Genomic DNA, 45,490 nt, shown 5'->3' on the forward strand with positions numbered 1-45,490 from the left:
AGAATCCAGCTTCCTTAAATTTTTATCAGATTTTATCCTACTAAGTTGAAAAATAATTTTTTCTTCCACTTTTCACCACAAGAAGTGGAAGAAAAACTTTTAAAGGTTGAAGTATGAAAAATTCAGGGTAAGTTCTTTTACTTAAACTATCATTTCAATATGTTTCTTTTGCTAAAGAGGGAGTGACATGGTGATTATTATTTAAATTATCAACTATTTTTTCTGCACATTGGAAGTCTGGTAATCATCAAAAGCAGTCATGGAAATAAAAAGAACCAGAGCACATAAAGGCTCCGGTTCTATCGTTAATGCTTATTTCTTTCTCATGCTGGCCATACGTGCATAATTTTCTGCGCGTTTCTCCATATCCTCTTTCGTTTGTTCAAACATCTCTTCTACGAGTTCTTTGTCTTTCTTAACATTTTTCAACGCAGAGAAACGAGTTTGAGTGGCTAAGAAGTCAGGAATCTTGCTAAAGTCAGCCTTCTTGTAATCAATACGCATTGGATCTTTTCCTTTTTCAGCCAAACGAGGGTCGTAGCGATACAATTGCCAGTATCCAGACTCTACAGCATCGACAGAACTCTTAATACTATTAGTCATACCGCCTCTGATACCGTGGTTGATACATGGTGTGTAACCAATAATCAATGATGGTCCAGGGTAAGCTTCAGCCTCAGCAAATGCCTTAATCGTTTGATTTGGATTAGCATTGATTGAAATTTGTGCGACATAAACATTGCCATAAGTTGCAGCAATCATACCAAGATCTTTTTTAGATGTTTTCTTTCCGCCAGCAGCAAACTTAGCAATAGCAGATGTCGGTGTTGCCTTGGATACTTGTCCACCAGTATTTGCATAAACTTCATTATCCATGACAAAGATATTAATATCTTCACCACTTGCAATCACATGGTCGATACCGCTAAAGCCGATATCGTAAGCCCATCCGTCTCCACCGATAATCCATTGACTTGGTTTGACAAACATATCTTGACTTTTCAGCAAATCAACCAATAGCGGATCAGTCTCATTCTGAAGAGCCGCTACTAAATTATTGGCTCTTTGACGTGTTCCTTCACCTTTGTCAGAATTATCCAACCAAGCTTGTAAGGCTGCTTTTGTATCATCGCTTCCCACACCAGCTTCAAGAGCTTTCTCAACTTTTGTTGCCACACGGGAACGTTTCATGTTATTAGCAATATGCATACCGTAACCATACTCAGCGTTGTCTTCAAAGAGTGAGTTACTCCATGCTGGTCCTTGACCAAACTGGTTCACTGTGTACGGAGAAACTGGAGAAGACGCACCCCAAATTGATGAGCATCCTGTAGTATTGGCGATCATCATCCGATCTCCAAACAATTGTGTCAATAATCTCACATAAGGAGTTTCCCCACAACCTGCACACGCACCTGAAAACTCAAGTAATGGCTGTTCGAATTGAGAACCTCTGACGGATTCTTTCTTCATAGTGTTTTCTTTTTGTTTCAATGTCATAGCAAATGCCCAGTTGACTGCTTCTTCGCGCATATCTTCATAAGGCGTCATTACTAGAGCTTTATCTTTTGCAGGACAGATTTGTTCACATAGACCACAACCTGTACAGTCTTCAACAGAGACTTGGATACGATAGCTTAGACCGTCACGGCCTTTCATATCACGAGTGATATAGCCTGCTGGAGCTTCCGCCATCTCTTCTTCATCAGCTAAGAACGGACGAATAACCGCATGCGGACAAATAAACGCACATTCATTACACATCGTACAGTTTTCTGGAATCCACTTAGGCACTTCCAGTGCAACCCCACGTTTTTCGTATGCTGAAGTTCCCATCGGAATAGTTCCTGCCAGCATTCCGTTGTCAATCAAGTCACCAATAGTCAAATCATCACCTTTTTGGGCTTCGATTGGTTTCAAGATATTCATGACAAAGCTTGGAATATTTTCTGCTGGTTTTTCAGCTTCTTCTTCAACATTTGCCCATTCAGCTGGTACTTCAACCTTTTGAAGAGCATCAAATGTTTGGTCGATTGCGCGCCAGTTTCTCTCAACGATTTCTCTGGATTTCTTACCGTAAGCATTGTCGATTTCGGCTTTAAGCAACGGCATGAATTCTTCCCGTTCCATAATATCCGTAACTTCAAAGAATGCTGCGGACATGACTGTATTGATTCGGCGTCCAAGTCCTTCTTTTTGAGCGATATCCATGGCATTGATAATATAAAAGTTAATATTATGTTCCGCAATGTAGCGTTTTAATCTATTTGGCAGTAACTTAAGAACTTTTTCTTTGTCCCAAACAGTATTCAGCAAGAATGTGCCGCCATCTCTCAAGCCTTCAATCAAATCATACTTATGAATGTAGGCTGAATTATGACAACCAACAAAGTTTGGTCTTTCCACCAAGTAAGTCGAATCAATCGGCTCATCACCAAAACGAATATGAGAAACGGTCAGACCGCCAGATTTTTTAGAGTCATAAGAGAAGTATGCTTGAGCATATTTATCCGTATTGTCTCCAATAATCTTGATTGCTTGTTTGTTTGCCCCAACTGTACCATCAGATCCAAAGCCCCAGAATGTTGCTTGGAAGGTAGAATCAGATGTTAAGTCAAGAATTTCTCGTTTAGGTAAGGACAGATGTGTGACATCATCCACAATACCGATAGTGAAACGAGGCTTCATTTCTTTTTCAGGTAATTGAAGGTGCTCATACACACTTACAATTTGGTCTGGTGTAACGTCCTTCGAACCAATACCATAACGTCCGCCAATCACTACTGGATGATTTACGTGACGGTATAAAGCACTTTGAACGTCTAAGAGTAATGGCTCACCATCTGAACCAGGCTCTTTTGTTCTATCTAAAACAGCAATACGCTCCACTGATTCAGGTAATTTTTCCAGCATATTTTCAGCCGGGAATGGTCTGTAAAGATGGATATTCAAATGACCTACTTTACGGCCTTGGGCATTCAAATAGTCAACTGTTTGACGAATAGTCGGTGCTACTGAACCCATTGAAATAATCACTTCTGTCGCTTCTGGGTCACCATGATAAGTTGTCAAATCATAATTCGTGCCACGAATCTCATTGATTTTACCCATGTATTTTTGCACGATAGCCGGCAGAAGATCATAATATTTGTTGACTGTTTCTCTTGATTGGAAATAGATATCTGGGTTTTGAGCTGTTCCCGAAACATCTGGATGATTAGGGTTCATGCCGCGATTACGGAATTCTTCTAATGCTTCCCAATCTACTAACGCCTCAAGATCATCATAGTCGATAACTTCAATTTTCTGAAGCTCATGACTCGTTCTAAAACCATCAAAGAAGTTAGTGAAAGGCAATTTTCCTTCAATACTAGCCAAGTGAGCCACCGCAGATAAGTCCATAACTTCTTGAACACTGCTTTCTGCAAGCATGGCAAACCCAGTTTGTCTTGTGGCCATCACGTCACTGTGGTCACCAAAAATACTTAAAGCATTAGTCGCCACTGCACGGGCGGACACATGAAAAACTGTTGGCAGTAATTCACCAGCGATTTTGAACATGTTCGGAATCATTAAAAGCAATCCTTGTGATGCCGTATAAGTAGTGGTCAAGGCACCTGTTTTCAAAGAACCGTGTACAGTTCCTGCGGCACCGGCTTCTGATTGAAGCTCTACTACTTTTACAGGTTCACCAAAAATATTCTTTTTCCCTTGTACTGCCCATTCGTCCACAGACTCTGCCATATTAGAGCTGGGAGTGATGGGATAGATGGCAGCAACTTCAGTAAAAGCATATGAAATATAAGCGGCTGCTGTATTTCCGTCCATTGTTTTTGTTTTTTTCATTTTTTCGCTTCCTTTTCTCAAACTAAAACTACACTATTTTTTATTAGTTACATACATATCAATTTCTTTGGCAGCTAATTTTCCAGCTCCCATGGCCAAGATGACTGTTGCCGCACCAGTTACGATATCCCCACCGGCAAAAATTCCCGGAACGCTTGTCGCACATGATTCCTCATCCGCATCGATATAACCCCATTTATTGATGGCGAGTTCCGGAAACGTGTCTAACAACACTTTGTTTGCTCCCTGACCGATAGCCTCTATCACCATATCTGCTTCAATGATAAATTCGCTGTCAGGAATGGGTACTGGCCGTCTGCGTCCAGAATCATCTGGTTCGCCAAGTGCCATCTTGATACATTTTACTCCTACTAATTCTCCCTTGTCATTCCCTAAATATTCCGTCGGGTTGCTTAGCCAGCTATAGTCGATTTTCTCTTCTAAAGAATGATGATACTCTTCTTCTCTCGCAGGCAATTCTTCTTCCGAACGGCGGTAGACGATGGTTACTTTGTCTGCTCCCATTCTTCTAGCCGAACGGGCAGCATCCATGGCAACATTTCCGCCCCCGATAACCACAACATTTTTAGACTGATGGACAGGAGTATCATACTTAGGAAATTCATAGCCGTGCATTAAATTGATACGGGTCAAATATTCACTGGAAGAATACACGCCATTCAATCCAGTTCCAGGAATCCCCATAAAATTAGGAGCTCCTGCACCTACTGCAATATAGCAAGCATCAAAATTTTGCTGGATTTCATCCATTGTGATCGTTTTTCCAACAACAACGTTAGTTTCGATCTTTACTCCAAGAGCCTCAATGATCGCAATTTCTTTTCTGACCACTTTTTTAGGCAAACGGAATTCTGGGATACCGTAAGTCAGAACTCCGCCCGGAGCATGTAGTGCTTCATAAACCGTTACGTCATAACCTAATTTTGCTAAATCTCCAGCAGCCGTCAAGCCAGAAGGTCCTGAACCGATAACCGCAACTTTCCCTTTATCAAAGGCAGTAGATTTTTCTTCTATAGGCTGTTCCAATGCCCAGTCAGCAACTAGTCTCTCCAACTTACCGATAGCAACAGGCTCGAAACGTTTATTTCTTCCTAAACGACAAACCATCTCACATTGTTTTTCCTGCGGGCAAACCCGACCGCAAATAGCCGGCAAATTAGAATAACGTGCAATGATTTCATACGCTTTCGGCATATCTCCATCTTCTATCGCCTTAATGAATCCGGGAATATCAATCATCACCGGACATGCATCTATACACGGCGCATTTTTACACTGGAGGCAACGTGAAGCTTCCAGTTTCCCCGACTCTAAATCGTAGCCTAACGCCACTTCTTCAAAGTTATGCATACGGGTTTCTGGTGCCTGTTCAGGCATATATGTTTTTGTATAACTTCTTTTAGCCAAGGTCTGCCATCTCCTTTTGATAAGCTTCAAAGGACTCAGCTTCTTCGTGACCATACTGCTTTGATCTTAGTAAAAACTCATCCCAATTTACTTCTGAACCTAAAAACTCAGGTCCGTCAACACAAGCAAACTTGATGGCGTCCCCAACTGTCACACGACAACCTCCGCACATCCCCGTACCGTCGATCATGATTGGATTTAAAGAAACATAAACTGGAACACCGCTTTTCTCTGCGGTCATCGTCGCAAACTTCATCATAATGCTGGGACCAATCGCCCAAGCCATATCAATCTTCTCGCGGGCAAACACTTTTTCCATTGCATTTGTCACGAGACCTTTTTCACCTAGCGAGCCGTCGTCAGTCATGATGATCAACTCATCGGAATACTTGCGGCATTCTTCTTCCAATATAACTAGCTCTTTTGTTTTAGCACCTAATATTGTCAGGACACGATTGCCGGCTTTTTTTAGCTCCTTGATGATAGGATAAAGAGCTGCAATCCCGACACCGCCCCCAACTAATAAAACTGTGCCGTATTTTTTCACATTTGCCGGCATCCCCAAAGGTCCGACAAAATCATGAAGGGAATCTCCTTCTTTAAAAGTTGCCAATTCAGCGGTGGATTTCCCAATCACTTGAAAAATAATCTCTACTAGGCCTTCTTCTGGATCTGTCTGAACAATAGTCAAGGGAATACGCTCACCAAATTCAGTTGTCCGCAGAATCACAAATTGACCTGCTTTAGCCTTTCCTGCCACTCTAGGAGCTGACACCCACATTTCAAATTGTTTCTCTGACAATTGCCTCATTTTGGTAATTTTAAACACACGTATCACCTTTCCCCAAATTTATTACGATACTTCTATAACTGTTTTATTACAGTGCTTCCATAACTGCTTTTGCAAAAGCTTTTAGGTTTTCGATGTCTTCGTCTTCTGCAGCATTTTCGATTTTAACAGTGTCTGCTCCCTTTTTAGCACCAGCTTTTTCAAATACTTCTTCGAAGGCATCTGCTGCACTACAGAAATAATCTGGATATAATTCACTGTCTCCACTTCCAACAACACCAAATACTTTGCCGCTCAAATCTTGATCTGGCAACTCTTCAAAGAAATCTTCAAAGTTAAATGGTAATTCGCCATCCCCATCTGTGTAAGTTGCTAAAATACACACGTCTGCGTCTTCGTAGAACTCCTCATCAACATCGTCTACTTCTTCTCTTTCAACGTCTGCCCCCAGAGCAGTGAAAGCTTCCTCTAGAATCTCTGAGATTCCTTCTGTATTTCCTGTCATACTTGCATAAGTGATTTTAACTAATGTCATGTCCTTCTTCCTCTCTAGAAATAATTTATTTTCAATAAAACATTATTGACAAACAATTGTAAAATAACTGAAAACCCTTACAACTACGGTTGATTGTTTCCAATTGTTAAGAACTGAACAATCTATTAAGTAATAATTACCTTTTTAATTAACACCTTTACTATAACATATTTCAGAAAAAACTCAATATTTTTTAGGAAGAAAAAAATATTTTTTAGGCCATAAAAAAAATGAAGATTAAACAAAAACCTTTCTGTTTGATCTTCTATTTTTTCAGAAAATTAAAAAAAATCAAAAAATACCCCGTTGATTTCCAACATATAGTACAGCCTCTAAAACTGCTCCACCTAGGGATCTTGCCTTATCAGAAATACTCCAGCAATCTACATTCGCCCGTGGGTCCACATCCGCGACTTTCAATCCTTGAGTCACAACCGTTCCCTCCGCAATCAATCCTCTTAAGGTTCCCGACAAGGGTGAAAAAACTTCGAAATCATCAATTAAAAATAAACAATCTCCTTTTTCTACTTGATCTCCGATGTCTTTCTTATGCTTTACTTTTCCAGAAGTTGGCGCATGGATGACTCTTTCATGTGATTTTCCGGCAAGTTCTCCCGGTACGCCCGTATTCGGTATGGCTTCTCCTGAAAAAATCAGTTTACCTAAGGAGTGCCCCCTCATTGTTTCTATGACCACGTCAACATCCTTTGACGCACGAAACCCCGGACCTAGAGCGATCGTAATGGGAGCCAATTTTTTTGACATCCCTAAGTTTCTTTTAGCAATGATGCAATCCACTACTACATGAGGATTAATCGAAGCTAAATTTTCTGCCAAAGGATCGACGATGACTGGTATTTTTTGTTCCGACCAAACTTTTTCAATGTTTTCTACCTTAGTTAGAACTGCCTCCATTCCTTCCACTTGAACCTGATGCTCAAATACGGCGACACCTAAAGATACCGTTCGACGAATCATTAATGGATAGTCAGTTTCTAAGATGACCACTTTAAAACCTGATCGAAACAACTTTTGAACCACGCCGGTAGCCAAATCGCCCCCGCCTCTAACTGCAATTCTAATCTCGTTTATTTTTCCCATATAATTTTCCCTGCCCCCTGTTGACCGCTCAGTGCTACGATGCGATCTAATTTTTCAAGAAAATCTTTTGGCAGTAATTCGGCGACAGTTACTGCTGAAATAAAACTTTCTTCATCATCCACTTGGCAAATACCAAGGACTTTTTTGCCCTTTGCCTTGCCGAATAATCCATCAGAATGTGTAATTATTTGGGCAAGCACTTTCGCAGTGACCACTGAACCTTTATTTGCAGTCGTCAGTTTCAATAATTCTGACAAGCGATGAATATGTTCTTCGTCAATGGTTAAACCAAGTGACGTTATCGGTATCAAACCTAGGGTCATCGTTGTTTCTTCTGGTATCACAGGTTCAAATTCTTTCCAGCCCTTTAGAAGGAGGCGCTTTGAACCATCAGCTTCCAAAAAAACTTTATCAAATTTTTTAAACAAGCTTGTCAATCTTGCTTGAGGAAGACTCCCAAACTTTCCCATCACTTCATTAATCTGACCTACAAGAGTCACTCCGTCTTTGGCAACTTGATTTTCATGATTTTCTTCCCAATAATAATCAAATTTCTCCTTTGACGGGAATTTGATTTTAGTCGTTGTCCCCATAAGGACACGTTCGTCAGGAAAAGACCGTGCAAGATATTCCATTGTGGTCGTTTTGCCGCCGCTGCCGATAATGGCAACTATTTCTTTTGTGTCAAAACCAAAGCAATCTTTCAGTTCCATAATTTATAACTTCTCTTTCCATTGTCGTTTTGAGAAATTTCATATATATTTTTTACTTTTACAGCTGAATCTTTTAGTATTTTTTTTGCTTTTTCAACATTTAGCTCATTTATTCTTAAACATATACCGCAACCGCTGCCGATACTGCTTGGAAGTGCCATAACTTTGACAGGCATTTCTGCTACCAGCAAATTTTCAGCGGAAATAGCATAATGGGTAGTTTCGAAGGTAAATAAATAGTCCATCGCCCCTGACACCTTTCTACAAATTAATCACTTTATCAGCCTGCTCCATTGCTTCGGCAATATTAAACATGTTTGTCACTTGACCGACTGCCAGCTTATCCAGTAGCTGATAAAAATCTAAACACGCCCCACAAGTCAGGATTTCTGTCCCTGAGGATTCGAGGAGCTTTAAATCTTCAATGGCTTGCGACCCCTCACAAGTAATATGAGCGCCCCCATTATAGAAAAGAATTTTCTCTGGAGGATTATCCAACTCTGTTAACGAGTAGATATAGCTTTTCATTAGCATCGCGCCTAATGTATCATCTCCTCCGCCCATCACTTGATGACCGATACTAATGACGACACGCGCGTTAGTGCTGCTGTCTTCCTGTCCGGCAACTTCCACCACCAGCTGGAAATGATTGCCTGTTTCTGAGGCAGACACACGGTGGCCTTTTTGTGTCACCATTTTGCTGACGTTGTCCACCGCAATTTGATTGTCCACCTGTACGATGATTTCACCTGTTTCCCCAGAAAAATCTTTCAAAGCTTTTTTTACGGCTACCACTGGTAACGGACAAGGCTGTCCCAGCATATCGATTTCAATTTTTTTCATTTTTACACATCCTCAAGGTTCATTCATTGACTCTATTTTTTAATTTTTAACACTTTACGAATTTTTCTATCTATTAATAAACTATCATAAAATAACCGACGTAAAATTCTCTTTTTATAGTAAAATCAGCGGTTTCTGTTCTCGTTCGACCACCGTACCGATAATAGAAGCTTCTTTATCTGTCTCCTGAATTTCTTTCAGCAGTTTTGAGGCATCTTCAGCCGCCACACTAATCAACAACCCGCCCGAAGTCTGAGGGTCGAACATGATTTCCTGCATGCCCGACTGGATATCTTCCAGTTCCACTTGACTGCCAAGATGGAGACGATTTCTTTGTCCCCCAGCTGTCACAATAAATTCATTTGCCAGTTCCAAGGCTTTGGGAATAATCGGCAGCATCTCAGTATCGATTACCAAACTATAATCCTTTCCTGCCATTTCCAAAGCATGACCAAGAAGGCCAAAACCGGTAACGTCAGTCGCTGCATGGACAGAATATCCCATCATTTTAGCAGCCGCATATTTGTTTAAATGAATCATTTGCTCAATAGCAAACTCAAATTCCTCAGCACTGACCTGCGCAACCCGATGAGCTGCAAGGATAATGCCCACACCTAAAGGTTTCGTCAAAATCAAAGCGTCCCCCACCTTGGGAGTATTGTTTTGAACCAAATTATCAGGATGGATTCTTCCAGTAACGGAAAGACCATATTTGGGCTCATGATCATAAATTGAATGTCCGCCGGCTAAAGTCGCCCCCGATTCAACTATTTTCTCTGCACCGCCTTGAAGCATGCGCTGCAAACTCTCTTTCGGCAGCCGCTCAGGAAAACAAACGATGTTTAAGGCAATAAACGGCGTTCCTCCCATGGCATAAACATCACTCAATGCGTTAGCTGCAGCAATTTTCCCGAAAATATAAGGGTCATCTACCATGGGAGAGAAAAAATCTACCGTCTGGATGATTGCCTCATTGTCATTTAAACGATAAACTGCCGCATCATCAGCCTCTTCAAAGCCGATCAGCAAATTCTTATTGTTTAACTTAGGCAAATTTTTCAAGTGGTCGCTTAAATCTGAGGCGCCGATTTTGGCACCGCAACCCCCTGAAGTACAAGTTGATAAAAAATCATTCATTTGATTACTCCTTTAAATCCGTCTTAAATGGCTCATACGTCCTCGAAGTATAAACAGCGGCCAAGAAAAACAACTGTTGGCAACTTAAATCGGCACACGAAACTGTTACGTTCATTCTTCTTTCAACAGTTTGGCGTAGTCTTCTGGGGAATCGATATCTTTCAAGCAAGTCTCATGGACTGCTACAGGTACCCAAGCTTCTGGATGATTGTCGCGAACCTCACGACCGCCTCCTTTACCTGAAACATGTATCAGTTCCTGATAGAAGTTTCGTCCAAAAAAAACCGGACTTTCTGGTTCCCCATCAACTGTTGGAAAAACAATTTTATCCCCAGCTGCATGTGCTGCAATCTTTTCAAGGACTTCAACCGTCAGCAACGGCTGATCCACTGTTAAATATAAAAAGCCTAGACTTCCTGAGGCTTTTTTAGTTCCTAAACGAACCGAGTTGCTTTGACCTAAATGACTCTCATGATTGAACACTACGTTTACTTCTTTAGAAAAATGACATTTTCCAGCATCTTCAGGCGTAATGACAAGAATGCATTCAGAAAATCCGGCTCTTAAAGTCAATTCTATCACACGTTCCAAAAAAGTTTTGCCTTGGTACCTTAAAAATAATTTATTTTTCCCCATCCGTGAGGACTGACCACTCGCCATGATGACTGCACTAATTTCCTGCAACATCTTCATCTCTCCTAAAAAAACATGAAAGAAAGGTCGGTTCTAATCTTAGAACCGACTGTCATGTTTTATTTTTTCTTCTTCTTTTGATAGGGTGTATCTTCGATAGGTAAGGTTGGACGGAATTTTCCGTCATAGGCAAAGTATGCCCCTGCAATGGCTGGTGCTGTCGGGATAGTCGCAAGTTCTCCGACGCCCTTGATACCATAAGCCAGACCATCTTTAATACCTCTTGCCTGCACGAACATCGTTTCAATCGGCGGCACTTTTGTCGCGTCCAGCAAGCCTAATGTGGCATATCTTGCCGTGACATAACCATTTTCCATTGGGAATTTTTCTGTTAAGGCGTACCCCATTCCCATTGCCACACCGCCTTCGATTTGTCCTTGAGCCGCTCGAGGGTTGACTACTTGTCCCACATCATAAGCTGCGACAAATTTCTCTACTTTTCCATCTTCCTGCAAAACAGCTACTTGAGAAGCATAACCATAGCCGGCATGGCTGACAGGATTCTTTTTGTCACTATTTAATCCATCTGTAACTGCTGAAAACTCTCCGGAAAATTCTTGACCTTCCAAATCATCCATAGAACGTCCCATATCCAATTCATATCGTAATTTCTGTGCTGCCCGTCTTGTTGCTTCGCCGGTGAATAACGACTGCCTTGAAGCTGTGGTTGTTCCTGCATCAGGTGTCCGACGAGTGTTTGGCGGTTCAACGACGATCATTGAGGCATCCACATCTAAAGTTTCACAAGCTACTTGCAGTAAGACCGTGCCGATTCCCTGACCGATTTCAGCTGCACTGGAACGTATGTGGATTTTCCCATCTTCTACTGAGATGATACTGCGTCCCACATCTTCCAAGCCGACCCCGATACCACTATTTTTAAAGAAGCAGGAAACACCTGCATAAGGGGCTTGTTCATAAACATCTTTTACCGCAAGCAAACTTTCTTTCAATGCGACATTTCTGGAAACAATCTGACCGTTTGGTAAATTATCCCCCGCTTCCACTGCGTTTTTATAGCGGATTTCCCATTGAGACAAGCCAACTTTTTCTGCTAACAAGTTAAGGTTGCCTTCTGTCGCAAATGCCGTTTGAGACACTCCAAACCCGCGGAATGCGCCGCATGGAGGGTTATTGGTATAAACAGCTGTGCCTTCCACATCGATGGCTTGATACTTATATGGCCCCGCTGCGTGTGTACAAGCTCTTTGCAGTACAGGTCCGCCTAAAGAGGCATATGCACCAGTATCAGAATAAATGACTGCTTTCATCGCTGTCAAGTTGCCTTCTTCATCGCACCCAGTGGTAAAGTCCATTTCCATTCCATGACGTTTAGGATGCACTTTCAAACTTTCTTCTCTGGAAAGCAAAACTTTCACTGGTTTTTGCAGCAAGTATGCGGCAAGTCCTGCATGATGCTGGACACTCATATCTTCTTTACCGCCGAAGCCTCCGCCCACAAGTTTAGACTCCACATTGACTTTTTCCAAAGGCAAGCCTAACATACGGGCCACTTCACGCTGTTCATCATAAATCCCCTGACTGGCTGTATATAAGAATACCCCATCGTCGTCAGGCATACCGATAGCACATTCAGGTTCCATAAACGCATGTTCATTGATTGGAACTGAATAATGCTGAGTTACCACATGAGCAGATTTTGCTAATACGGCATCCACATCGCCGGTATTCAAATGCTCGTGACTTAAAATATTGCCTTTTTCATGTATTTTAGGAGCATCTTCTGCCAAAGCTTCTTCCCAAGAAAGCAGCGGTGTCAGCTCTTCATACTCTATTTTCACTAAATCTTTTATTTCTTGAAGACTTTCTTTTGTAGCCGAAACGACTAAAGCAACAGCATCTCCCACATAGCGAGTCACTTCCCCGACCGGTATCATCACGTCCCAGTCTGAAATAAACTCTAAATGTCCTATTTTGTTATTGCCGGGCACATCTGCTGCAGTGAAAACTGCTTCGCAATCTGGATGTGCGAGGGCCTCCGTTGCATCAATTTTCAACAAACGGGCACGAGGGTAAGCACTTCGAATTGCTGAAGCATGAACCATCCCCGGTACCACCACATCATCCACATATTGACCGGTTCCTAAAGTCTTTTCGACAGCATCGATTCGTTTGAAGTCATCTCCAAGTTTGGCATTTTCAGGTTCTTGCGGAATCGGTGTATCCTCACGCAACATTTTTGCTGCTATTTGAATCGCTTCGACAATTTTCACGTAACCTGTACAACGACAGATATTTCCACGAACTCCTTTTCTGATTTCCTCTTCTGTTGCCTCTGGTTTTTTATTCAACAGTGCAATAGCGGAAGTCAAAAAGCCCGGAATACAATACCCGCATTGAACAGCACCTGTTTTTGCAAAAGCATACGCAAAAACATCTTTTTGGCGCTCAGTAATCCCTTCAATCGTAGTTACTTCTTTTCCTTGAACTTTTGACAAAGTAAATAGACAAGATTTGGAAGCCTTTCCATTGATTAGTACAGTACATGCCCCACATGATCCCTGATCACATCCATCTTTCGTTCCTGTCAACCGCAAATCATCACGTAAGAAGTTCATTAATTTTTTGTCCTTCTCACAAGTTACTGGCTGACCATTAACAGTAAAAGAATACATTTGCTACACTCCTATCCCCAAAATTGTTAAGGTTTTCACATCCATTATAGCATAAAAAATATTTATTTGGTCAAATTTTTTTTGTATTTTTGCTATTTTTCTCCATAAAAAAAGATGCTGAACTTGAATTGTCAACATCTTATTTTGATATTTTTAGACCTTTGCAGTTTTATCCGGCATTTTCCAAAATTTCTTTTAATTTATCCTCTTTTAAGTCTACATGATAAAACAAATCATAAAATTCTTTGACTTCTTCTTCAATATCTAAGCCGTATTCTTCAGGATAAACTAAATTTCCTAACCACTGCAAACCTATGATTCGATTAACACTTGGCGGAAATCCTAAAAAGTTATACGGGATAGTGGGAACTTGATACACTTGACCTGATTTGACTGCTTCCAAGTTTTTCCAAGTGTCATCTTTCATAATCAAGTCGTAAACATCCCCAGACGCTGCAAGAATAATCTCTGGTTGCCATTGCATCAATTGCTCCATTGAGATGGTGGTGCCATCTCCCCTTGAGGCAATCTCCACGCCGACTGCTGCATTTTGGACCCCAGAAGTTTCCAAAACTTGGGCATGGAACGAGCCTTCCGCATTAGTATCCAGACCAATTTCTCCACTTGCGTAATAAACAGTTTTCTTATTATCTCCTAATTTCTCTCTTACTTCCCCAGCTTTTGCTAATACTCTATCACAATACTCAGAAAGTTTGTCTGCTTCCTTCGGTCTGTTTAATAGTTCCCCAAGCATTTGATATGTCTCACCCATACTATCTAAATTGGCTTCAATAAAAATCGTAGGTATTTCCAATTGTTCTTGAAGCTTATCCATATCTTCTTTCATAGTATCTTTTTGTTCGCCGATATCAATAATCACATCTGGATGTGCTGCACTTAAAGCTTCCATATTCAAGCTGGCATTTTTCCCATAAAATTGGCCAAATTCCGGCAACTCCAAATACTTCTCAGGAAACAGATCAGCAGCTGCTTCAGGAAAACTATTGGCAGTTCCTACCAGCAAATCTGGTGCAGCAGTGTATAGAACCATTTGTGCTAACGGTCCAGAAGGTGCGATTTTAGTAATATCACTTGGGACAGTGACCTCTCTTCCGGCAGAATCAACAAATGTTTTTTCTGATTCTTCAACAGTTGATACTTCTGGCTGACTGCTTTCAGCGGCTAATTCCTGTTTGTCCTGATTGCCGCATCCTGTGAATGCAACTAATGATAATGTGATTGCAATTGATATGATCGTTTTTTTCATAGAAAAACATCCCTTCATTTGTTTATTAATGTGAACGATTTACCCTGAGTTCGACAAGCATTTTGATCTGTCGGAAATTCAGTCACAACTTTTCCTGCCAGCTGATTAACACCGTGGGAAAACAGAGTCGCTGACAAGGGCACTGACCCTCCAACTAAGATTGTCTCCACTTCACGACTCAACTCCAACAACCGGGGCAACGTTTTATTAACCAATGTTGAACCAGTAATAAAAACGACATCCATTTCCGGTAATAAAAATTCCGTCGCACTTGCAGGATAGGTTCCTTCGATGGCTTTTAATTCAAAAATAGTCAAAGCTTCCTTCAACTTCGGATAGCGATCCAAATAATGAAAATAACCGATGGTCGCAATCTTTTGATTTGATGGTTCCTGATAATCAGCAAACACATCGTGGGTTCCCTGTATTTTAAAGTTTTGCGAGTTTATGGTTTCCAGCTGATTAAAGTAGCTGTTCATCGCTGCAAGCCCCACACTCGCTTTATCAAAGTCCCATGATTTAATGAGTTCGCTTACTTCCTGCACACGGCACCCGATGTAAGAATCAAGTGAATACATGGACTCTGAGAAGCACATCGCCGTACCAATGCCGCAAGTAGTTTCGACAAACACTCGGCGTTTCGTTCTAAAAATATTTGTAATTTTAACATCTTCTGGTAGTTGCTCGATTAATTCATCATAAATTCCCCACATGATTGGTTCCTTTCTTCGCTAGACAAACAAAGCGTTTTTCTCCATCTATTGAAAGCTCCACCACTTCAATCGGTGTATTATAAAGAGTCGTCAGTCGTTGCCCTGTCAGTATTTTTTGGGGATATCCTGCCGCTGTTAATCTCCCTTTTTCCATAATCAACACCCGATCAGCATATTGGAGCGCATGATTAGGATCGTGGGTCGATTGAAAAATCAGATATCCTTGGGCTGCTAAATAGCGAATCATTTCCAGCACAAGCACTTGATTGCCAAAATCTAAGTTGGCACAAGGTTCGTCCATCAAAATGATTTTTGCCTGTTGCGCTACTGACCGGGCAATGATTACCAGCTGCTGCTCACCACCGCTAAGTTCAGAAAACAACGACTCTTTCAAATAGTTTATTTTCAGCAAATCAATTGCCGCCTGAGCCTGCGCTCTTTCTTTTTCCCCCGGCTGGCGATGGGCCTTTAATTGGGGGGTGGTTCCCATCAGAATCATCTCAAAAACTGAATAGTCTACCGTATTACCCTTATTTTGAGGGATATAGGACAAAAGCTGTGCTAATTGATTGCGGGAAAGTTTTTGACTGTCATTTTCATCAATCAATACCTTGCCCGAATAACTCAATGTATTTAATAGCGAGCGAAACAAGGTGGTTTTACCTACACCGTTTTTGCCCAACAAACAGACCGATTGCCCCCCTGATAGAGAAAAATTGATGTCATGCAGGATTTTTCTTTTGCCATATGAAACTGATAAATTTTCAACTTCTAACATTAATCTCTCCCCAATTGTCTGCTGTTTTTTGCTACAAGAAAAATAAACACAGGGGCGCCGATAAAGGCAGTTAATATGCCAATCGGAATCTCGCTAGTCGTCAATAGTCGGGCAAAATCGTCCACAATCAGCAGAAACACCCCACCGCAAAACGCTGTCGCCGGAATCGTGTAGCGATAATTGGCTCCTAAAAGTAATCTCGCGAAATGGGGGATGACTAATCCCACCCAGCCTATCAAGCCGCTGATGGAAACCGCCGTTGCAGTAATCAGTGTAGCACTGGCAATTAAAATCAGGCGAACTACTTTCACATTGATGCCTAAACTCAGAGCCTCTACTTCCCCTAAGGACATAACATTTAACTGCCAACGCAAAAAGTAAATCGGCAGCATACCGAGCAAAATCAAAGGCGCAGCAAAATAAACATCTTGCATTTTGACTGACGACAAACTCCCCATCAACCAGTAAGTGATGGCAGGCAACGTATTCGTTGGGTCCCCAATCAGCTTTAAGAATGAGACTGCCGATGAGAACAGTGACCCGACCATCATCCCAATCAAAATCATGTTTAATTTTGATTGGCTTTTAATCAATCGATTCAGTCCCAGCACAAGCAACACGGCTCCTAATCCCAACACAAATGAAAACAACACCACTACTTCATAAGACTGATTAAAAAACAATCCCAAAGCCGCTCCAAATGCAGCGCCTTGCGAAGCCCCTAAAATATCTTGGGAAAGCATCGGGTTTTGAAAAAGCGCCTGATAAGTAGCACCTGACATGGATAATCCAGCCCCGATTAACACAGCAAGGATGATTCTCGGCCAGCGAATTTTAAAAAGAATCGTTGACACTTCAGGCGTTGCTTCGAAATGAGCGGGAAAAACACGGGATAAAATAGTGCTCATGTATTCTTCAAACTGAATGGGATATTTTCCTAAATAACCAGAAATCACGATTGCAGCAAGTAAAAAAATCCCTAATAAAAACAAAATTAAGTGACGCTTTTTCGTTGATAACATTAGGTGCCTCTCCTCAATGCCCGTTGCTGAATCAATTGCCCTGCAATACTGATAGCTATTTCCTCTGGAGTTTCTGCTCTGATGGCAATCCCGATCGGCATAGTCAAACGTTCGATTTCTTCTGGAGACTTTCCTTTTTCTGCCAGTTGTTTCTTATGCAAAGCTACTTTATGCCGACTGCCAATGACACCGATGTAATAGGCAGGCGTTTCCAGCAACTGAAGTTCCAATGAAAAGTCTGCTTTATGTCCTCGCGTCATGACGACCGCATAGTCATTTTCAGTCAATGTTATTTTGGAAAAAATATCATCCAACGGTCCGAGAATCCGCTCATCTGCCAACGGAAAAACTTCTTCTGAAACAAACTCTTGGCGGTCATCATAAACGATAGTGTGGAAATTTAAACCAGCCAGCACCGGTACCAGTGCTTGGGCCACATGTCCGCCGCCAAAGATATAAACTTTGCTGTTATCGCTGATTTTCTCAACATAGTTAAAACTATCCCCTTCTTCCCAAAAATAAGAGGTGGGTTTCAAATAGCTTTTAGCTACAGTCACTCCCATAAAATCAGTGGTCTTGCTATAAAAACCGACTTCTACCAAATCCCCAGCTAACGTTACAATCAACCAGGACGTTTGCTGTTTTTCAAGTGAACTATAGGCCGTTTGAAATATTTTCTTTAAATTTTCTTGTTGATAATCGATATAATGAAACAAAACTTTGACTTGTCCGCCGCATACCATCCCTAAATCCTCTATTTCATTTGGTGCTAAAATAAAGTCTTTTAAAAATGAGCGTTTTTCTTTGAGAAGTTCCTGAGCCAAATTGATTGCTTTGAATTCAACCATTCCGCCCCCAATCGTTCCAACACATCTGCCGGCTTCACCGATGACCATGTGGCTTCCTGCACTTCTTGGGGCAGAACCTGAATTATGAACAACTGTGACTAGGATACTGTCTTTTTTTTCAGACATTCTTTTTAGAATCATTGAAAGATTCTCTTTCATTTTTCATCACCGCCTAAACTTTTTAAGAACACTTCTTTAAAATATTCTTCAGTCACTTCATATACTTTTTCCTGGAATGCCAGATAGCTTTCTTTCAGTCGTTTGCCTTCGTCAGTAACTTTCGAACCTCCGCCATCTGCCCCGCCTGCACTTGAAAGAATCAAGGGAAACCCCAGTTCTTTTTCTGCGTTCTGCATGATGCGCCACGCTTTGTTGTATGACATATGCATCTCACGAGCTGCGGAATTTAATGAGCCTTTTTTTTCAACCAACTCTAATAGTCTGACGACACCCGGACCGAAAAAAATCCCTTCCTTGACTAATCTCAAAGTCAAAGTATAAGTCATTTCTTTTTCCATGATCTCCCTCCGTTATACTTTGTTTAGATAACGACAGTGTAAAAAAATTCATGATGTCATGAATTTTTTTACTTCCTCCTCCATTGTACTATAATTGTCTTTGTTCATATAGAGGAGCCGACCATTGTTTTTTTCGATTTCGTTCATTATTTGCTCACGCTCTTTGTCCACATTAAAGGTCATTGGACTATTTTTTTTCTGTCTTAAATAGTTTTCTTCCGATTTAAAAACCCCAATAATTTTAACAGGCTTCTTAAACAGGGACATCAACTCCCCCTTAAAATCAAGACACATCAATTCGATACCGCCAATTTCATCTAATAAAATTATGTCAGGTGATTGTTGGGCTGCTTGTCGTAATAATTGACGACCAAAATAGGAGAAAATTTCAAGCTTCCAATGGGTGCCTGTATCATCAAATTGGATAAACTGATGACATTTTTGGGACATAAAAGATAAGTCCAATGTATTCGCACTGCAGAGTTCGAAAGCTGAAAGTTTCCCTTGTTTTGTGTATACTCTTTCGACAAAGAAGCCACCTACAGAAACCTGTTGACGGTTGATTTCCTTCTTGATTAAAGTTGATTTCCCCACTCCAGATGGGCCTGTTAAAAATAGGATTTCGGACATTTTAATCTTCCTTTGCTAACTTTGGTTTAAGATGATTGAGCAATAAATTCAATACGACCGCAAAAATTGTTGCAACAACAACTTCAGAACTTCCAAAAATCGTTTGGACCCAGTCTGGAAAACCTGCCAAACTATTAGGAGTCAGTTTGATCCCAATACCAAATGCAAGAGAAAGTCCCACGATGCAAGTATTTTCAGGTGTCAATTTTTCTTGAGAAATCGTTTTTATTCCTGTCATCGCAATTGTAGCAAAAACTGATACAGTTGCTCCACCGATCACAGAATAAGGAATCGTTGTTAACAGAGCTGAAATCTTAGGAATAAAGCCGGCTATCAGTAAAATGGTTGAAGCAAAAGCAAAAACATATTTATTAATAGCTTTTGTTGAAATGACCAGTCCCACATTCTGCCCAAAAGTTGCCACTGGGACTGAACCAAACAATCCACCGACAAAGTTTGTCAATCCGCTTCCCATAATCCCGCCAGACAACTCCTTATCTGTAGGCTGTCTGTCCATCGCACCAGTTGTAGTCGCAGTGAACTGACCAATTGCCTGCACCGCATCCACAATAAACATGATCATTAAAGTTAAAATTGGAATGATTTCGAATTTAAGTTTAAACGGAAGCGGTTTGATGATTTGAAACATCCCGGCCTCTTTGACAGAAGTGAAATCAACCATCCCCAGAGCCAATGATAATAAGTACCCTACGACCATACCGTTTAAGATTGACGAAAGTTTCAGTGGACCCTTGGAAAAGTTCGTAAAGTAAAAGACTACGCCAAACGTCACCATTGCCACTAGCCAGTTTTTCGGACTGCCTATATCAGGACTTCCGACTCCGCCGGCCATATAGCCGATCGCTACACTAAACAATGAAAAACCGATACTTAAAATCACTGTTCCTGTGACAATTGGCGGAAAAAGAACGCGGATTTTTTTGATAAATAAACCGATTACAAGAACCAGTAAACTTCCGACTAATTGGGAGCCAAAGATCGCACCGATCCCAAATCCTTCCCCAATTGTCTTTAAAATAGGAACATAAGCAAAACTTGCTCCCATCATGACTGGCAACCCGGCGCCAAACCTTCTGAAAAGCGGAAATACTTGCAGTAACGTTGCGATCCCCGCAAATAGCAGAGAGGTTTGAATCAGCAGTGTGATTTCCTGCTCATTCAAATCACACGCTCCGCCGATAATAATCGCTGGTGTGACGATACCTACGACTGCTGCCACAACATGTTGTAAACCTAAAGGTGCTACTTCCTTCAGTGATGCCTTTGCATCATAACTGAATAAATTATTCATTTTTTTCTCACTCATTGTGAAGCCCCTTTCCCCAGTTGAATAGAGCCAAAAACAACTCTTTGAAGTAGAATTATTTTACTGCGATAGCCTCTATTTCAAAAAGGCCTCCTTTAGGTAATTCTTTTACCGCAACAGCAGAACGAGCCGGCAGATTTTCAGTAAAATATTCCCCGTAAATTGCATTGACCTTGGCAAAGTCCCCCATATCTGCCAAAAATACTGTGGTTTTCACAACGTCACTGTAAGTCAATCCAGCTTCTTTTAAAATAACTCCTAAATTTTCAAACCCTTGCTTCGCTTGTTTCTCTACCCCTTCTTGTAAATCCCCTGTGACCGGATCAAGTCCCAATTGACCGGAAATATATAAAGTATCACCTGCTAAAACGGCATGAGAGTATGGTCCAACAGCAGCTGGAGCTCCTTGTGCATTAATCTGTTTTTTCATCAATGATTCCTCTTCTCCATTTATCTTTATTCGAATTATCTTTACTCAAAATGAATTACGGTACCCGTTTCACCAGCAATACCGTCTTTTGCTTTTTCAAGCAATGTGATCAATGTTTTGCGTCCAGGTTTTGAAGAGGCAAACTGTAACCCTGCTTCAACTTTCGGCAACATTGAGCCCGGTGCAAAATGACCTTCCTTTGCATATTGACGCATTTCTTCCACAGTCACATCACCTAAATCTTTTTGATCAGGTTTGCCATAGTTAATGGCAACTTTTTCTACTGCCGTCAAGACAACCAACATATCAGCGTCAACTAAATCTGCCAGCAAAGCACTGCAATAATCTTTATCGATAACTGCTGCTGCACCTTTCAAATGATTCCCTTCTTCTTTCGTTACAGGAATGCCGCCGCCGCCGCAGGCAATGACGGATTGACCGTCTGCAACTAAGGTTTTAATCGTTTCCATTTCAACGATCTCTATTGGTTTAGGAGATGCCACTACCTGACGATAACCACGTCCTGCATCCTCCATAATCTGAACACCTTTTTCCTTAGCAAATAATTCTGCCTCGTCTTTTTCCATAAAACGGCCGATTGGTTTTGTTGGTGTTAAAAATGCTGGATCCTCTTTATCAACCACTACCTGTGTTGCGATAGTCGACACTGGTTTGGTGATCCCTCTATCCAACAACTCTTCCCTTAGTGCATTTTGCAAGTCATAGCCAATGTATGTCTGACTCATTGCTACACATACTGATAGAGGAACATGGGGATAAGTTTCCGGGTCTTTAGCTGTCAACTCGCCCATCGCTAATTGTATCATACCAGATTGCGGACCGTTTCCGTGAGTCAAAATTACTTCATAACCTGCCTCAATCATATCAGCAATAGATTTCGCAGTTGTTTTTACCGCAATCATTTGTTCTTTTAAATTATTTCCTAGAGCATTACCGCCTAAGGCTACAACGACTCGAGTCATAAAAATCCTCCTTTAATAAAGAAAGAGCGAACAGTCCTTTACTATTATTTATTCCGTAAAATAATTTTACATTTCAATAATAAGGACTATTCGCTCATTTACTAATTACTTTTCAGTTAAACGACGTTCAGTACCACGAGCTTCTAGTTCTTTCAGAACTTTTGCAGGATCTTTGAATTTGCTCAAGAAGATCATTGAAGCAATCACATATGGTTTGTAGCTTGCTTCCATATAAAGTTCTTTTCTGTAACGATCAAAGACAGTTGCATCCACTTCTCCTTCATCAGCAGAAACACCTGTGATATCTGCTGGCAGTGGGTGCATGTATAATGCTTTGCCGTCTTTTGTTACTTCCATCATTTCCTCGGTACATGCCCAATCTTTATGATTAGCATTTTGTTCTAGTAATTCTTGTTCCAATTTATCGATGCCGTCAAAATCACCATTGCCATACAATTCAGTTCTTTCTTCCATAGCTTTAAATGGTGCCCAGCTCTTACAATAAACAACGTCAGCATCTGTGAATGCTTCTTTCATATCGTTCGTTCTGGAATATTTACCGCCTGATTCAGCAGCATATTTTTTAGCGATTTCTTCTACTTCCGGCATGACTTCATAACCTTCTGGGTGTGCTAAGACAACATCCATACCATAACGAGTCATCAAACCAATGATACCTTGTGCTACAGATAAAGGTTTTCCGTAAGATGGTGAGTAGGCCCATGACATGACAATCTTCTTGCCTTTCAGATTTTCCACTCCGCCGAATTCATGAATGATATGATTCAAATCCGCCAATGCTTGTGTCGGGTGATCAATATCATCTTGAAGGTCGACCAGATTAGGACGTTGTTCCAATATACCTTCTTTATGACTGTCTCTTACTGCTTCGATAACTTCACGCATGTAGGCATCACCTTTTCCGATGTACATGTCGTCACGAATACCGATAACATCTGCCATGAATGAAATCATCGTAGCTGTTTCACGAACAGTTTCCCCGTGGGCAATTTGTGATTTAGATTCATCTAAATCTTGGATTGCTAAACCAAGCATGTTACAAGCGCTTGAGAATGAAAAACGTGTACGAGTGGAATTGTCACGGAAAATCGAAACCGCTAGTCCTGAATCAAAGACCTTGGTAGAAATATTTCTTTCTCTCAAATCTCTCAAAGCATCTGCGACAGCTAATGTTGCAGCGATTTCATCATCACTTTTTTCCCATGTTTGCAGGAAATCTTCCCCAAACATTCCTTGCGAATCTAATTCTTTTAATTCTTCTACTAATTTATTGAAATCTGTCATTGTCATTTCTCCTTTTCCTAAATGGTTTTAACTTATCATTCCAACATCATCTTATTGGAAGCTTAATATTTTTTGATTTCCGGGCAGCCCCTATTTCTTGAAACATAAAGAATCAAGAAATAGAAGTTACCTGAGAAATCCAGCATGACAAATTAATCGTTCTTTGTATAAACAGAAGGAAGAGCAGCATAGAAAGCAGCACAACGAACTAAGTCGTCTTTCCAGATTTTTTCGTTAGGTGCATGTGCTTCTGCTTCAGCACCTGGTCCAAATCCGATACAAGGAATTCCGTTACGTCCCATGATTGTGACACCGTTTGTTGAGAATGTCCATTTATCCAATAGCGGACGTTGACGGCGCATATCAATAGTTTCTTTTGAGCCTTGACGCTCTTCTCCCCATAATTCTTTATGAGTTTCCATCAATGCTTCTGAAACTTCATGATCTTCTGGAATCACCCATGTTGGGAAGTAGCACTCGATTGGGTAAACCAATCCTGTATAAGATGGACGGTCATAGTCATACATAGAAACTGTCACGTCATCGCCGTATTTCTTAACAGCAGGCAACTGACGGATTTCTTCAAGACAGCTTTCCCAAGTTTCGCCAGCTGTCATCCGGCGGTCAAGAGAGACTGTACAACCGTCTGCAACTGCACAACGGCTTGGTGAAGAGTGATAGATTTGAGAAGCAGTGATTGTTCCGCGACCTAAGAAACGAGCTTCTTTCCATTCAGGATTATATTTTTCGTCTAGCATTCTAACTAATCCGCGGATAGTTGTACTTTCTGTGTCACCGTTATTATTCAATGCACGAACATCGTTTAAAATGTCGGCCATCTTGTAAATAGCGTTGTCTCCTCTTTCAGGAGCAGAGCCGTGGCTTGAAACACCTTTCACATCCACGCGGATTTCCATACGTCCACGTTGGCCGCGGTAGATACCGCCATCTGTTGGTTCTGTTGATACAACAAATTCAGGACGAATATCGTCTTCTTTGATGATATATTGCCAGCATAGACCGTCACAGTCTTCTTCTTGAACAGTTGCGGTTACTAATACTGTAAATTTATCAGAAAGTAAATCTAAATCTTTCATGATTTTTGCACCGTAAACAGCAGAAACAATTCCTCCGCCTTGGTCAGAAGTACCTCGTCCGCCGATTTCAGAATCAGTTTCATAGCCTTCATAAGGGTCAAATTCCCAGTTTGATTTTTCACCAATACCGACTGTATCAATATGTCCGTCAAAAGCGATTAATTTTTTACCTGTTCCCATATAACCTAACAAGTTTCCTTGCGGGTCAAATTCGATTTTATCAAAACCTAGTTTTTCCATTTCTTCTTTGGCACGAGCCATTTTAGCGCCTTCTTCAGCACTTTCCCCCGGAATTCTCACCAAATCGCGCATGAACTTAGTCATGTCCTTCTCGTATCCTTTTGCTGCTTCTTTAATTGCTTTAAAATCCATCTTTTTTTATTCCTCCCATAAGATTTTTTTGTAATTAACAGGGTCTGTGTCTCCTTCAGTAGAGAACATCAAAACCTTGGAATTCCCATCTAGTCCTAAAGTTTCTTTCAAATCAGCATATTCAGGATCTTGCATTAAAGTTGCTACCAATCCCATGCCGACTGCTCCAGATTCTCCAGAAACAACTTGCGGATCACCTTTTAGAGGTGCTCCCAGCATACGCATGCCTTTTGAGGCTACCCAGTCTGGGCAAGAAACAAACGCATCTGTATGATTTTGCAGAATGTCAAATGAAATCGTGTTCGGCTCTCCGCATGCCAAGCCAGCCATAATTGTATTCAAATCGCCGTCTACAAAACGGATTTTGCCATCTTTTTCTTTAGCTGAAATGTATAGACAATCAGCTGCCGAAGCTTCCATCACAATCATTTTAGGCGGGTTATCTTTGTATAAGTTAGCAAAATAACCGACTACCGCTCCTGCTAATGATCCAACACCTGCCTGCACAAAAATATGTGTCGGCACATCTTCTTTTGCTTTCAGTTCATCTGAAGCTTCCAAAGCCATCGTGCCGTAGCCTTGCATGATCCAAGTCGGGATTTTTTCATAACCTTCCCAGGCTGTATCTTGCACCATGACGCCATTTTCTGTTTCTTCTGCCATAGCGTTAGCCATTCGGACACACTCGTCATAGTTTGCATCTTCGATAGACACTTTTGCGCCTTCTTTGGCAATGTTGTCAAAACGAGTTTGAGTCGTTCCTTTAGGCATCAGAACCACAGATTTTTGTCCCAATTTATTTGCTGCCCAAGCCACACCACGACCATGATTCCCATCAGTAGCAGTGAAGAATGTTGCCTGTCCAAACTCTTCTTTTAGTTTTGGAGATGTCAGAAATTCGTAATCCACTTCAGAAATGTCTTTTCCGATTTTTTCTGCGATATAATTCGCCATAGCAAATGATCCACCTAAAACCTTGAAAGCATTTAGACCAAATCGGTAAGATTCATCTTTAACATAAAAGCCCTTTAGGCCTAAGTATTCCGCCATATGTTTCAGATCCGCCAATGGTGTTTCTGTATATTGCGGGAAACTTTTATGAAAAGCTGTCGCATTTCGAATAGCCGTTTCATCCATCAACGAAAAATGTTTGTCATCTGTCTTGGGCATTTCATTCTTTACCCATTTAATTTTTTCCAATAGTATAGCCTCCTATTTTTTCTCAGGGATGCGGCGGAAAATAAATTTCCCCTGCTGTCCTTTGAGTAATTCACCATTTTCACTTACTAACTTTCCTCGCAGATACACTGCTTTAGCTGCCCCTTTTGTTTCAAAACCTTCAAAAGCAGAGTAATCACAGTTTTGCAGTTGTGTCTCAGCTTGAATGACCCCTCTTGCCTCAGGGTCCCAAACAACAATATCAGCATCACTGCCGACTTGCAGTACCCCTTTTTGCGGATAGAGGTGAAATTGTTTTGCGATATTTTCTGATAATAAGCCGACGAATCGTTCCAAAGTGATTTTCCCAGTGGTGACGCCTGCCGTGTAAATTAATTCCGGTCGAGTTTCGACACCGGGCAAACCTCCAGGGATCTTAGTAAAATCATCTTTCCCCATAACTTTCTGAGTTTGAAAATTAAAATCACAATGATCCGTTGCAATCGTATCCACATCGCCATCACTCACACCTTGCCACAATGCTTGCTGATCTTCGAGGCTCCTTAAAGGAGGAGCACAGACGTACTTTGCCCCCTCAAAATTCGCCAAATCATACAAATGATCATCAAGCAAAAGATATTGCGGACACGTTTCGATAAACAACTCCTGACCAGCTTCTCTAGCACGTTTAGCTACTTCCAAAGATTCTTTTGTGCTTAGATGCACAATGTTGACCGCAAGTCCTGCTTGACGGGCAATCGTCAGATAGCGGTTAACTGCTTCCGCCTCAAGTATATTCGGTCGGGACAGCGGATGGTAACGAGGAGCAGTTTTGCCTTCTTTTAAAAATTCAGCCTGCAGTTCGTTGATGATATCCCCATTTTCACAGTGGATTCCCAGCATTCCTCCCACTTCTTTGATTGCCAGCATGGCACGATAAATATCCCTATCGCTAGTTCTCAAATTATCATAGGCCATATACATTTTAAAAGAAGTCACGCCACGCCTAGCCATCTCCCGAATTTCCTCAGCCAGCGATTCATTAAATTCAATCAAAGACATATGGTAATTGTAGTCACAAGAACTTTTTCCTTCTGTCATTTTATCCCAAACCGCTAAACATTCTTTTAATGTGTGCCCTCTTTCAGGTGTTGCCATATCAATAACGGTGGTCGTTCCTTTACAAACTGCGGCAATACTGCCAGTAGTAAAATTATCCGACGTGTCTGTAGCACCATTATTTAATTCAAGGTGGGTATGTCCGTCGATAAATCCCGGAAACAAATAACAACCTGTCACATCAACAACCTGTGCGTCTTTATCATCAAAGCCGTGACCTAGAGCTTTGATTTTTTCACCTTCAACTACCACATCTAATTGACGGCGTCCGTGGCTGGACACCACGGTACCGCCTGTCAAAATTGTTTTCATAAAACTTCCCCCTGTCAATCTGCTAGACAAAAGGCATAATCATCGATAACTGCTTCCATCATGTCTAACAATTCATTTGGAATCGTTAGATTTGATTCTGATAAATTAGTGGTGATTATGTCTGTAGCAAGTCGGACCTTACATGTTTGTTTATCTGCATCTATGACGTAGAAACCTTGGTTCGTACTATCATAGAAATCTACTTCACTGTTGAATAGAGTAAATTTGTCTTTGTAAGGTGCACTTGAGTATGGACAAAACGTCTCACAGTTGCCACACTCGTTACACATACGATCAATATGTAAAATTTGCGGATTCCCATTAACATTGATGACAACATTGGCTCTGTTAGGACAAACATCCACACAGGATTCGCAAATAGTCGAACATTCCAGACAACGTTCTGCTTGAGTCATACAGTTCGTTTCAGACACCAGCAAGCCGCGTTTGTCTCTCGGAACCGCACGATTGATATTCAGGTTGGCTCTTTCATAATTATGATTGTGAACATCACAAATATCATTTGCCACCGTCGTTGCATCAGCAATAGCTTCTACAATTGTTGCCGGTCCGCGATTTGCATCACCAATCACATAAACATTCTTCAAGTTGGTTTCTAGGGTGGCAGGGTCATTCTTGACAGAACCCCACTCATCCGTTTCAATACCAACAGAAGCGAAGAAATCATTGTCTACTTTTTCACCCACAGCAGCAATCAGCGTATCTGCCAAAACTTCTGTGAATTTGCCAGTTGCCATAGGCTTTCTTCTGCCTGAAGCATCCCGCTCGCCCAACTTCATGATTTCACATGTCAATTTTCCGTTTTCCAATGATACAGGTGCTAGCAATTCAAGGAAATTGACATCATCTTCTAACGCCAAGTATAATTCTTCCTCATCTGCCGGCATATTGCGTTTGTCTCGACGATAAACAATCGACACACTCTTAACACCAGGAATTCTTTTTGCAGCTCTGGCACAGTCCATGGCAGTGTTTCCACCACCGACGACAACGATACGTTCACCGTAAGGGTTGTCTTCTGGATTTAAGCGGTTAGCCTTTAAGAATTCAAGGGCATTCAGTGCTGTTCCTTTTTCAAGACGCAGTTTTCCGCGTTTCCATGCGCCGATAGCAAAAACAATGTTCTCATAGCCTTGATTCCGTAATTCTTCAATACTTGGTGCCGCTTGTCCTGTTTTAAATTCAGCACCCATGAACTTCGCCAATTTCACATCTTTTTGGACACTTTCCATTGGAATTCTAAATTCAGGAACAATTTGACTGCAGACCCCTCCCAAAGTTTTATCTCTTTCGAAAACTGTTACCGGCATACCTTCTCTGGCCAGCAAGTAACCTGCTGCGATTCCAGCTGGACCGCCACCGATAACGGCTGTTTTAACTGCATCTTTTTGCGACACTGGTTTTTCCAATGTTGCTATTAATTGATCATAGGCATGTTCTGCTGCTTCAAGCTTCACACCGCGAATATCAATGGCACCTTCATAAAATTCCCTCGTACATTTTGTTTGACACGGATGAGCACAGATCGTCCCGGTAATAAACGGCAGAGGGTTTTTGTCAACGATAACTTGCAACGCTTCCAAATATTTCCCTTCGCTGACATATCTCAAGTATGCCGGGATATCTTGATTGATTGGACAACCGCCAGTTCCTTGACAAGGTGCTGTGTAACAATCAATCAAAGGAACTTTTTCAGGTAATTTTGAAGAAATTGGTAATTTGATCGACTTCTGATAACGAGCCTGCATAAGAGATTTGTTTACAAGCTTATCTAATTTTTCTAAATCAAGAGACACATACGTCGGATAATCTAACACCGATAAAACGTTCGCAATTTGATTAATCCTTTGGTAGCCTCCCGGTTTTAACAAAGTGGTGGCTACGGTAATCGGCCAAATCCCCGCTTCAAATAACGCTTTCACATTGAAGATGTCTGCGCCGCCAGAATAGGAAATTTGCAGTTTTCCATTAAAAGCATCCGATAATTTTTTGGCCACTGCAATACTTAGTGGAAACAGAGAACGTCCGGACATATACATTTCTTCACCTGGAAGCTCTCCTTGCGTGATATCCACAGGGAAAGTGTTAGTGATTTTAACTCCGAAGCTTAAATGATTCCTGTCAGCTAAATCTTGCAATCCATGCATCATAGGAACAGCATCTTCGAATTGTAAATCTCCAAGGAAATGTTTGTCATCGAAAGCCATGTAATCGAACCCTAAGTCATCCATTGTTTTTCTGGCATATTCATAACCTAACAATGTAGGATTACATTTGATAAAGGTATGAAGATGTTTGTCTTTCAATAAATGTGTGGCAATTTTTTCGATTTCATCTGGTGGTGTACCGTGCAAAGTTGAAAGTGTGATCGAACGAGACACTCTTGGACTGATGTTTTTAATATATTTTTCATCCACTCGGGTAAATTTATCTAAATGTTTGAAAGCCGCTTCCTGACATTCTTTCCAAATGTCTGAAGTTGAAGCATCGTTCATGCCATCTATGTAGTTCTGAATCTTTGGCGTCAAAATACCTTCCAAATCATAACCCACACTCATATTGAAGATAAATCCTTCAGGCGAACCTAAGTCGAATTCATGACTAAGCAATTTCAGTACAAACCAGCCTTTAACATATTCTTCAAAAGCTTCAGGTACTTTTAATTCTGTTGACCATTCTACGTTATAACCTTCATCACGAGCTGAAATACATGGTTTTGATACAGGTAAATCCTCACCGTCTAGAATTTGAACAGTTTTTAATTCGAAAAATCTAGAACCCGTCAAGTAGGAAGCCACAATGTTTTGAGCAAGTTGTGTATGAGGCCCTGCTGCCGGTCCAATCGGTGTTTCCATTTTCTCGCCGAATAAAGATAGATTTTTCTTTCCATCCGCTTGGTAAAATTTACGGATGCCGAAAATAGTCCCGTTAGTTCTAAACTCTTCCATTACCCAATTCAACAAAGCATCTATTGAAATGGGACGCATAATATCACTCATTTTTACACCTCTTATCCGTTAATTCGCTGCCATAGTTTTTGTGCTTCCTGTGCTGAATCAGCATACAGTTTTTCTTCATCTACTCCCAATACTTCCCGATTGCGCATCTTGACTTCTCCGGCAATCACAGTATCTGTCACGCAACGACCATTCATACCAAAGAGTATGTGGCTGTTGCAGTTGTTTTCATCCATCGGTGTCGGTGCATGGTAATCAAGAACGATCACATCTGCTGCCGCACCAGCTTCCAAAACACCAAGTTTTGTATCAAAATAGCGATTGGCCATTTGCGCATTATTTTCAAAAAGCATCTGAGGGACTTCTACCCAACCAGCATTCGGGTCAACTAGATGATGCTTATGAATCAAATTAGCAAACTTAAAGGATTCTGTCAGATCATTGGTGAACCCGTCTGTTCCTAGTCCGCTTAAGATACCAAATTCATTAAGAAAGCGAAGTGCAGGCGAGCAGCCAACAGCGTTGCCCATGTTTGATTGGGGATTTGTCACAACCATCGTATCTGTATCTTTAAGCATTTGCATTTCACCAGGACCAATATGGATACAATGTGCAGTCATTGATTTTTTCCCAAGAATCCCTAGATCGAATAATCGATTCACAACAGGTTTATTGTATTTAGACAAAGAATCATAAACATCTGCTGTTCCTTCAGCCACATGGATATGATAGCCAATATCCTCCGGCGTATTTTCTCTGACGTAATTCAATGTTTCATCTGATAGCGTAAAGGAGGCATGAAGACCCATCATTGCTTTTTGCATGTCATCAGTGCGTTTTCCTGCTTCTTTGATGAAAGCTGCGTTTTCAGCAACTGCTTCTTTCATTTTATCTTTGCCGTTTCGATCGGATACCTCATAACATAAACATGTTCTTACCCCAAGTTCGTCTGCTGCTTTCGAAAGTTCGAAAAGGCTTCCAACTGTTTCGCCATAACTTGCATGGTGATCAAACATTGTTGTCACACCATTTCTGATACTGTCTAGGTAAGCAACTTTTCCGCTCAAGTAAGTCGTCGTATTTTTCAATTCATTGTCCAGTTTGAACCATTGACCTTCTAAAATTTCAGTAAAATTTTTAGGGTGGAAACCGACAATGCTAAGCCCTCTGGCAAAAGTACTATAAATGTGGTTATGCATATTGATGAATCCCGGCATAATCACGCCACCTTTTGCATCGATAAACTCTGCTTCTGGATAAGCTTTTTTCAACTCATCCGTTGAGCCAACTTCTTTGACTAATGGACCATCAATCGCCACACAACCATTTTTAATAAAACCGTTTTCCTTTTGACGCGTAATAACGTTTCCGTTACCTATTAATAACATCCTTCAACCTCCTATAATTAAAATATTTTTTACGATTAAAATGAATTTTGTAACATACATAAAAATGAACTTTATTAATTCATAGCAAGATTGTAATCCTGTTCACATAAAAGGCTTATTTATGCCCTTTCTGTTTTGTTCATCCACATTATAGCACCTGTGCTAAAAAAAATCCAGTATAGCTAAAAAATATTTTTATGTTCTTGTAAATAATATAACTACATGTTATCATTACAGTGCTAACCTTTAATCAATTCTTAAAAATAATCAATCAAATGAGGGGTTTGTATGTTGCAAGACAGCAAGTTAAACTTTTTAAGTCAAATAGGCAAAGCGATTGCTGGACAATTTGGAAAAGATTGTGAAATTGTTATTCATAAAATTGATTCGAATGATTTGAATCATTCCATCATATCAATAGAAAACGGTCATGTGTCTTCCCGTCATTTAGGGGATGGCCCTTCCGAGGTAGTCTTGGAAGCTTTACAAAAAGAACCGGAGGAGTTAGTTGATCAAATCAATTATTTGACTCGTACCCATGATGGGCGAATTTTAAAATCTAGTACTGTTTATGTGAAAGATGAGACTGGACAATTGGAAGCTATCTTCTCAATTAATTACGATGTGTCATCATTAATCGCCGCAGAATCAGCTATCAACGCGTTAATCAAGGTTGAGAGCAAAGAAAATAAACACGAACCAAGTCTGATTCCGAAAAATGTTAATGATCTTTTGGATGAATTAATTCAGGAATCTGTACGGTTGGTCGGGAAACCAGTGGCACTGATGAATAAAGAAGACAAAATCAAGAGTATCCAATTTTTAAATGATAAAGGCGCTTTTCTGATTACTAAATCTGGCGATAAGGTCGCCAACTTCTTTAATATTTCAAAGTATACGCTTTATAATTACATCGGCTGATAAGTTTGATTCTAGATAGGATATTGATCCATCCTTTATAATCTTAGCTCTAATAGTAAAAGCCTCCCATTTTTGGGCGGCTTTTTACTGTTTTTGGATTATCATAGCTTCACGACCAATCCATGAGAGTCCTTTAATATAAACTTGACCTCCAATTAAAACCAGTTAGGTGTCATGAACCATTCTATCCAGAATGACATCTGCAAATTGTAGATTGCTTACATTACCGGCCGGTTTCTCGGTACTTTTCATAAGAGCACAACTTTGAGATTTTTCTCATAGCTGACTAATAGCACAATGTGCCTCGGCCACATCCTTAAACCGAACTTTCACTGGCCGGCAATTACTGATTTACTGACAAACTACATAACAAAAAAGGAAGACCTTAGGGGGAGTCTTCCTTTTTATTTGCGGTCTTCATATACGACCTAATCCAGTAAGCTGTTTTAATAATCCAAATCAGATTCCTCCCCGGATACTATCGCTACACCCGCACTAGCACCGATTCTTGTTGCACCGGCAACGACCATCGCTTCGACATCTGCCAAGGAATGAATCCCGCCAGATGCTTTGACCTGGGCTTTGTTCCCAACAGTTTGTTTCATTAACTGAACATCTGCTACAGTAGCACCACCAGTAGAAAATCCTGTAGAAGTTTTAACAAAATCAGCACCTGCTTCGACTGCTAATTCACACACTCTGACTTTTTCTTCGTCTGTTAGTAAAGCCGTCTCAATGATTACCTTAGTTAGTGCTTTCCCAGCTGCTGCATCTATCACAGCTTGAATATCTGCGAAGACTACATCATATTGATTGCTTTTTACTGCACCAATATTAATTACCATATCAACTTCATCAGCACCAGCAGCAATTGCCGCCTTCGTTTCGAAAGCTTTTGTTTCAGTCGAATTGGTGCCCAAAGGGAAACCAATAACTGTACAAATTTTCACTTCACTGTCAGCTAACTCTTTAGCTGCTAAGGGAATCCAACACGGATTAAGACAGACGGAAAAAAAACCATGTTTTTTTGCTTCAGCTGTCAATTTCAAAATATCTTGTTCGTTAACCTCTGCTTTCAAAGCAGTATGATCGATTAGTTTCGCTACGTTCATCTTTTCTCTCCTTGTTTATCTACATTCAAATTCGATTTATTTTGACTTAATATACGTCTTTCCATTAGCCGCTGGTCCTTGCGCTTTACCAATAAAGAGCATCAAGACTAGAATGGTCAAAAAGTACGGCGCAACTTGCAGCCAAACCGGATCAATATTTTTAATCCCTGGCACATAGCTGCCAATCACACTCAGACTCTGGGCAAAGCCAAAAAATAATGCTGCTCCCATAGCACCAAGTGGATTCCACTTGCCAAAAATCATGGCTGCCATCGCAATAAAACCTTGGCCGGCAATAGTCGTGGCTGAAAAATTTAACGAGACTGATTGAGCCATGACTGCTCCACCTATCCCCCCCAAGACTCCTGAAATCAAAACACCAGCATATTTCATTGCGGATACATTAATCCCCAATGTATCTGCTGCCTGAGGATTTTCCCCTACCGAACGAAGTCTTAATCCAAACTGAGTTTTATAAATCACAAACCAACAAAATATTGAAACAAGTATCGCCACATAAGCTACAATCGAAGTATCTTTGAAAAAAATCGGGCCTAAGACGGGAAGCTTTGATAAAAGAGGAATCGTTGTCTTACCAAAACTATATTTAATAAAATCAGTTTGACCTTTTTCTTCATATAATGTTCTTGTCAAAAAAACTGCCAATGCCGGCGCCATCATATTCAATACTGTTCCGCTTATAATATGGTTTGCCCGCAAATTAATTGTCGCAACGGCATGAATCAGCGAAAAAAGTGCTCCTATCACTGCTGCGACTAACAAACAAATCCACGGAGTTATCTCACCCATTTTATCGCCAAAAGTGAGATTAAAAACCACGGAACTAAAAGCTCCAATAACCATCGTACCTTCCAGTCCAACATTAATCGTTCCACTTCGCTCAGAGAACGTCCCACCTAGGGCAGTAAAAACCAATGGAGCTGAATAAATCAGCGCTGATGATACAATAATCGATAAAATTGAAACCATCTCTTACTCCCCTTCCTTTCTAGCAGTTTCAGATAAGACGATAGTGGCAGAAACAGCTTTATGTTTTTCCAACCGCTCCATAATATAGCGCAGTAAATAACCAGCCCCTACAAAGAAGATTATCGAAGCAATCACTATATCCACTACTTCAGTGGGAACTCCCGAGGCCATCGGCATACTGACACTGCCAACTTTTAATGCGCCAAATAGTAACCCGGAAAACAGTATTCCTAAAGGTTGACCACCTGCCAGTAAAGCAACCGCCATGCCATCAAAGCCAGTACTCGGAACACTACTCATGATAAAGATATTTTGAAAATTTCCAAGACCTTCCATTGCACCCCCTAAACCAGCCAAGCCGCCAGAAATCACCATCGCCAATATGATATTCTTTTTGGCACTCATTCCTGCATATTCGGAAGCAAAAGGATTCAAACCAACTGCTCTCAACTCAAAACCAATTGTTGTTTTTTGCATCAAAATCATGATAACAACACACATTAAAATTGCTATAACAAGTCCCATATGGATCGTCGAATAATTCGTTGCTTCCGTCAGTGTCTGCCATCTTAAACTCGCGTTTTTAGCAATTTTAGGCGTCGCATCATCACCTTCCGTCAAAATCTGACGAATAGCATAATTGGATAAATAGAGTGCTGAATAATTCAGCATGATAGTGACAATGACCTCGCTCGTGCCAAAATAAGCACGTAAAACTCCTGCAATTCCCGCCCAAATTGCACCGGCTGCAATGCCGGCCACTAAGCTAAGCGGCACTAAAAAAAGTTTAGGTAGACCAGCAAATTGTAAAGCTACTATAATCGAAAACAACCAACCAAATATCACTTGGCCCGCTACACCAATATTAAAAAACCCAGCACTTCGGGCAACAGAAAATCCTAACGCTACTAAAATAAGCGGAGTTGCATGCCGTAACGTTTCCCCTATATAAAACGTGTTTCCTAGTGATCCTTTAATTAATGCTAAATATCCTTGAATAGGATCATATTTAAATGCTACCATCACAATGCCACCAAGAAGCAGTCCCAGAAAAACTGACACTAGTGGCAGTACGATGTTTTTTGTTTTTTCTTTCATTGACATTCACTCTCCCTAGCAGCTTTCTTGACGATTTTTTTCAATTGTCTCCATTGTCTTACCAGCCATCAACAATCCTAATTCCTGAGGTGTCGTTTCTTCCGGCAACACCACGCCTGAAATCTGTCCATCATGCATGACCGCGATTCGGTCGGACACATTTAAAATTTCATCCAATTCAAAACTGATCAACAATACAGCTTTACCTTTGTCACGTTGTTCTATCAAACGTTTATGAATATACTCAATGGCACCAACATCCAAGCCTCGGGTAGGTTGAGCTACAATCAGTAAATCAGGATTACGGTCCACTTCACGGGCAATAATAGCTTTTTGTTGATTCCCTCCTGATAGAGCCTTCACAGGAATTAATTCATTGACTGTTCGTACATCATATTCTTGAATCAAGTTCCTTGCGTATTCATTGATATTTTTATAATTCAGTAATCCTTTAGATGACAAAGGTTCTTTATAATAAGTCTGAAGAGCTATATTTTCAGCCACACTCATTTCTAAGATCAACCCCAGCTTATGCCGATCCTCAGGAACATGTCCAATATTTTTCTCAGTGATTGCCCGTGGACGAAATCCGGAAATTTCTTTGCCTTTAAGCTTCACGGAACCTTCTTCCACTTTGCTAAGTCCCGTGATCGCCTGAATAAGTTCACTTTGGCCATTACCATCAATTCCCGCAATCCCAACCACTTCCCCAGCATGCACTTCCAAGCTCAACCCTTTGACTGCTTCAAGGCCCCGCTTTTCTTTAACTACTAGATTTTCAATACTCAATACCAGCTCTTTTGGGCTACCAGGTTTTTTTTCTGTTTTAAAAGAAACTGCACGCCCAACCATCATATCTGCCAATTCCTGCTCAGTAACTGAAGCAACATCCACAGTTCCAATACTTTTACCACGACGGATCACCGTGCAATCTTGAGCGACAGCTTTGATTTCATCCAACTTATGCGTGATTAAAATAATTGATTTTCCTTCTGCAGTCAGTGATTTCATAATTTTAATCAACTCATCGATTTCCTGCGGTGTCAAAACTGCTGTTGGTTCGTCAAAAATCAAGATGTTGGCTCCACGATAAAGAGTTTTTAGAATCTCCACTCGTTGCTGCATACCGATTGAGATGTCCGCAACTTTAGCATTTGGGTTCACATCCAAACCATATTTCTGAGACAATTCAATGATTTCTTTTTCTGCTTTAGATCGGTCGATAATACCTGCTTTTTTAGGTTCATTTCCTAAAACTATATTTTCTGTCACTGTAAAATCTTTGATCAACATAAAATGTTGGTGAACCATTCCGATGCCAAGTTTATTAGCAATTGTCGGATTAGAAATGCTGACCTCTTCTCCATTTATCAAAATCTCTCCAGATGTTTGCTCCAGAAGTCCTGACAAAATATTCATCAAGGTTGATTTCCCTGCGCCATTTTCTCCAAGTAAAGCGTGAATTGTACCGGCTTTGACTGCTAAATCAATTCCATCGTTGGCTCGAAACTCACCAAACTGTTTGACAATTTTTTTCATTTCTATGGCTAGCGTTTGAGTTGTCATACTTGTTCCTCCAAATCATATTCAGATCCTATTTCAATTCAGAAGGTTTTTCCATAACCGTGATTTTACCATCGATAATCTGTTGTTTGAATTCTTCAACAGCTGCTTTTGTTTCATCAGACAATTGACCATCAGTTAAATCAACACCTTCTTCTGCTAAACCAAAGATAATTTTCTCACCGCCAGGGAACTTATCCTCCAATGACATGTTAGAAATTTCAATAACTGCTTTCCCGACACCTTTCAAAGTCGAGGTCAAAGTAATATTCATCCCATCTACTTCTCCCTCAGCAGATTGATCACGGTCAACACCGATTACCCATAATTCACGATCAGGGTCATTTTTCTTAATGTCCCGCGCTTCTGAAAAAACACCATTTCCTGAATTCCCGGCCGCGTGGAAAATGATATCAGCACCGCCGTTAAACATAGCTGCAGCCTGTGATTTTGCCTTAGCTGGATCTCCAAAAGTCCCCACATATTGCACATCCACTTCGATTTTTTCATCCACTGCGGCAACTCCCTGTCTGAAACCTGCTTCAAAGCGGTCAATAACCTCACCATTTTGTCCACCAACAAAACCAACTTTTTGTGTTTTGGTTGTTTTTGCAGCGGCAATACCTGCTAGAAAAGCAGCTTCATTATCTCGAAATGTTACAGAGGTAACATTGTCTTTTCCGTCAATTACAGCATCAATAATGACGAAGTCTACATTGTTTTTTTGATCTGCCACTTCTTCGACAGCATCTTTGATACGATGTCCGATGCCAAAGATCGTTGAAAACCCATTCCCTGCTGCCGTGTTTAAATTAGTGATGTATTCCGAATCCGATTTAGAATGAAGGTAGTTATAACCATTTGTTCCTTTTTCATAACCATGTTCTTCTCCCCACTCTTGCAATCCTTCCCAAGCGGACTGATTAAAAGATTTATCATCGACTCCCCCAACGTCTGTAACGATGGCTACCGTTTTCTCTGCTTTCTTCCCACTTTTATTTTCTGAATCCCCTGCAGCTCCTTCAGAACCACACCCTGTCACTATTAAAGACGTTAAAATAAAACCTGCTAACAATTTACCAAAATGATTTTTTCTCATAACTTTTCCCTCCTGATTTCTTTTAAAGTACTTAAAACAGCAGTCCTTTAATGTTTTCATAAGATTGCGCTTTCTTTTGACATCAGTATACGCGAGGTTTTTGTTAAAAGCAACAACTTTTTTTCATTTCGGTAAAAAGATCCGTTAAAATAAGTGTGAAAAACAGTACAAACCCTAACGTCATGAGGTTTGTACTGTTCTTATATACTTTAAAAATCAATTGCTATGCGGGTGATTCGGGATAGATTCTAGCAAGGTATCAAAAAAGTCATACGGGAGACCGGTAAAAGATGTTTTCAGTCGTAGAGCACACCTCCAATTCAAATTGAAGGTGTTTAAATATAATTTTTTTCTTCAACAAAGTAATCTATTACTAAACAAGCGGCCCCTTGGGAAACAGTGTTGAAAGAAGCATTGGCAAGATGCAACTGAACATCTGATATCCCGAGCTGAGAGTTACGTTTAGTAACCGTTTCTTCCACCCATTCATAAAGTCTCGGACCAAGCGTCCCTCCCAAAATAACCTCTGTTGGGCGCAGTTGAAGAATCAAATTACTGATCCCCACGCCTAAATAACCAGCAGCTTCTCTAGCTGCCTCCAGACACAGCGGATCGTGATCATCAATTCCCTGCAGCACATGATGATAAGATAATTCATCAAGATTAATCTGTTTTTCTGTCAAGGAAGAAAGATATCCCAATTTTATTTTTTTTATTACTTCTTCAAAAATAACAGGCACTGTTGCGTACATTTTCAAACAACCAAACGCTCCACAACTACACGATCTTCCAGCGATATCCACCACCATATGCTGGACTCCCTCATTCATTTCACTTTGATTATACAATAATTTCCCATTCAAAATGACTGCAGAACGAATCTTAAAATCACTAGCCACAAAGAGCAAACTATCTGTTGTACGCCAATGATTTTTTCGGTATTCAGCTAAAGCAGCCAAATTAGTCGCTGAATCTACTAGAACTTTTAACAGATTGCTGCGCTCCAAATAATTGACAATATTAAAACGATCCCAGCCAAGCTCGCTAAAATATTGATCCCCCGTGATGCTGTTGTCTTTCACATCTATCCGGCTCAATATTCCTACACCGATTCCCAGAAGTTCACTCCTGTCACGTCCAATTTCCATTAGCATTTCAGTAATACCGTCTGTGATAAAATCCAAAACTACCATAGGTGAACATTCTGCAGACATCTTTAATTTTCTCACAGATATAATATCTAAATTCAAATCAGTAAAAAGAACTGTTGTATACAACTGACTGATTTCTGCTCCAACTAAAATATTTTTGGCGGCATTGATTTGATAAACTTTTGGTTTTCTCCCACCACTGGATTCTCCAACGTCACTATCATCTATCAAAGCGGCAGACAATAATTCTTCTAACATCCGTACACATGTTGCGTGCTTAAAACCCGTTTCTTCTTTCAACAACGTAATATCACTTTTTCCCAATTTTCGGATTGTCCGATACAATTGTTTGAGACGCATATCCTTAGCTGATGAAAGCTCATGAAAATCTTTTAACATCGTCTTTCTCCCTCACTTTTGCATACCTTTATTAAACCCTATGAATCAAAATAAAGCAATTACAATCTCTACTTTCTCGAAAACTTTTTACCGTTTTGATAAAAAGATGTTTACTTTTACTATTTTATGTTTTACACTCAGGATATCACCTTCAACAATCGGTTGAAGAAAATCAAGGAGGAAAATGTAATGTCTTTAAAAAAACAAATCGAAGAAGCGAAAGATTTTATTCTGAGCAAAACAAGCAGCAAACCTGAAATCGGTATCATTTTAGGCTCAGGATTGGGGAGTCTAGCAGATGAATTGGAAAACAGTACTACTATTCCCTACCCCCAAATTCCTAACTTCGCTAAATCACAGGCAGAAGGACATGCCAACGAATTAGTCATTGGAGAACTTTCTGGAAAAACTGTGATTGCCATGAAAGGAAGATTCCATTATTACGAAGGTTTTAGTCCTTTAGAAGTCACTTTTCCTGTTCACGTTATGAAAGCTCTAGGAATCACCAAATTGATTGTCACAAATGCTTGTGGTGCTGTTAACACAGAGTTTTCCCCTGGCGATTTGATGCTAATTACAGATCATATCAATTTGACTGCCAACAATCCTTTTATTGGAACGAATGATGACACAATGGGACCACGCTTTATCGATGTATCGGAAGTTTACAGTAAAAGACTGCGCAAAATCGCTACTGAGATCGGGGAATCTCTGGAAATCTCCCTGCGTCAAGGTGTCTACGCTTGGTGGACAGGACCCGCTTATGAAACTCCAGCTGAAGTGCGCATGATTCGTGTATTGGGAGCCGATGCGGTCGGTATGTCAACTGTGCCAGAAGCATTAGTCGCACGGTATTATGGTATTGAAACTTTAGGAATTTCATGTTTAACAAATATGGCTACAGGAATTCTTGATCAACCTTTAAATCATGAAGAAGTAATTGAAGTAGCTGCTCGTGCCAAAACAAGCTTTATCTCTTTAATCAAAAACATTTTAGCAGAAGTCTAAATAAGAATAAAAATTAGAATACTATCTACCAACAATCCCCTTTTGATGAATTTTATATAGCCCTAGAAAAGAAAATAGACTCAGTATTTTTTCTAGGGCTATTTTACTAGATGAAAAAAAGAAATGAGAGGTTTACTATGAAAGGATATATTTACGTTATCATCGGTGCGTGCAGTTATGGTGTTTTATCCACTTTTGTAAAATTAGCTTACACTAAAGGGTTTATCGTCAACGATGTCGTTGGCATCCAAATGTTCATTGGAGCCATCTTGCTGTGGGGCAGTGTGCTTTACCAACGGTTCAGCCATACATCCAAACAATCGTCAGAAAACTTTAAAAAAATAAATAAAAAAAATGCATGGAAACTTTTAATTATCGGTTCTTCGACTGGATTAACGGGCATGTTGTACTACCTAGCCCTTCAATATATTTCTGCCTCATTAGCAATTGTTCTACTCTTTCAATTCACTTGGATCGGCATCTTGATTGAAGCAATTATTACCCGAAAAATTCCGCAAAAAATCACATTGCTTTCATTAATTCCATTATTGTTTGGAACACTTTTAGCAGCCGGGGTTCTCGGGGGTAACATCACTCTACATCCTTTAGGGTTGCTTTTTGGCTTTTCAGCAGCCATTTCCTATAGTATCTTTGTATATGCTTCTGGTCAAATTGCTCCTGAAAGCAACCCCCTATTAAAAACAGCTATTATGATTACAGGTGGATTTATATTGTGTTCGGTTTTTTTACCACCAAACTTCTTTTCAGATATTCATCTTTTCATTCAGGTTACATTACACGCTGGGATTTATCTTGGGTTTTTCGGTCCATTTCTTTCAACTCTGATGTTTGCTAAGGGAACTCCTTTGATTGGGACTGGGATGGCTTCATTGTTGGGTGCAATGGAGTTGCCTACGGCTATTTTTATGTCACAAATTGTTTTAAAAGAAACGGTAGGTTTGGGGCAATACATAGGTATTCTGTTAATTATTTCCGCAATTTTCCTGCCACACTTTGTCAATCGTACAAAAAAATATACTTATACAAATGGAGGAAACTAAATGTTTAAACGTATACATTTGCTTGTGATGGACTCAGTTGGGATCGGTGAAGCACCAGATGCGGTAAAATTTGATGATGGGGGTAGTCATACGCTCGGTCATATTGCCGAAGTCGCGGGTTTACAGTTACCTCATATGGAATCGTTGGGCTTGGGGATGATTGCACCTTTGAAGGGAGTTGCAGCTAAGGTAAATCATAAAGGTTATGTGACTAAGCTGGAAGAAGTTTCTGTAGGAAAAGATACAATGACAGGTCATTGGGAAATCATGGGCCTTAGCCTTCAGATACCTTTCCGTGTGTTTCCTGAAGGTTTTCCGCAAGAATTATTGGATAAAATTTCAGAGTTCTCTGGTCGTGGAGTCATTATGGAGGCTAATAAACCTTACAGTGGCACTCAGGTCATTACAGATTTTGGCGAGAATCAATTAAAAACCGGTGATTTAATCATTTATACCTCCGCAGATCCTGTATTACAGATTGCTGCTCATGAAGAAGTCATTCCTTTGGCAGAGCTTTACCATATTTGTGAATATACACGGAAAATCACCAAAGACGAGCCTTACATGATTGGTCGAATCATTGCCCGTCCTTATCTAGGTGAACCAGGTAGCTTTACCCGTACAGCCAACCGTCATGATTATGCTTTGAATCCGTTCGATAAAACTATTTTAGACAGTTTAAAAGAAAATGGTAAAGATGTTATTGCTATAGGTAAAATCAATGACATTTTCAATGGGCAAGGCATCACAGAATCTCTTCGCACCATTTCCAATATGGATGGAGTAGATAAACTGTTAGACGTGATGAAACAAGATTTTGAAGGGTTAAGTTTCACTAATTTAGTCGATTTTGACGCCTTGTTTGGTCATCGCCGTGACACCCAAGGCTATGCCCAAGCGTTAGAAGAATTCGATGCTCGATTGCCTGAGATTTTTGAAGCAATGGCTGAAGATGATCTGTTGATGATTACGGCAGATCATGGCAATGATCCAACTTTCAAAGGGACAGACCACACGAGGGAATATGTGCCATTGATGATTTACAGTAAAAAACTAACGAGACAAGGCTCTCTGCCACAGGGCTATTTTTCAGACATTGCAGCAACAATTGCTGATAATTTCAATGTACCGAAAACTGAAAATGGTAGCAGTTTCTTAAAAGATCTAATCTGAACAAAAAACAAAGTTGACAATCACTGTTTAAAGATTAAACCTATATCCAATCTTTAAACTTGATGTAAAACTCTTGATAAAAAATTCGAAAGCACTATGAATAGAATACCGATAAATTAATATAAAATCAGCGGAAAAAATGGACTGTCTGTTAACAAAAACCAAGCATATCCGTTAATTGAGAGTTACTTGGGTCAGGTTTCCATTGCAGTTGCACTTGGCACGATCTATATCTGATGACATATCTTTTTAGACCAGTCAACGATAAACCTTTAGCAAATTGAAATATAAAGTTTTAGACACAAATCTTGTCATCAATTGAACTCTAGCTCCCCATAATAGTAAGACTTCCTGTTCTTTGAGAACAGGAAGTCTTTATTGAGACAACTCCTATGGCAACAGTAAATCTTGGTAATTTTTTTCTTTCACGAATTCATCCGCTAACTTATCAAGATATCAGGATGTCCTACATCAGAAAAACTTCTATCTCCCCCTGAAGACGGCACCACAAACTCTTTTTTTAGCAATTTGCGTCAACTTTCTTTATCTTGATTATGCTGAAAACAAATTATCCACTTAGTCGAGAAACCAATTCCACAAGCGTATTAGCAAAAGCTTGAATATCTTCTTCAGTCAGTCCTATTCCAAAACTAATCCTGATAGAAGTATTAATAATCGAACTATCTGCACCATACATGGCAACTAATACGTGGGAAGGATCTATCGTGCCCGCCGTACAAGCTGACCCTGCCGAAACTGCAAAGCCTCTCAAATCAAGATTAGTCAGCAGCATTTCGCTAGAGACTCCCGAAAATGACAGGTTGAGAATATGAGGGGACTGGTCAACTGTTTGACCGTTAACACTAAAGTCGAGATGATTTTTTGATAAAGTATCAAGAATGATATTACGATAAAGTTGATAGCTATCAAAATTGTTCTTCTTTTTCTGTGCTGTCAATAAAGACACTGCTTTCGCAAATCCCGCAATAGCAGGAATGTTTTCTGTTCCTGCCCTTTTTTTATTCTCCTGCTCTCCCCCGTGAATCAAAGGTGAGATAATCATTCCTTTTTGGACATATAAAAAACCAAGCCCTTTTGGACCGTTTATTTTATGAGCACCCGCTGACAGTAAGTCAACTTGCCAATCATGAACATCAATTTCTTGCAATCCATAAGCTTGCACAGCATCTGTATGGAACAAAGCTTGATGGTCTTTCAACAGTTCCCCGATGTCACGAATAGGAAATATTGCACCTGTTTCATTGTTTGTGTGCATCAAAGAAACTAAGATGGTATCTTCCCGCAAGGCGTTTGCCACGTCTGCTACACTGAGTTCACCCGATGAGGTTACTGGCAAATAAGTCACTTCGAATCCTTTTTTTTCTAGATATTTAAAAGTTTTTAAAACAGCTGAGTGCTCTACCTGACTTGTGATTAGATGTTTACCCAGATGAGCATAATTTTCAGCTGTTTTCAAAATAGCTAAATTATCACTTTCACTACCGCTGCCAGTGAAGATTATCTCGTTAGATTCTGCGCCGATACTTTTGGCAATAATCTCACGGGAATTTTCCAAAACTCCTTGAGCAGATTGTCCGAATCGGTGAAGACTGGACGGATTACCAAAAGTGTCTTTCATCACTGTGTACATTTCTTCGATTACTTCGGGCGCTAGCGGTGTGGTCGCTGCATGGTCCAAATAGATGGATTTCACTTATATCATCTCACTTTTACTTACATTTTACTTTTTTATCATATAGGTAAATAGGTAGAAATGCAAAGACAAAGAATCCAATCACAAACGGAAGTTTTGTTTAATAACGCCGATAGTAAAATTAAGCTAGACAAATAAAAAAAGTCATCTGTGCTACACTCAAGATAGTTCCATCCAAAGAATTATAAGGAGTGAGTACAAATGACCTACACCCATCTTACACCAAACGAACTC

General features: G+C 40.4%; 38 protein-coding genes. 4 read left to right on the forward strand and 34 right to left on the reverse strand.

Annotated elements, in window-relative coordinates:
- Positions 1 to 312 precede the first annotated feature (312 nt).
- From nifJ to ssnA, 27 genes are all read right to left on the reverse strand, one after another.
- Positions 313 to 3,846: a pyruvate:ferredoxin (flavodoxin) oxidoreductase gene (gene nifJ / locus CBF29_RS11570; protein WP_126809885.1), complete on the reverse strand. Its 3,534-nt coding sequence runs from the start codon at positions 3,844 to 3,846 to the stop codon at positions 313 to 315.
- 33 nt (positions 3,847 to 3,879) lie between these two features.
- A complete protein-coding gene (gltA, locus tag CBF29_RS11575; RefSeq protein WP_425469899.1) occupies positions 3,880 to 5,244 on the reverse strand; it encodes an NADPH-dependent glutamate synthase in 1,365 nt (454 codons plus the stop codon).
- Positions 5,245 to 5,266: 22 nt separating this feature from the next.
- Positions 5,267 to 6,103, reverse strand: coding sequence for a sulfide/dihydroorotate dehydrogenase-like FAD/NAD-binding protein (locus CBF29_RS11580; RefSeq protein ID WP_281272923.1), 837 nt, complete (start codon positions 6,101 to 6,103; stop codon positions 5,267 to 5,269).
- Positions 6,104 to 6,152: 49 nt separating this feature from the next.
- A complete protein-coding gene (locus CBF29_RS11585; protein WP_126809887.1) occupies positions 6,153 to 6,599 on the reverse strand; it encodes a flavodoxin in 447 nt (148 codons plus the stop codon).
- Positions 6,600 to 6,890: 291 nt separating this feature from the next.
- Complete coding sequence (yqeB, locus tag CBF29_RS11590) at positions 6,891 to 7,700, reverse strand: selenium-dependent molybdenum cofactor biosynthesis protein YqeB (RefSeq protein WP_126809888.1); 810 nt, start codon at positions 7,698 to 7,700, stop codon at positions 6,891 to 6,893.
- Complete coding sequence (yqeC, locus tag CBF29_RS11595) at positions 7,688 to 8,413, reverse strand: selenium cofactor biosynthesis protein YqeC (RefSeq protein WP_126809889.1); 726 nt, start codon at positions 8,411 to 8,413, stop codon at positions 7,688 to 7,690. Before yqeC ends, yqeB begins: the two co-directional genes overlap by 13 nt.
- Entirely contained in the window at positions 8,404 to 8,658 is a 255-nt protein-coding gene (locus tag CBF29_RS11600) for a putative Se/S carrier protein (protein WP_126809890.1), read from the reverse strand. Before CBF29_RS11600 ends, yqeC begins: the two co-directional genes overlap by 10 nt.
- Positions 8,659 to 8,674: 16 nt before the next feature.
- The gene (yedF, locus tag CBF29_RS11605) at positions 8,675 to 9,256 is read right to left on the reverse strand and encodes a sulfurtransferase-like selenium metabolism protein YedF (protein ID WP_126809891.1); all 582 of its coding nucleotides are present in this window, start codon (positions 9,254 to 9,256) and stop codon (positions 8,675 to 8,677) included.
- Between the two features lie 114 nt (positions 9,257 to 9,370).
- A complete protein-coding gene (gene selD, locus CBF29_RS11610) occupies positions 9,371 to 10,393 on the reverse strand; it encodes a selenide, water dikinase SelD (RefSeq protein WP_126809892.1) in 1,023 nt (340 codons plus the stop codon).
- Between the two features lie 111 nt (positions 10,394 to 10,504).
- Complete coding sequence (locus tag CBF29_RS11615; protein WP_245987379.1) at positions 10,505 to 11,080, reverse strand: nucleotidyltransferase family protein; 576 nt, start codon at positions 11,078 to 11,080, stop codon at positions 10,505 to 10,507.
- Between the two features lie 65 nt (positions 11,081 to 11,145).
- A complete protein-coding gene (xdh, locus tag CBF29_RS11620; RefSeq protein ID WP_126809893.1) occupies positions 11,146 to 13,722 on the reverse strand; it encodes a selenium-dependent xanthine dehydrogenase in 2,577 nt (858 codons plus the stop codon).
- Positions 13,723 to 13,891: 169 nt separating this feature from the next.
- Positions 13,892 to 14,989 (reverse strand): ABC transporter substrate-binding protein, encoded by a 1,098-nt coding sequence (locus tag CBF29_RS11625; RefSeq protein WP_126809894.1) that lies wholly within the window; start codon positions 14,987 to 14,989, stop codon positions 13,892 to 13,894.
- A gap of 14 nt (positions 14,990 to 15,003) precedes the next feature.
- Entirely contained in the window at positions 15,004 to 15,702 is a 699-nt protein-coding gene (locus CBF29_RS11630) for a Rossmann-like domain-containing protein (protein WP_126809895.1), read from the reverse strand.
- Positions 15,686 to 16,480 (reverse strand): ABC transporter ATP-binding protein, encoded by a 795-nt coding sequence (locus CBF29_RS11635; RefSeq protein WP_126809896.1) that lies wholly within the window; start codon positions 16,478 to 16,480, stop codon positions 15,686 to 15,688. Before CBF29_RS11635 ends, CBF29_RS11630 begins: the two co-directional genes overlap by 17 nt.
- Positions 16,480 to 17,502 carry a FecCD family ABC transporter permease gene (locus CBF29_RS11640; protein WP_126809897.1) on the reverse strand — a complete coding sequence of 341 codons (1,023 nt, stop codon included), beginning with the start codon at positions 17,500 to 17,502 and terminating at the stop codon, positions 16,480 to 16,482. The genes CBF29_RS11635 and CBF29_RS11640 overlap by 1 nt, the downstream gene beginning before the upstream one ends.
- Positions 17,502 to 18,509, reverse strand: coding sequence for a xanthine dehydrogenase accessory protein XdhC (xdhC, locus tag CBF29_RS11645; RefSeq protein WP_126809898.1), 1,008 nt, complete (start codon positions 18,507 to 18,509; stop codon positions 17,502 to 17,504). The genes CBF29_RS11640 and xdhC overlap by 1 nt, the downstream gene beginning before the upstream one ends.
- Entirely contained in the window at positions 18,506 to 18,868 is a 363-nt protein-coding gene (locus CBF29_RS11650) for a winged helix-turn-helix domain-containing protein (protein ID WP_126809899.1), read from the reverse strand. Before CBF29_RS11650 ends, xdhC begins: the two co-directional genes overlap by 4 nt.
- A gap of 48 nt (positions 18,869 to 18,916) precedes the next feature.
- On the reverse strand, positions 18,917 to 19,498 hold the full coding sequence (locus CBF29_RS11655) for a nucleoside-triphosphatase (protein ID WP_126809900.1): 582 nt from the start codon (positions 19,496 to 19,498) through the stop codon (positions 18,917 to 18,919).
- Between the two features lies 1 nt (position 19,499).
- On the reverse strand, positions 19,500 to 20,825 hold the full coding sequence (locus tag CBF29_RS11660) for a uracil-xanthine permease family protein (protein ID WP_126809901.1): 1,326 nt from the start codon (positions 20,823 to 20,825) through the stop codon (positions 19,500 to 19,502).
- Positions 20,826 to 20,880: 55 nt separating this feature from the next.
- Entirely contained in the window at positions 20,881 to 21,258 is a 378-nt protein-coding gene (locus CBF29_RS11665) for a RidA family protein (protein WP_170170067.1), read from the reverse strand.
- Between the two features lie 38 nt (positions 21,259 to 21,296).
- Entirely contained in the window at positions 21,297 to 22,238 is a 942-nt protein-coding gene (gene arcC, locus CBF29_RS11670; RefSeq protein WP_126809903.1) for a carbamate kinase, read from the reverse strand.
- 105 nt (positions 22,239 to 22,343) lie between these two features.
- Positions 22,344 to 23,543 carry a knotted carbamoyltransferase YgeW gene (gene ygeW, locus CBF29_RS11675; RefSeq protein ID WP_126809904.1) on the reverse strand — a complete coding sequence of 400 codons (1,200 nt, stop codon included), beginning with the start codon at positions 23,541 to 23,543 and terminating at the stop codon, positions 22,344 to 22,346.
- Between the two features lie 152 nt (positions 23,544 to 23,695).
- Positions 23,696 to 25,012 carry a YgeY family selenium metabolism-linked hydrolase gene (locus tag CBF29_RS13875; RefSeq protein WP_211334293.1) on the reverse strand — a complete coding sequence of 439 codons (1,317 nt, stop codon included), beginning with the start codon at positions 25,010 to 25,012 and terminating at the stop codon, positions 23,696 to 23,698.
- 6 nt (positions 25,013 to 25,018) lie between these two features.
- Positions 25,019 to 26,212: a diaminopropionate ammonia-lyase gene (dpaL, locus tag CBF29_RS13880; RefSeq protein ID WP_211334294.1), complete on the reverse strand. Its 1,194-nt coding sequence runs from the start codon at positions 26,210 to 26,212 to the stop codon at positions 25,019 to 25,021.
- A gap of 12 nt (positions 26,213 to 26,224) precedes the next feature.
- Positions 26,225 to 27,601, reverse strand: a complete 1,377-nt coding sequence (gene hydA / locus CBF29_RS11685; protein WP_126809905.1) for a dihydropyrimidinase — start codon at positions 27,599 to 27,601, stop codon at positions 26,225 to 26,227.
- 14 nt (positions 27,602 to 27,615) lie between these two features.
- The gene (gene ygfK / locus CBF29_RS11690) at positions 27,616 to 30,621 is read right to left on the reverse strand and encodes a putative selenate reductase subunit YgfK (protein ID WP_126809906.1); all 3,006 of its coding nucleotides are present in this window, start codon (positions 30,619 to 30,621) and stop codon (positions 27,616 to 27,618) included.
- Between the two features lie 11 nt (positions 30,622 to 30,632).
- On the reverse strand, positions 30,633 to 31,967 hold the full coding sequence (gene ssnA / locus CBF29_RS11695) for a putative aminohydrolase SsnA (RefSeq protein ID WP_126809907.1): 1,335 nt from the start codon (positions 31,965 to 31,967) through the stop codon (positions 30,633 to 30,635).
- A gap of 288 nt (positions 31,968 to 32,255) precedes the next feature.
- Between ssnA and CBF29_RS11700 the strand changes: the two genes are divergently transcribed.
- Entirely contained in the window at positions 32,256 to 32,888 is a 633-nt protein-coding gene (locus CBF29_RS11700; protein WP_126809908.1) for a helix-turn-helix transcriptional regulator, read from the forward strand.
- Positions 32,889 to 33,334: 446 nt separating this feature from the next.
- On the opposite strand, the gene deoC is transcribed toward CBF29_RS11700, so the two are convergent.
- The 6 genes from deoC to CBF29_RS11730 all read right to left on the reverse strand — a co-directional run bounded on the left by deoC (position 33,335) and on the right by CBF29_RS11730 (position 40,300).
- Positions 33,335 to 34,000, reverse strand: a complete 666-nt coding sequence (gene deoC, locus CBF29_RS11705) for a deoxyribose-phosphate aldolase (RefSeq protein ID WP_126809909.1) — start codon at positions 33,998 to 34,000, stop codon at positions 33,335 to 33,337.
- A gap of 36 nt (positions 34,001 to 34,036) precedes the next feature.
- Complete coding sequence (locus CBF29_RS11710; RefSeq protein ID WP_126809910.1) at positions 34,037 to 34,990, reverse strand: ABC transporter permease; 954 nt, start codon at positions 34,988 to 34,990, stop codon at positions 34,037 to 34,039.
- Positions 34,991 to 34,993: 3 nt separating this feature from the next.
- A complete protein-coding gene (locus tag CBF29_RS11715) occupies positions 34,994 to 36,088 on the reverse strand; it encodes an ABC transporter permease (RefSeq protein WP_425469900.1) in 1,095 nt (364 codons plus the stop codon).
- A gap of 15 nt (positions 36,089 to 36,103) precedes the next feature.
- Positions 36,104 to 37,654, reverse strand: coding sequence for an ABC transporter ATP-binding protein (locus tag CBF29_RS11720; protein WP_170170068.1), 1,551 nt, complete (start codon positions 37,652 to 37,654; stop codon positions 36,104 to 36,106).
- 28 nt (positions 37,655 to 37,682) lie between these two features.
- A complete protein-coding gene (locus CBF29_RS11725) occupies positions 37,683 to 38,750 on the reverse strand; it encodes a BMP family lipoprotein (protein WP_126809912.1) in 1,068 nt (355 codons plus the stop codon).
- Positions 38,751 to 39,085: 335 nt separating this feature from the next.
- Entirely contained in the window at positions 39,086 to 40,300 is a 1,215-nt protein-coding gene (locus CBF29_RS11730; RefSeq protein WP_126809913.1) for an ROK family protein, read from the reverse strand.
- 189 nt (positions 40,301 to 40,489) lie between these two features.
- Between CBF29_RS11730 and CBF29_RS11735 the strand changes: the two genes are divergently transcribed.
- From CBF29_RS11735 to deoB, 3 genes are all read left to right on the forward strand, one after another.
- On the forward strand, positions 40,490 to 41,308 hold the full coding sequence (locus tag CBF29_RS11735; RefSeq protein ID WP_126809914.1) for a purine-nucleoside phosphorylase: 819 nt from the start codon (positions 40,490 to 40,492) through the stop codon (positions 41,306 to 41,308).
- Positions 41,309 to 41,445: 137 nt separating this feature from the next.
- Positions 41,446 to 42,369, forward strand: coding sequence for an EamA family transporter (locus CBF29_RS11740; RefSeq protein ID WP_126809915.1), 924 nt, complete (start codon positions 41,446 to 41,448; stop codon positions 42,367 to 42,369).
- Positions 42,370 to 43,542 carry a phosphopentomutase gene (gene deoB, locus CBF29_RS11745; protein ID WP_126809916.1) on the forward strand — a complete coding sequence of 391 codons (1,173 nt, stop codon included), beginning with the start codon at positions 42,370 to 42,372 and terminating at the stop codon, positions 43,540 to 43,542.
- 568 nt (positions 43,543 to 44,110) lie between these two features.
- Here the strand turns inward: deoB and CBF29_RS11750 are convergent.
- The gene (locus CBF29_RS11750) at positions 44,111 to 45,256 is read right to left on the reverse strand and encodes a cysteine desulfurase family protein (RefSeq protein ID WP_126809917.1); all 1,146 of its coding nucleotides are present in this window, start codon (positions 45,254 to 45,256) and stop codon (positions 44,111 to 44,113) included.
- Between the last annotated feature and the right edge of the window lie 234 nt (positions 45,257 to 45,490).

Origin of the sequence: Vagococcus elongatus, assembly GCF_003987645.1 — a bacterium.
Taxonomy (GTDB): domain Bacteria; phylum Bacillota; class Bacilli; order Lactobacillales; family Vagococcaceae; genus Vagococcus_A; species Vagococcus_A elongatus.

What these genes read in the sequence shown, in the direction of transcription:
- CBF29_RS11740 (WP_126809915.1), top strand. Translation starts at nt 41,446, where the DNA reads ATGAAAGGATATATTTACGTTATCATCGGTGCGTGCAGTTATGGTGTT.
- CBF29_RS11630 (WP_126809895.1), bottom strand. Translation starts at nt 15,702, where the DNA reads ATGTGGGGAATTTATGATGAATTAATCGAGCAACTACCAGAAGATGTT.
- CBF29_RS11635 (WP_126809896.1), bottom strand. Translation starts at nt 16,480, where the DNA reads ATGTTAGAAGTTGAAAATTTATCAGTTTCATATGGCAAAAGAAAAATC.
- CBF29_RS11700 (WP_126809908.1), top strand. Translation starts at nt 32,256, where the DNA reads ATGTTGCAAGACAGCAAGTTAAACTTTTTAAGTCAAATAGGCAAAGCG.
- CBF29_RS11710 (WP_126809910.1), bottom strand. Translation starts at nt 34,990, where the DNA reads ATGGTTTCAATTTTATCGATTATTGTATCATCAGCGCTGATTTATTCA.
- CBF29_RS11660 (WP_126809901.1), bottom strand. Translation starts at nt 20,825, where the DNA reads ATGAGTGAGAAAAAAATGAATAATTTATTCAGTTATGATGCAAAGGCA.
- xdhC (WP_126809898.1), bottom strand. Translation starts at nt 18,509, where the DNA reads ATGAAAGAGAATCTTTCAATGATTCTAAAAAGAATGTCTGAAAAAAAA.
- deoC (WP_126809909.1), bottom strand. Translation starts at nt 34,000, where the DNA reads ATGAACGTAGCGAAACTAATCGATCATACTGCTTTGAAAGCAGAGGTT.
- CBF29_RS11735 (WP_126809914.1), top strand. Translation starts at nt 40,490, where the DNA reads ATGTCTTTAAAAAAACAAATCGAAGAAGCGAAAGATTTTATTCTGAGC.
- CBF29_RS11640 (WP_126809897.1), bottom strand. Translation starts at nt 17,502, where the DNA reads ATGTTATCAACGAAAAAGCGTCACTTAATTTTGTTTTTATTAGGGATT.
- CBF29_RS11615 (WP_245987379.1), bottom strand. Translation starts at nt 11,080, where the DNA reads ATGTTGCAGGAAATTAGTGCAGTCATCATGGCGAGTGGTCAGTCCTCA.
- CBF29_RS11730 (WP_126809913.1), bottom strand. Translation starts at nt 40,300, where the DNA reads ATGTTAAAAGATTTTCATGAGCTTTCATCAGCTAAGGATATGCGTCTC.
- gltA (WP_425469899.1), bottom strand. Translation starts at nt 5,244, where the DNA reads ATGCCTGAACAGGCACCAGAAACCCGTATGCATAACTTTGAAGAAGTG.
- CBF29_RS11625 (WP_126809894.1), bottom strand. Translation starts at nt 14,989, where the DNA reads ATGAAAAAAACGATCATATCAATTGCAATCACATTATCATTAGTTGCA.
- yqeC (WP_126809889.1), bottom strand. Translation starts at nt 8,413, where the DNA reads ATGGAACTGAAAGATTGCTTTGGTTTTGACACAAAAGAAATAGTTGCC.
- CBF29_RS11715 (WP_425469900.1), bottom strand. Translation starts at nt 36,088, where the DNA reads ATGAAAGAAAAAACAAAAAACATCGTACTGCCACTAGTGTCAGTTTTT.
- CBF29_RS11725 (WP_126809912.1), bottom strand. Translation starts at nt 38,750, where the DNA reads ATGAGAAAAAATCATTTTGGTAAATTGTTAGCAGGTTTTATTTTAACG.
- deoB (WP_126809916.1), top strand. Translation starts at nt 42,370, where the DNA reads ATGTTTAAACGTATACATTTGCTTGTGATGGACTCAGTTGGGATCGGT.
- ygeW (WP_126809904.1), bottom strand. Translation starts at nt 23,543, where the DNA reads ATGACAGATTTCAATAAATTAGTAGAAGAATTAAAAGAATTAGATTCG.
- ygfK (WP_126809906.1), bottom strand. Translation starts at nt 30,621, where the DNA reads ATGAGTGATATTATGCGTCCCATTTCAATAGATGCTTTGTTGAATTGG.
- CBF29_RS11600 (WP_126809890.1), bottom strand. Translation starts at nt 8,658, where the DNA reads ATGGACTATTTATTTACCTTCGAAACTACCCATTATGCTATTTCCGCT.
- CBF29_RS13875 (WP_211334293.1), bottom strand. Translation starts at nt 25,012, where the DNA reads ATGGATTTTAAAGCAATTAAAGAAGCAGCAAAAGGATACGAGAAGGAC.
- CBF29_RS11585 (WP_126809887.1), bottom strand. Translation starts at nt 6,599, where the DNA reads ATGACATTAGTTAAAATCACTTATGCAAGTATGACAGGAAATACAGAA.
- ssnA (WP_126809907.1), bottom strand. Translation starts at nt 31,967, where the DNA reads ATGTTATTAATAGGTAACGGAAACGTTATTACGCGTCAAAAGGAAAAC.
- CBF29_RS11655 (WP_126809900.1), bottom strand. Translation starts at nt 19,498, where the DNA reads ATGTCCGAAATCCTATTTTTAACAGGCCCATCTGGAGTGGGGAAATCA.
- selD (WP_126809892.1), bottom strand. Translation starts at nt 10,393, where the DNA reads ATGAATGATTTTTTATCAACTTGTACTTCAGGGGGTTGCGGTGCCAAA.
- nifJ (WP_126809885.1), bottom strand. Translation starts at nt 3,846, where the DNA reads ATGAAAAAAACAAAAACAATGGACGGAAATACAGCAGCCGCTTATATT.
- yedF (WP_126809891.1), bottom strand. Translation starts at nt 9,256, where the DNA reads ATGAAAAAAATTGAAATCGATATGCTGGGACAGCCTTGTCCGTTACCA.
- CBF29_RS11720 (WP_170170068.1), bottom strand. Translation starts at nt 37,654, where the DNA reads ATGACAACTCAAACGCTAGCCATAGAAATGAAAAAAATTGTCAAACAG.
- xdh (WP_126809893.1), bottom strand. Translation starts at nt 13,722, where the DNA reads ATGTATTCTTTTACTGTTAATGGTCAGCCAGTAACTTGTGAGAAGGAC.
- CBF29_RS11650 (WP_126809899.1), bottom strand. Translation starts at nt 18,868, where the DNA reads ATGGAAAAAGAAATGACTTATACTTTGACTTTGAGATTAGTCAAGGAA.
- arcC (WP_126809903.1), bottom strand. Translation starts at nt 22,238, where the DNA reads ATGACTCGAGTCGTTGTAGCCTTAGGCGGTAATGCTCTAGGAAATAAT.
- yqeB (WP_126809888.1), bottom strand. Translation starts at nt 7,700, where the DNA reads ATGGGAAAAATAAACGAGATTAGAATTGCAGTTAGAGGCGGGGGCGAT.
- hydA (WP_126809905.1), bottom strand. Translation starts at nt 27,601, where the DNA reads ATGAAAACAATTTTGACAGGCGGTACCGTGGTGTCCAGCCACGGACGC.